This is a genomic window from Streptomyces sp. NP160 (assembly GCF_006335115.1).
Classification (GTDB): domain Bacteria; phylum Actinomycetota; class Actinomycetes; order Actinomycetales; family Quadrisphaeraceae; genus Quadrisphaera.
Map to the genome: position 1 here is coordinate 1 of NZ_VDMJ01000037.1, position 56,719 is coordinate 56,719.

54 protein-coding genes, 2 pseudogenes and 1 riboswitch (1 of these 57 cut by a window edge) are annotated in these 56,719 nt (G+C 76.8%); of the genes and pseudogenes, 25 read left to right on the forward strand and 31 right to left on the reverse strand.

Annotated elements, in window-relative coordinates:
* The 3 genes from FHN55_RS17170 to FHN55_RS17180 all read right to left on the reverse strand — a co-directional run.
* Positions 1–363 (reverse strand): hypothetical protein (locus FHN55_RS17170; protein WP_139713559.1); only part of this gene is annotated, 363 nt, incomplete at its 3' end.
* 984 nt (positions 364–1,347) lie between these two features.
* On the reverse strand, positions 1,348–1,704 hold the full coding sequence (locus FHN55_RS17175) for a hypothetical protein (protein WP_139713560.1): 357 nt from the start codon (positions 1,702–1,704) through the stop codon (positions 1,348–1,350).
* A gap of 243 nt (positions 1,705–1,947) precedes the next feature.
* Positions 1,948–3,579, reverse strand: coding sequence for an amidohydrolase family protein (locus FHN55_RS17180; protein ID WP_218974771.1), 1,632 nt, complete (start codon positions 3,577–3,579; stop codon positions 1,948–1,950).
* 41 nt (positions 3,580–3,620) lie between these two features.
* On the opposite strand from FHN55_RS17180, the gene FHN55_RS17185 reads away from it, so the two are divergent.
* Positions 3,621–4,568 (forward strand): pirin family protein, encoded by a 948-nt coding sequence (locus FHN55_RS17185; protein WP_257571097.1) that lies wholly within the window; start codon positions 3,621–3,623, stop codon positions 4,566–4,568.
* 111 nt (positions 4,569–4,679) lie between these two features.
* Here the strand turns inward: FHN55_RS17185 and FHN55_RS17190 are convergent, their stop codons facing one another.
* Complete coding sequence (locus FHN55_RS17190; RefSeq protein WP_180357915.1) at positions 4,680–5,783, reverse strand: YihY/virulence factor BrkB family protein; 1,104 nt, start codon at positions 5,781–5,783, stop codon at positions 4,680–4,682.
* A gap of 224 nt (positions 5,784–6,007) precedes the next feature.
* Positions 6,008–6,170, forward strand: a riboswitch (cyclic di-AMP (ydaO/yuaA leader).
* 7 nt (positions 6,171–6,177) lie between these two features.
* Here FHN55_RS17190 and FHN55_RS17195 point away from each other — a divergent pair.
* Positions 6,178–6,687 (forward strand): C40 family peptidase, encoded by a 510-nt coding sequence (locus FHN55_RS17195; RefSeq protein WP_218974772.1) that lies wholly within the window; start codon positions 6,178–6,180, stop codon positions 6,685–6,687.
* A 91-nt stretch (positions 6,688–6,778) separates the two neighbouring features.
* Positions 6,779–7,000: a hypothetical protein gene (locus tag FHN55_RS17200; protein WP_139713562.1), complete on the forward strand. Its 222-nt coding sequence runs from the start codon at positions 6,779–6,781 to the stop codon at positions 6,998–7,000.
* Here the strand turns inward: FHN55_RS17200 and FHN55_RS17205 are convergent.
* Positions 6,970–7,788 (reverse strand): nitrilase-related carbon-nitrogen hydrolase, encoded by an 819-nt coding sequence (locus FHN55_RS17205; protein ID WP_139713563.1) that lies wholly within the window; start codon positions 7,786–7,788, stop codon positions 6,970–6,972. The genes FHN55_RS17200 and FHN55_RS17205 overlap by 31 nt on opposite strands.
* 57 nt (positions 7,789–7,845) lie before the next feature.
* Positions 7,846–8,082, reverse strand: coding sequence for a hypothetical protein (locus FHN55_RS17210; protein ID WP_139713564.1), 237 nt, complete (start codon positions 8,080–8,082; stop codon positions 7,846–7,848).
* Positions 8,083–8,391: 309 nt separating this feature from the next.
* On the opposite strand from FHN55_RS17210, the gene FHN55_RS22855 reads away from it, so the two are divergent.
* Positions 8,392–10,053 carry a histone-like nucleoid-structuring protein Lsr2 gene (locus FHN55_RS22855; RefSeq protein ID WP_180357916.1) on the forward strand — a complete coding sequence of 554 codons (1,662 nt, stop codon included), beginning with the start codon at positions 8,392–8,394 and terminating at the stop codon, positions 10,051–10,053.
* Between the two features lie 24 nt (positions 10,054–10,077).
* Positions 10,078–10,830: a DUF429 domain-containing protein gene (locus tag FHN55_RS17230; protein WP_218974773.1), complete on the forward strand. Its 753-nt coding sequence runs from the start codon at positions 10,078–10,080 to the stop codon at positions 10,828–10,830.
* Positions 10,831–10,833: 3 nt separating this feature from the next.
* On the opposite strand, the gene FHN55_RS17235 is transcribed toward FHN55_RS17230, so the two are convergent.
* From FHN55_RS17235 to FHN55_RS17245, 3 genes are all read right to left on the reverse strand, one after another.
* A complete protein-coding gene (locus FHN55_RS17235; protein WP_218974774.1) occupies positions 10,834–11,358 on the reverse strand; it encodes a type II secretion system protein in 525 nt (174 codons plus the stop codon).
* 70 nt (positions 11,359–11,428) lie between these two features.
* On the reverse strand, positions 11,429–11,869 hold the full coding sequence (locus tag FHN55_RS17240) for a MarR family winged helix-turn-helix transcriptional regulator (protein WP_139713567.1): 441 nt from the start codon (positions 11,867–11,869) through the stop codon (positions 11,429–11,431).
* Positions 11,866–12,981 (reverse strand): CE1758 family FMN-dependent luciferase-like monooxygenase, encoded by a 1,116-nt coding sequence (locus FHN55_RS17245; protein ID WP_139713568.1) that lies wholly within the window; start codon positions 12,979–12,981, stop codon positions 11,866–11,868. The genes FHN55_RS17240 and FHN55_RS17245 overlap by 4 nt, the downstream gene beginning before the upstream one ends.
* 352 nt (positions 12,982–13,333) lie before the next feature.
* Here FHN55_RS17245 and FHN55_RS17250 point away from each other — a divergent pair, with 352 nt between their 5' ends.
* Positions 13,334–14,374 (forward strand): acetamidase/formamidase family protein, encoded by a 1,041-nt coding sequence (locus FHN55_RS17250; RefSeq protein WP_139713569.1) that lies wholly within the window; start codon positions 13,334–13,336, stop codon positions 14,372–14,374.
* Positions 14,375–14,384: 10 nt separating this feature from the next.
* On the opposite strand, the gene FHN55_RS17255 is transcribed toward FHN55_RS17250, so the two are convergent.
* The 4 genes from FHN55_RS17255 to FHN55_RS17270 all read right to left on the reverse strand — a co-directional run bounded on the left by FHN55_RS17255 (position 14,385) and on the right by FHN55_RS17270 (position 18,521).
* Positions 14,385–14,936 carry a low molecular weight protein-tyrosine-phosphatase gene (locus tag FHN55_RS17255; RefSeq protein ID WP_373995748.1) on the reverse strand — a complete coding sequence of 184 codons (552 nt, stop codon included), beginning with the start codon at positions 14,934–14,936 and terminating at the stop codon, positions 14,385–14,387.
* Positions 14,933–16,723: a dihydroxyacetone kinase subunit DhaK gene (locus FHN55_RS17260; protein ID WP_257571108.1), complete on the reverse strand. Its 1,791-nt coding sequence runs from the start codon at positions 16,721–16,723 to the stop codon at positions 14,933–14,935. The genes FHN55_RS17255 and FHN55_RS17260 overlap by 4 nt, the downstream gene beginning before the upstream one ends.
* A 38-nt stretch (positions 16,724–16,761) precedes the next feature.
* A complete protein-coding gene (locus FHN55_RS24170) occupies positions 16,762–17,343 on the reverse strand; it encodes a hypothetical protein (protein WP_139713570.1) in 582 nt (193 codons plus the stop codon).
* Positions 17,344–17,483: 140 nt separating this feature from the next.
* Positions 17,484–18,521: a LacI family DNA-binding transcriptional regulator gene (locus FHN55_RS17270; RefSeq protein WP_257571098.1), complete on the reverse strand. Its 1,038-nt coding sequence runs from the start codon at positions 18,519–18,521 to the stop codon at positions 17,484–17,486.
* A gap of 198 nt (positions 18,522–18,719) precedes the next feature.
* On the opposite strand from FHN55_RS17270, the gene FHN55_RS17275 reads away from it, so the two are divergent.
* The 3 genes from FHN55_RS17275 to FHN55_RS17285 all read left to right on the forward strand — a co-directional run bounded on the left by FHN55_RS17275 (position 18,720) and on the right by FHN55_RS17285 (position 22,282).
* Complete coding sequence (locus FHN55_RS17275; RefSeq protein WP_139713571.1) at positions 18,720–20,297, forward strand: alpha-N-arabinofuranosidase; 1,578 nt, start codon at positions 18,720–18,722, stop codon at positions 20,295–20,297.
* 77 nt (positions 20,298–20,374) lie between these two features.
* A complete protein-coding gene (locus tag FHN55_RS17280; protein ID WP_218974775.1) occupies positions 20,375–21,064 on the forward strand; it encodes a type II toxin-antitoxin system PemK/MazF family toxin in 690 nt (229 codons plus the stop codon).
* Positions 21,065–21,304: 240 nt separating this feature from the next.
* On the forward strand, positions 21,305–22,282 hold the full coding sequence (locus FHN55_RS17285) for a hypothetical protein (RefSeq protein ID WP_139713572.1): 978 nt from the start codon (positions 21,305–21,307) through the stop codon (positions 22,280–22,282).
* A 61-nt stretch (positions 22,283–22,343) separates the two neighbouring features.
* On the opposite strand, the gene FHN55_RS17290 is transcribed toward FHN55_RS17285, so the two are convergent.
* Together FHN55_RS17290 and FHN55_RS17295 are read right to left on the reverse strand one after the other, a co-directional pair.
* Positions 22,344–23,390 carry an aldo/keto reductase gene (locus FHN55_RS17290; RefSeq protein ID WP_139713573.1) on the reverse strand — a complete coding sequence of 349 codons (1,047 nt, stop codon included), beginning with the start codon at positions 23,388–23,390 and terminating at the stop codon, positions 22,344–22,346.
* Between the two features lie 416 nt (positions 23,391–23,806).
* Positions 23,807–24,703: a LysR family transcriptional regulator gene (locus FHN55_RS17295; protein ID WP_139713574.1), complete on the reverse strand. Its 897-nt coding sequence runs from the start codon at positions 24,701–24,703 to the stop codon at positions 23,807–23,809.
* Positions 24,704–24,790: 87 nt separating this feature from the next.
* Between FHN55_RS17295 and FHN55_RS17300 the strand changes: the two genes are divergently transcribed.
* Genes FHN55_RS17300 through FHN55_RS17310 form a run of 3 tightly spaced genes read left to right on the forward strand, consistent with a single transcriptional unit; the run spans position 24,791 to position 27,085 of the window.
* Positions 24,791–25,597 (forward strand): aspartate/glutamate racemase family protein, encoded by an 807-nt coding sequence (locus tag FHN55_RS17300; protein WP_139713575.1) that lies wholly within the window; start codon positions 24,791–24,793, stop codon positions 25,595–25,597.
* Positions 25,598–25,607: 10 nt separating this feature from the next.
* Positions 25,608–26,690: a zinc-binding dehydrogenase gene (locus FHN55_RS17305; RefSeq protein ID WP_218974776.1), complete on the forward strand. Its 1,083-nt coding sequence runs from the start codon at positions 25,608–25,610 to the stop codon at positions 26,688–26,690.
* The gene (locus FHN55_RS17310) at positions 26,687–27,085 is read left to right on the forward strand and encodes a TraR/DksA C4-type zinc finger protein (protein WP_257571099.1); all 399 of its coding nucleotides are present in this window, start codon (positions 26,687–26,689) and stop codon (positions 27,083–27,085) included. The genes FHN55_RS17305 and FHN55_RS17310 overlap by 4 nt, the downstream gene beginning before the upstream one ends.
* 51 nt (positions 27,086–27,136) lie before the next feature.
* Here FHN55_RS17310 and FHN55_RS23850 read toward each other — a convergent pair.
* A pseudogene (locus tag FHN55_RS23850) lies at positions 27,137–27,274 on the reverse strand (SDR family oxidoreductase); the annotation flags it as partial.
* Positions 27,275–27,365: 91 nt separating this feature from the next.
* Between FHN55_RS23850 and FHN55_RS17320 the strand changes: the two are divergent.
* A complete protein-coding gene (locus FHN55_RS17320; protein WP_257571100.1) occupies positions 27,366–27,770 on the forward strand; it encodes an HIT family protein in 405 nt (134 codons plus the stop codon).
* Positions 27,771–27,804: 34 nt separating this feature from the next.
* Here the strand turns inward: FHN55_RS17320 and FHN55_RS17325 are convergent, their stop codons facing one another.
* A complete protein-coding gene (locus FHN55_RS17325; protein WP_139713578.1) occupies positions 27,805–28,167 on the reverse strand; it encodes an STAS domain-containing protein in 363 nt (120 codons plus the stop codon).
* Positions 28,168–28,290: 123 nt separating this feature from the next.
* On the opposite strand from FHN55_RS17325, the gene FHN55_RS17330 reads away from it, so the two are divergent.
* On the forward strand, positions 28,291–28,677 hold the full coding sequence (locus FHN55_RS17330; RefSeq protein WP_139713579.1) for a DUF1905 domain-containing protein: 387 nt from the start codon (positions 28,291–28,293) through the stop codon (positions 28,675–28,677).
* Between the two features lie 41 nt (positions 28,678–28,718).
* On the opposite strand, the gene FHN55_RS17335 is transcribed toward FHN55_RS17330, so the two are convergent.
* Positions 28,719–30,944, reverse strand: a complete 2,226-nt coding sequence (locus FHN55_RS17335) for a DEAD/DEAH box helicase (protein WP_139713580.1) — start codon at positions 30,942–30,944, stop codon at positions 28,719–28,721.
* A 39-nt stretch (positions 30,945–30,983) separates the two neighbouring features.
* On the reverse strand, positions 30,984–31,655 hold the full coding sequence (locus FHN55_RS17340; protein WP_139713581.1) for a bifunctional 2-polyprenyl-6-hydroxyphenol methylase/3-demethylubiquinol 3-O-methyltransferase UbiG: 672 nt from the start codon (positions 31,653–31,655) through the stop codon (positions 30,984–30,986).
* Here FHN55_RS17340 and FHN55_RS24320 point away from each other — a divergent pair.
* From FHN55_RS24320 to FHN55_RS17360, 4 genes and pseudogenes are all read left to right on the forward strand, one after another.
* Positions 31,654–32,091: pseudogene (locus FHN55_RS24320) on the forward strand (NAD-dependent epimerase/dehydratase family protein); the annotation flags it as partial. The gene FHN55_RS17340 and the pseudogene FHN55_RS24320 sit on opposite strands and share 2 nt — an antisense overlap.
* A gap of 119 nt (positions 32,092–32,210) precedes the next feature.
* On the forward strand, positions 32,211–32,738 hold the full coding sequence (locus FHN55_RS23855; RefSeq protein WP_257571101.1) for a hypothetical protein: 528 nt from the start codon (positions 32,211–32,213) through the stop codon (positions 32,736–32,738).
* 61 nt (positions 32,739–32,799) lie between these two features.
* Positions 32,800–33,744 (forward strand): aminoglycoside phosphotransferase, encoded by a 945-nt coding sequence (locus FHN55_RS17355; protein WP_139713584.1) that lies wholly within the window; start codon positions 32,800–32,802, stop codon positions 33,742–33,744.
* Complete coding sequence (locus FHN55_RS17360) at positions 33,741–34,331, forward strand: maleylpyruvate isomerase family mycothiol-dependent enzyme (protein ID WP_257571102.1); 591 nt, start codon at positions 33,741–33,743, stop codon at positions 34,329–34,331. Before FHN55_RS17355 ends, FHN55_RS17360 begins: the two co-directional genes overlap by 4 nt.
* A gap of 394 nt (positions 34,332–34,725) precedes the next feature.
* On the opposite strand, the gene FHN55_RS23325 is transcribed toward FHN55_RS17360, so the two are convergent.
* The 3 genes from FHN55_RS23325 to FHN55_RS17370 are packed head-to-tail and all read right to left on the reverse strand — an operon-like array spanning position 34,726 to position 39,385.
* The gene (locus FHN55_RS23325) at positions 34,726–34,875 is read right to left on the reverse strand and encodes a hypothetical protein (RefSeq protein ID WP_218974778.1); all 150 of its coding nucleotides are present in this window, start codon (positions 34,873–34,875) and stop codon (positions 34,726–34,728) included.
* Positions 34,876–34,884: 9 nt separating this feature from the next.
* Positions 34,885–36,978: a S9 family peptidase gene (locus tag FHN55_RS17365; RefSeq protein ID WP_218974779.1), complete on the reverse strand. Its 2,094-nt coding sequence runs from the start codon at positions 36,976–36,978 to the stop codon at positions 34,885–34,887.
* A gap of 34 nt (positions 36,979–37,012) precedes the next feature.
* Positions 37,013–39,385, reverse strand: a complete 2,373-nt coding sequence (locus tag FHN55_RS17370) for a GAF domain-containing SpoIIE family protein phosphatase (protein WP_139713585.1) — start codon at positions 39,383–39,385, stop codon at positions 37,013–37,015.
* Between the two features lie 156 nt (positions 39,386–39,541).
* Between FHN55_RS17370 and FHN55_RS17375 the strand changes: the two genes are divergently transcribed.
* Positions 39,542–40,012, forward strand: coding sequence for an ATP-binding protein (locus FHN55_RS17375; RefSeq protein WP_180357917.1), 471 nt, complete (start codon positions 39,542–39,544; stop codon positions 40,010–40,012).
* Between the two features lie 53 nt (positions 40,013–40,065).
* Here the strand turns inward: FHN55_RS17375 and FHN55_RS17380 are convergent, their stop codons facing one another.
* The 6 genes from FHN55_RS17380 to FHN55_RS17405 all read right to left on the reverse strand — a co-directional run bounded on the left by FHN55_RS17380 (position 40,066) and on the right by FHN55_RS17405 (position 44,965).
* Positions 40,066–40,509: an OsmC family peroxiredoxin gene (locus FHN55_RS17380; RefSeq protein WP_139713587.1), complete on the reverse strand. Its 444-nt coding sequence runs from the start codon at positions 40,507–40,509 to the stop codon at positions 40,066–40,068.
* A 114-nt stretch (positions 40,510–40,623) separates the two neighbouring features.
* A complete protein-coding gene (locus FHN55_RS17385) occupies positions 40,624–41,625 on the reverse strand; it encodes an acetamidase/formamidase family protein (RefSeq protein ID WP_139713588.1) in 1,002 nt (333 codons plus the stop codon).
* Positions 41,622–42,224 carry a nitroreductase family protein gene (locus tag FHN55_RS17390; RefSeq protein WP_218974780.1) on the reverse strand — a complete coding sequence of 201 codons (603 nt, stop codon included), beginning with the start codon at positions 42,222–42,224 and terminating at the stop codon, positions 41,622–41,624. The genes FHN55_RS17385 and FHN55_RS17390 overlap by 4 nt, the downstream gene beginning before the upstream one ends.
* Before the next feature lie 79 nt (positions 42,225–42,303).
* Positions 42,304–43,215: a DUF1206 domain-containing protein gene (locus FHN55_RS17395; protein WP_218974781.1), complete on the reverse strand. Its 912-nt coding sequence runs from the start codon at positions 43,213–43,215 to the stop codon at positions 42,304–42,306.
* Positions 43,182–44,033, reverse strand: a complete 852-nt coding sequence (locus FHN55_RS17400; protein WP_218974782.1) for a DUF1206 domain-containing protein — start codon at positions 44,031–44,033, stop codon at positions 43,182–43,184. Before FHN55_RS17400 ends, FHN55_RS17395 begins: the two co-directional genes overlap by 34 nt.
* 65 nt (positions 44,034–44,098) lie before the next feature.
* Complete coding sequence (locus tag FHN55_RS17405; RefSeq protein ID WP_139713590.1) at positions 44,099–44,965, reverse strand: glycerophosphodiester phosphodiesterase family protein; 867 nt, start codon at positions 44,963–44,965, stop codon at positions 44,099–44,101.
* A 143-nt stretch (positions 44,966–45,108) separates the two neighbouring features.
* Between FHN55_RS17405 and FHN55_RS17410 the strand changes: the two genes are divergently transcribed.
* From FHN55_RS17410 to FHN55_RS17425, 4 genes are all read left to right on the forward strand, one after another.
* Positions 45,109–47,211 (forward strand): M3 family metallopeptidase, encoded by a 2,103-nt coding sequence (locus FHN55_RS17410; protein WP_139713591.1) that lies wholly within the window; start codon positions 45,109–45,111, stop codon positions 47,209–47,211.
* Between the two features lie 11 nt (positions 47,212–47,222).
* Positions 47,223–47,504 carry a hypothetical protein gene (locus tag FHN55_RS17415; RefSeq protein WP_139713592.1) on the forward strand — a complete coding sequence of 94 codons (282 nt, stop codon included), beginning with the start codon at positions 47,223–47,225 and terminating at the stop codon, positions 47,502–47,504.
* A gap of 159 nt (positions 47,505–47,663) precedes the next feature.
* Positions 47,664–48,791: a ScyD/ScyE family protein gene (locus FHN55_RS17420; protein ID WP_139713593.1), complete on the forward strand. Its 1,128-nt coding sequence runs from the start codon at positions 47,664–47,666 to the stop codon at positions 48,789–48,791.
* A 65-nt stretch (positions 48,792–48,856) separates the two neighbouring features.
* On the forward strand, positions 48,857–49,369 hold the full coding sequence (locus FHN55_RS17425; protein ID WP_139713594.1) for a hypothetical protein: 513 nt from the start codon (positions 48,857–48,859) through the stop codon (positions 49,367–49,369).
* A 45-nt stretch (positions 49,370–49,414) separates the two neighbouring features.
* Here FHN55_RS17425 and hrpA read toward each other — a convergent pair whose 3' ends face one another.
* On the reverse strand, positions 49,415–53,740 hold the full coding sequence (gene hrpA / locus FHN55_RS17430; protein ID WP_139713595.1) for an ATP-dependent RNA helicase HrpA: 4,326 nt from the start codon (positions 53,738–53,740) through the stop codon (positions 49,415–49,417).
* A gap of 68 nt (positions 53,741–53,808) precedes the next feature.
* Positions 53,809–54,993: a PP2C family protein-serine/threonine phosphatase gene (locus FHN55_RS17435; protein WP_139713596.1), complete on the reverse strand. Its 1,185-nt coding sequence runs from the start codon at positions 54,991–54,993 to the stop codon at positions 53,809–53,811.
* 44 nt (positions 54,994–55,037) lie between these two features.
* Between FHN55_RS17435 and FHN55_RS22860 the strand changes: the two genes are divergently transcribed.
* The gene (locus FHN55_RS22860; RefSeq protein WP_180357918.1) at positions 55,038–55,193 is read left to right on the forward strand and encodes a hypothetical protein; all 156 of its coding nucleotides are present in this window, start codon (positions 55,038–55,040) and stop codon (positions 55,191–55,193) included.
* A 55-nt stretch (positions 55,194–55,248) separates the two neighbouring features.
* On the opposite strand, the gene FHN55_RS17440 is transcribed toward FHN55_RS22860, so the two are convergent.
* A complete protein-coding gene (locus tag FHN55_RS17440; protein WP_139713597.1) occupies positions 55,249–55,740 on the reverse strand; it encodes a VOC family protein in 492 nt (163 codons plus the stop codon).
* An 82-nt stretch (positions 55,741–55,822) separates the two neighbouring features.
* Between FHN55_RS17440 and FHN55_RS17445 the strand changes: the two genes are divergently transcribed.
* A protein-coding gene (locus tag FHN55_RS17445; RefSeq protein WP_257571103.1) for an NAD-dependent protein deacetylase crosses the window boundary here: on the forward strand, positions 55,823–56,719 show its 5' portion. The gene runs 30 nt beyond the window's last position; 897 of the gene's 927 nt are visible here — the first part of the coding sequence; its start codon is at positions 55,823–55,825; its stop codon lies off the right edge, out of view.

Sequence of the window (56,719 nt, forward strand, 5' to 3'; positions counted from 1 at the left end):
ACCACCGAGGGCAGCGTGCAAGGCGTCCAGCGCAGCGACCTGAGCCGGGCCGGGGTCCCCAGCCACCGCAGCCGCGATCGCCGGGCGGATGCGCCGGCGCTCAGCGATCGACCCGGTCAACGGGTCGAGCAGGAGCTGGTGGCTCCACCAGGGGCTGCTGAAGCGCACCAGGTGAGCCTCGTCGCCCTCGACGCCGGGACCACCGTCGAAGGGGGCGTAGAGCACGTCGTTGAGGTCGCCGTCCCAGAAGTCGTCCCAGAAGACGTCGCCCAGATCGACGACCCCCTCCTCAGTGCGCATGCGCCCACGAAGGTGGTCGGCGTCATCACCGACCACCCACCGCGGGAGCGCGCTGGAGGTCATGTCGAAAACGCTAGAGGCCACCACCGACAACCCGGTGAACCTCGTCATCGCAGGTCAGCACCGTGATCGTTGATCGACGGAACGTGACGTCGGTCCCTCGAGAGCCCGCCAGCACCGTGCTGGGCCACGTCGCCGAGCGAGGCGCCGGAAGATTCCTTCGTGCGTGGTGCTGCTGCTCACGGTCCAGCCCCCGCCGCGCGCGAACACCAGCACGCGCGGCCGATCCTGAGACCTGCAGACGCACCGGAGAGGCGGGTGCTGGCCAAGCGCCGGGTACGTCGACGTCGCCGACCGGCGCCAGCGGCGGACCCGGCTCGCGCGCGAAGGCCTTCGTCAGCGGAGGGAGTCCCCGGCGGCAGTCTCGGCGCCTCACCGACCGCCCTGCGACCTCAGCACGTCGTGCGAGCGCGCTGCCCGAAGCTCGCGGGCAGCGCGGCCAGCAGAGAGATGCCGTACAGCACCGCTGCCAGCACCGGCGGCCCACGGTCCACCACTCGGACACCGTCCCCGCCACCAGTCCCACGGGCACCGCGGCGAAGGCGGCTGCCGTCTGCACCGCCGCGTCGAAGCCCGCGGTGCGCTCCGGCTCGACGACCGAGACCACCACCGCCTCGCGGTAGGACTCCAGGACGAACGGCCCCGCAGCCGCTTCCGCCGCGGCCACGAGGACGACGACGGCGGACGGCGCATCCGGCAGGGCGGCGAAGAGCCTCCAACTGGCGCAAGCGAACGCCAGCTCTGATGACCGAGGACGTTGCTGACACGGGTGATCTGGTATCGGTGAACGGCGTGCCGCTGCTCGTGGCCGGCTGTCTGGAGTTCCTCGTGGTCGACGGCCCCGGCACCGCCGCGCTGACCGTCTGGAGTCCCTGCTGCGTCTGGTGGGGCTGCTCCGGCGGCGCACCGCCGACCCCCGGGCCCGCTCGCAGCGGACCGGTGCGGACAAGGCGGCGCAGGTCCTCGTGGCACCGCCCGGCTCGGGAGTCAGCGGGGGAGCAGGCCCAGCCAGGCGACCGCGAGCCCGGTGACCAGCACGGCGACCACCCCGAGGACGACACCCAGGGCCAGCCCCAGCAGCAGCGCGCGGGACCGGCGGTCCGGCTGGTCCAGTCGCCGCGAGGCGGTGGGTGCGCCGGCACCGGCAGGGCCGGTCGCCGCGGGAGCCGCCGCTCGCGCATCGCGCCGCGCAGGCACGGCGGCCCTCGTCGTCGTCCTCGTCGTCCGCGAGGCCGTCGCGAGGCGGCCACCTGCTGCGGCTGCCGCCGCCGGGTGGACGGGCGGGCGCTGGACGGGGAGCGGCTCCGTGGCCGGGAGCACCACCTCCAGGGCGCCGGTCTCCACGAAGGCGACCCGGTAGGCCCTGCCGAGTCGCCGGGCGGCTGGCGCCGGCGCACGGGCGCGTCGTCGTGGGGGCCGTCCGGCGACGGCGGCTCGGCGGTGACGGGGTGGTGCACTGCGGCAGGACTCCTCGTGGGTCGGGCGTGCCCGGCACCTGCTGGACACCTCGGTGTCACCGCAGATTAGCCGCGCAGGTCCCGCCAGCGGGGGACGCCGGTGATCTTCGGTCGTCGCGTCGCCGACGAGCTACCACGACTCGGTAGCCACCCCGTCGGCGTGGACCACCGCCCCGTCCACCACGGTCAGCGACACCCGTGCCTCGCCGCGCACCACGGCCGCGGCCGTGCCGCCCGCGAAGGGGTCTGCGTCCAGCGCCACCACGTCCGCGACGCCACCCACCGCCACCACCGACCGGCCGCGGGCGCTCGCCGCGAGCGCCTCGGCGGTGGTGATCGCCTGCTCGGGGTGCCACGGGGGCCGGGGGTGTCCGTCGGCGAGCGTCCGCGGGTCGGTCCTGTCGACGGCGGCGACCACCGCCAGCCACGGGTCGAGCGCGGCGACGGGCGCGTCCGAGCCCATCGCCAGGCGGGCTCCGGCGTCGAGCAGCGCGCGCAGCGGGAAGGCGCGCCCGGTGCGGCCGCGCCAGTGGACCTCGGCGACGTCGCGGTCGTCCAGGAGGTGCGCGGGCTGCACGCTGGCGACGACGCCGAGGGCGGCGAAGCGGGGGACGTCGTCGTCGGCGACCAGCTGGGCGTGCTCGATCCTGCCGCGGACGCCGCCGGCCGGACCGACGGCCTCCAGGGCGTCGAGCGCTGTGCGGACGGCAGCGTCGCCGATGGCGTGCACCGCCGGCAGGAAGCCCCCTGCACGACCACGGCGCAGTTGCTCGAGCAGCTGCTCCGGCGGCCACGTCAGCTCGCCGTGGCTGCCCGGCCCGGTGCGCCCGGGGTAGGGCTCCAGGCAGCAGGCGGTGCGCGTGTTGAGGGAGCCGTCGGTGATGACCTTCAGCGGGCCGGCCACGACCAGCGGGGAGCTGCCGGACAGGGGCACGGCGCCGAGCACCCCGCTCGCCAGGACGTCCTCGAGGTGCTGCGGGTAGGTGCCGGCCTCCACCCGCAGCCCCGCCGACGCCGCCCTCCCGGTCCCCTCAGACCCGGCGCGCCGCTGCCACACGGCGACCGTGCCGCCGGCGGTGTCGGTCATCTCCAGGTCCACCACGCCGACCACCCCTCGGGTGGCCGCCTCCGCGAGCGCCTCCGCGACCGCTGCGTCCAGCTCGGCCTCGCCGACCCTGCCGAGCGCGCGCTGCACGGCGAAGGCCGCCTCCTCGCGCACGAGGCCCTGCTCGTCGGGCACCACGCCCAGCGGCGCGGCCACCTGCTGCGCCGCTGCGCTCGACAGCCACGCGCAGTGCAGGTCACCGGAGACCAGCACCACCGGCCGCTGCGCGTCACCGGCGGAGAGGACCGCCCGGTCCAGCAGCGCCGGGGAGGGGGCGTCGAGCCAGAGCCCGTCGCGGAAGCCGTACCCGACCAGCGCGCCGGCACCGCTGCCGGTGCCCCGCTCCGAGGCGGCCCGCTGCGCCACCGCCGCGGCGGCGGCCGCGGCGGTGGTGGCCGTGGAGACGTCCAGCCTGCGGCGCACCTGCGCCCACTGCCCGAGGTGGACGTGCTCGTCCCACAAGCCCGGCAGCAGCCACCGCCCGTCCAGGTCGACCACCCGGTCGGGGGTGGCGCCGGGGGTCGTCGTCCCCGTCGGGCTGGTCGAGGCGACCGCACCTCCCGCGAGCAGCACGTCGACGAGCCCGCCGTCCCGGCGGCGGGAGGGCCGGGCGGGGTCGGCGAGGCGGCAGCGGCGCAGCAGGAGGGAGGTGCTCACGCGGGCATCCTCGCCCGGAGCGGGAGGAGCAGACTCGGGGCGTGAGCGAGAGCGCGACGGGTCGGCTGCTGGAGGGCCGCGACGTGCCGCTGGGCGGCGTGCGCGGCATGAGCGTGCAGCGGTGGCTGCCGCACCGGGAGGTGCCGACCGTCGGGGCGTGGTGCTTCCTGGACCGGATCGGGCCGCAGCGGGTGGACATGCGGGTGCAGCCGCACCCGCACACGGCGCTGCAGACCGTGACGTGGCCGTTGAGCGGCGAGATCCACCACCGGGACTCGGTGGGCAGCGACGTGGTGGTGCGCCCGGGGGAGCTGAACCTCATGACCGCCGGGCGCGGGGTCTCCCACAGCGAGTTCTCGCTGGGTGAGCAGCCGCTGCAGCACGCGGTGCAGCTGTGGGTGGTGCTGCCGCGCGAGCAAGACGGCTGCGCACCGCGCTTCGAGCAGCAGCGCGAGCTGCCGGTGGTGGAGGTCGGGGGAGCGCGCGGCGGCGTGCGGGCGACGGTGCTGGTGGGGTCCCTCGGCGGCGAGACGTCGCCGGCGGGCGTGGCCCCGGGGCTGGTGGGCGCTGACGTGGCGCTCGACGACGGCGCGGACGTCGAGGTGCAGGTCGATCCGGCCCACGAGCACGCCCTGCTCACCCTCGACCCCGACGGCGGGCTGCCGGCGCTAGGGCACTGGGCCCCCGGCCGGACCAGCCTGCGGCTGCGGCACGCCGACGGCGCGCGCCAGCTGCTGCTCGGCGGTGTGCCCACCACGGACGACCTGGTGATGTTCTGGAACTTCATCGGCCGCACCCACGAGGACGTCGCCGCCGCCCGCGCCGACTGGGAGGACCCGGACGCCGCCGCCGAGCGCTTCGGGCGGGTGCCCGGCCACGCCGCCGCCGAGCGGATCCCGGCGCCGCCGCTGCCGCCGGTGCGCCTGACGCCGCGCCGCCCGCGACCGCGCCGCGTGGTGGAGCCCGGCGAGGCCCCCGCCTTCAGCTGACCCCAGCCCCACGCCCTCTCCCGCAGCCGAGCGCCCGGTTGCTGCTCCCGAAGGGGGCGGGACCGCGACCAGGCGCTCGGCTGCGGTCCGGGGGAGCGAAAGGCGGGCGCGTCAGCGCGGAGCGCCGCTGGGGGCATGCTCGGCGGTGCGCTCGTCGTCGTCCTCGACGGCGGGGTGGGCGCTGCTGGTGTCCGCGCTCGTGTCCGCGGCGTCCTTGTCGAAGGTGGCCACGACCGTCTCGAAGCCCTTGTACGTCTCGCTGCGCGCGTAGCCGGTGTACGCGCGGACGTCCTGCGGGGTGAGGTCGACGTCGTCGGTGAACGGCGTCAGCAGCGCGCGCGGGTACAGGCGGCGCTGGCGGACCACGTTGATCTCCGCGGCGAGCACCAGCGCCATCGACTGCAGGTACAGCCACGCCAGCAGCCCCAGGACGACGCCGAACACGCCGTACACGTCTCCGGCGTGCTGCAGGTAGGCGCCGGCCAGGCGCGCGAAGACCGTCTGCAGCCCCTCCCACAGCGCCGCGGCCACCAGCGCGCCGATCGCGACGTTGCGCCACCCCAGCCGCACGGCGGTGAGCACCTTGAAGACGACGAGGAAGATGCACGTGTTGATCGCGAAGGGCACGAGCGTGCCCGCCGCGAGCAGCAGCCCGCCGCCCACCGGCACCGCGTCGGCCAGCCGCGGGAGCACCACGGAGACGGCGGTGGCGACGAGCGCGAGCAGGCCGAGGGCGAGCATGAGCACGATGCTGCGCAGCCGGGACAGCACCGGGTTGGGCTGCTTGTAGCGCGGCACGGCGTAGATGCGGTTGAGCGCCGCCTGCGTGGCCTGCATGACGCCCATGCCGCCGTAGAGCGTGCCGAGCGCACCGATGGTGAGCGCGACGCCGCTGCCGCGCAGCCCGGTGATGCTGCCCTGCAGGGCGCTGCCGAGGACGGGCACGCCGGCGAGGACGTCGATCGTCGTCGTCACCGCCTGGCCCGACAGCTCGGGGTCGGAGCCGGCGAAGGGCTGCAGCACGAAGCCCAGCACCGACACCAGGAGCAGCAGCAGCGGGAAGACCGAGACGAAGCCGTAGTAGGCCATGAGCGCCGCGAGGTGGGGGCCGCGGTCGTCGGCGAACTTGTAGACGACGGCCAGCGGGAAGGAGCTCGCGGGGTGGCGGCGCTGGAACGCGTCGATGCGGTCGGTGAGCTTCGCGCCGCCTGCCACGGGCGTCATCCTGCCCGAGCCGAGATCGCGCGGCCCCTCGGCGGGCGGCCGGTCGGGCAGGTCTGAAACTTTCGAGAGCGGCCTGTCGTGCACCGGCGTGTCACGATCACATCACGGTTCCGACCTGGGATGTTTGGGGGTTTCCGTGACTTCCGGGTACTTTCTGTCCGCTCCCGGAGTCGCTCCGGGAGCCCTCGTCGCGCACGCCGAGCCCCTGCCAGCGCGTTCGAGGTCCGCAGATCCTTGTGGCAGGGGACGGGGGAACCACTTCCGGGCGCGCTGCTCTTCGGAGCGTCGTCGCGTCCTCGGGGTGAAGCTCGCCTAGCGAGCCGGGGGACCTCACCTCCCGAACCCGACAGCTCACCTCGCAGGCGTCGGAGAGGCTCACCCCCACATGTCGATGACCCATGCCCATCGCGGCCGCCACGTCTCCTGCTCCCGCTGCGCCGGCGGTGCGTCCCGTCCCCGCCGCGCCCTGGCCCGCGCCGTCGCCGGCGTCGCCCTGACCGGCGGCCTCATGGCGGCCGCCGCCCTCCCCGCCAACGCGGCGCCGGTGCTGAACAGCGGAGCCGTCCTGGCCACCGCCAGCCAGTACATCGGCACCCCGTACCGCTTCGGCGGGACCACCCCGTCCGGCTTCGACTGCTCGGGCTACACCCAGCACGTCTTCGCCAAGAACGGCATCTCCATCCCGCGCACCGCGGACGCCCAGATGGACGCCAGCACCCGCATCAGCGCCTCCCAGGCGCGTCCGGGCGACCTGGTCTTCTTCGTCCGCGGCGGCCGCGCCTACCACGTGGGCATCTACACCGGCGACGGTCGGATGATGGACTCCCCGCGCTCCGGCAAGACCGTCACCGAGCGCTCCATCTGGGGCAGCAACGTGGTGTACGGCCGCTTCTGAGCGAGCCGCGGCAGCTGAGCCGCTCCGCACGCACCCCCCTCACCTCCTCGGCGTCACCGTCGAGTGGGCGAGGGGGGTGCATGCTTGTGGGGTGAAGGCGTCGACGTGGGTGCCCGTGGTGTCCTTCCTGGTGTCCCTGGGCGCCTTCGTGCTCACGCGGATGCTGACCCGCGGCCTGCCGTGGTGGCTGTCCGTGGGACTGGCCGTGGTCGCGATGCTCCTGGCCGGCCGCCTCGCCGCCGTCGCGGCCGCCGACGTGCTGCTGCGGGTGCGCCGCCGCGCTCAGGCGCGCGGCGCCGTCAACCGGTCGTAGAGCTCCGGGCGCCGGTCCAGCCACAGGTCCGAGGACCCGCTGACCAGCTTGTCGCGCGAGGTCTCCGGGTCCACGTCCGCCCAGGCGGCGCTGCGTCCCGGACCGGCCGCCGCCAGGATCTGCCCCCCGGCCGACACGATGCAGCTGCCCGCCGTCCACCCCGGGCCGCTGCGGTCGGCGCAGACCACGGCCACCCGCTCCAGCCGCGCGGTGGCCGCCGCCACCAGCTGGCCGTCCGGACCGCCTCCCTCACCGGGCTGCGCCGCCGGCCACGCCACCGGCACCGCCAGCACGTCCGCGCCGGACAGCGCCGCCGTGCGGGTCCACTCCGGGAAGCGGAGGTCGTAGTTGACCAGCACCCCGATCCGCCCGTGCACCGTCTCCACCACGGGCGGCGCCGCCGACCCCGCCGCGAACACCAGGCGCTCGCGGTCCCACAGGTGGGCGCACCGGTAGACCGCCCGCAGGCCCGTGGCGTCCACCACGGCCGCGCTGTTGTAGAGCTGCCCGTCGTCGCCGGCCTCGCAGAACCCCCCGACCACCACCGAGCCCTGGCGCGCGGTGCACGCCGCCGCCCACGCGGCGAAGACGCCGTGCCCGGGAGCGACCGCCACCGCGCGGGCCTGCTCGGCGTCCTCGAGCACCCCGCCGGTGGTGACCAGCTGGGGGAGGACGACGACGTCGGCCCCCTGCCCCAGAGCCTCGCGCACGGCGTCTGCGGTGAGCTCCGCGTTGGCCGCGAGGCCGTCGGGGACGGGGGCCAGCTGGCACGCGGCGATCCTCGTCACGCCACCCATCCTGCCGGGCGAGCGGGCCTGCGTCCCCGTGAGGGCGGGTCCGCGGCCTCAGCGCTGGCGGGCGCCGGCGGGGACCTGGGCGGGGGCCTGGCCGGAGAGCGCCTCAGGGTGCGGCTGGTGCAGCGCCAGGTACCGGGAGGGTCGCTGGGGGCCGCCCGTGGGCGGGCGCAGGTCGGCGACGACCCGCTCCACGCGCCCGCACCGGGCGCAGCGCATCGCCACCACACCGGCGGGCTCCACGCCCACCAGCTCGAAGCCCCGGCCTCCGCACGTCTCGCACGTCACCGCAGGTCACCTCCCCGTCCGCACCGCCCATCCTCTCCTTCGAGGATCGGCACGCGCCCACCCTGCCCGCACCGGGCTCGCCCGGAAGGGTGAACGCGCCGGTCGCTGCCGCCGGACTGCCAGCCGGGTCCCCGGAGCACCGCCGTAGCAATGCCGCAGCACCGCCGTCGGACCGCTGCCGGTGCCCGCGGGTATCGGCGTTCCGGCCCGCCGCCGAGCTGGTCGCGCCAGACTCGGGCCTGGGGCCGCTGTGGCGGATGGGCTCCACCGTGACGGGAGGGCAGAGGCGTGGGTGTGCTGGACCGGCTGATGAGGCACGCCGACGGCGGGCGCCGTCGCTTCTCGCTCAGCGGCGCCGCCGCCGCGCGGTCCGGCTCGGTCGCCGGGCAGACGCCCGCGGGCGTGCCCGTGATGCCGCTGGCCCTGCGCGGCGCCGAGCTGGGCGCCCTGCGCGCCGCCGACGCTGCCGAGCACGCGGTCACCCTCCCGCTGTCGGTGGTGGCCGAGGTGGCCGCCCGCGCCGCAGGAGTCGTGCCCGACGCCCGCGGGTCCGTCCCGGTGACCAGCGGCCGTCCCGCCCACGAGCACGGGTACGCCGTCCTGGACGTGGTCACCAGCGGCCCCTCGCCCGAGCGCGACCGCGTGCTCGAGGTGGCCGTGGTCCAGCTGGACGCCGACGGCGCCGTGGTGGGGGAGTGGACCTCCCTGCTGCGCCCCTCGGTCACCTGCCCCGCTGCCGACCCCGCGGGGAGGACCGCTGACCCGGCCCTCGACCTGGGCGTCCTCGCGGCCGCGGCCGGGGCCTCGGTGGAGGAGCTCTCCGCCGCACCCACCCTCGCCGACGTCGCCGCGGAGCTGGTCACCGCGCTCGCGGGCCGCGTGCTGGTCGCGCACGGCGCGGCCTCCGACCTCGCCCACCTGCGCGGGGAGCTGGCCGCGGTGGGCGTGGTGCTGCCGGTCGCCCCGGTGCTGTGCACCCTCGAGGCCAGCTGGCGGCACCTGCCCGGCCTGCACCGCCGCCGGCTCGTCGACTGCTGCCGCGCCGCCGGCGTGGCCCTGGACGGCGTGCCCACCGCCCTCACCGACGCACGCGCGGCCGCCGGTCTGCTGCAGCGCTACCTGGCGCGCTCGGGCGAGCGCGGCGAGGCGCAGGCGGCCGTGGTGGCCCGCGCCGCCGCGACCGCGTGGCCGGAGGTGGAGGTGCCCCCGATGAGCACGGCCGCACCCCGCGCCGACGCGCAGCCGGCGCCGTCCCTGGCCGCGGCGCCCGGGCGCCTGGCTGTGGTGCTGGAGTCGCTGGCCCTCGACGGGCCCGACCTGCCGCTCCCGGCGGTGGCCGCCCACGTGGAGCTGCTCGCCGACGCCCTCGCCGCCGGTCCTCTCGACGACGACGCCGCCCGCACCCTGGCCCTGCTGGCAGACGCCGCCAACCTCACCCGCGCCCAGGTCCGCGCCGCCTCCCGCGGCGTGGTCATGGCCCTGGCGGGCGCCGTCGGCCGCGAGCCCACCGCGGGGGAGGCCGAGCGCGAGGAGCTGCTCACCGCCGCGCGGGTGCTGGCTGTGGACGTCGACGACGTCCTCGCCGCCCTCACCGCCGCCGCCGTCGCCACCGGCTCGATGCCCCTGGTGCCCGGCGGGGCCGGCGGCCACGGCGGTCCCGGCGGTCGTGGGGCGTCCGCCGCTCCCGCCCCCGGCCCGCTGACCCAGGCGCTGGCCGCGGTGCGCGTGCCGTCGCCGCGACCGGAGCGGGTCTCCCGTCCCGCGGCCGAGCCGGTCGTCACGGCTGCCGTCGACGTCGACCTCACCGGCGCCGCGCTGGCACCGCTCGACCTGAGCGAGCCGTCGGCGCGCGCCGCCGTGCGCACGTGGGCGCGGGAGCGGGGCCTGGAGGTCAGCCCGCGCGGCAGGCTCCCGCGCGCCGTGGTGGAGGCCTTCGAGGCCGAGCGCGCCGGGCTGGTCAGCGCGCGCTGAGGGCGGTCCGGCACCATCACCGGCGTGGCGAGGGTGCTGGGGGCCGACGTCTGGGACGGGCGCTGGGTCGGCGTGGTCCTCGACGACGACGTCGTCGGGGGCTGGGCGGGCGCCCACCTCGCCGACGACGTCCGCGCGCTCGTGGCGGCGGCCCAGCGCGGCGGCCCGCTCGCCGTCGTCGGGCTCGACATCCCCGTCGGCCTGGCGGAGCGCGGTCCTCGCGCCGCCGACCTCGCCGCCCGCGAGGTGCTGGGGGCGCGCCGGTCGTCGGTGTTCGTCACGCCCGTGCGCGCCGCGCTGGAGGCCGGCTCGCACGCCGAGGCGGTGGCGCTGTCCCGCGCAGCGACCGGCGCGGGGGTGAGCGTGCAGGCCTACGGGCTGCGGGCGAAGGTGCTCGAGGTGGACGCCTGGGTGCGGGACCCCGCGGGCCCGAGCGGCGCCGGCGGTCCGCGCGTGCTGGAGGTCCACCCCGAGGTCGCCTTCGGCGTCCTGGCCGCGCTCGCCGCCGGCGGCGCTGCGGGCGCGCCCGGCTGCCTGCCGCTGGCCGACCGCAAGAAGAGCTGGGCCGGCGCCGTCCGGCGCAGGGCGCTGCTGGCCGCGGGCGGCGTCGTCGTCCCCGACGACGTCGGCCAGGCCGGGCGCGCTGCCGTGGACGACGTGCTCGACGCGGCCGTCGTCGCCTGGGTGGCGCGGCGCGCGGCGCACGGGCTGGCGCGGCCGCTGCCGGACCCGCCCCAGGTCACCCCGGACGGCTGGCCATCGGCGATCTGGGCGTGAGGCTCAGATGGGCGGGAACCCGACGTGGTACCCGTCCTGGTCCCAGTAGCCCTTGTCGAACTGCATGCCGGGCGCGGTGAGGCAGCCGGGGTCCGCGGAGGTGACCGTCGAGACGGGGCGGGTCGCTGAGACGTACATCAGTCGCGTGCTGAGGCGAGCTGCCGCGGCGTAGCCGGAGGTGTCGGGCCCCGCGCCGGTGCTCGTACCAACGAGGCAGAAGTCGGTGGTCGAGCGCGACAGCACGACGACCCGCACGCCCGCGGAGGTGCGCAGGGCCGTGCCGGCGGTGTTGAGGTCGTCCGCCCACGGGTAGCTGCCGGCCTCGAGCCCGTGGCTGCGGACGGCGGTCGCGATGTTCCGCAGGTCGGCCTTCAGTGCGGTCTCCGCAGCCTTCTGCCGCTGGGCCGAGAAGACCGGGACGGCGATGGCCGCCAGGATCCCGATGACGACCATGACGACCAGCAGCTCGATGAGCGTGAAGCCCGAGTCGGCGCTGTGCGTGCGGCGTGTGCCGTGGTGCTCGCTCACGCCTCCAGTTCGGCACGGCCTCGTGCGTCCTGCGGCCGGCGGCCCCGCCACCACCCGGACGGATCAGCGCTCAGGCGCCCAGCGCCCGGCGGCAGAGGTCGCGCAGGACGACGAGGTCGTCGTCGTCGAGGTGCTCCCCGAGGGCGTCGGCGATGGCTGCCGCGTGCCGCCGGCCGACCTCGCGCTGCAGCGCCCGCCCCGCGGTGGTGAGGACGAGGACGACGCCGCGCCGGTCGGCGGGGTCCGGCTCGCGCTGCACGAGCCCCTGCGCGACGAGCCTGTCGACGAGCCGGCTCAGCGACGGCTGCGGCAGCAGCACCGCGTCGGCCAGCGCACCGAGGCGGGCCCGGCCGCCGTCGGTGGTGGTGAGGGCGTAGAGGACGTCGTACTCGCGCAGGCCCACACCGCGCTCCGGCGCCCAGACGTCCTGCTCGGCGAAGCGGCGCACCAGCGAGGCCTGGGTGCGGAAGAGCGCCTCCCAGGCCTCGACGGCGAGCTTGGTGCTGGTCACGCGGACCGGGCGGCCTTCGCGTCCGCGACCTGCTGGGCGCGGGCGTCGACCCGGCTCGCGTGGCTGGGCGGGTCGCTCGGGACGCCCGCGGGGCGGCGCGCCTCCATCTCCTTGCGCAGCGCCGGCACGACGTGCTCACCGAGCATGTCGATCTGCTCCAGCACCGTCTTCAGCGGCAGCCCCGCGTGGTCGACGAGGAACAGCTGGCGCTGGTAGTCGCCGAAGAACTCCTGGAACGTCAGGGTCTTCTCGACCACCTGCTCCGGGGTGCCGACGGTCAGCGGCGTCTCGCGGGCGAACTCCTCCAGGCTCGGGCCGCCGCCGTACACGGGGGCGACGTCGAAGTAGGGGCGGAACTCGCGCACCGCGTCCTGGCTGTTCTTGCGCATGAACACGTGCCCGCCCAGGCCCACCACCGCGGTGCTCCCCGGCCCGTGGCCGTGGTGCTCCCAGCGCTCGCGGTAGAGGTCGATCAGGCGGATGTAGTGCTCCTTCGGCCAGAAGATGTTGTTGGCGAAGTAGCCGTCCCCGAAGTACGCCGCGATCTCGGCGACCTCCGGCGTGCGGATGGAGCCGTGCCAGACGAACGGGGCGACGCCGTCGAGCGGGCGCGGGGTGGCGGTGAACTGGTGCAGCGGGCCCCGGAACTGGCCCTGCCAGTCCACGGGGGAGTCCTCGTCCCACAGGCGGCGCAGCAGCTGGTAGTTCTCCACGGTCAGCTGCACCGAGGCGCGGGGGTCCTTGCCGAAGGCGGAGTAGCCGGCCATGGAGTTGCCGCGGCCGAACATGACGTCCACGCGGTCGTCGGAGAGCAGCTGCAGGGTGGCGTAGTCCTCGGCGAGCTTCACCGGGTCGTTGGTGGTGATGTGCGCGATGGACGTCGACAGGCGCAGCCGCGAGGTCCGCCCCGCGATGTAGCCGAGCACCGTGGTGGGGCTGGAGGTGACGAAGCCGGTCTCGTGGTGCTCGCCGATGGCGAAGACGTCCAGGCCGGCGGCCTCCACGTGCTGGGCGATGGTGACGAGGGAGCGCATGCGCTCGACGTCGTCCGGGACGTGACCGGTGTGGACGTCGGGCGTCTGGTCCGCGACGGTGAACACGCCGAACTGCACGGTGCGCCTCCTGGGGTGCTGGGGTGTGCGCCAAGTCTATGCATGTGCATGGACTTGGGGCTCAACCACCCCGTGCGCCGGGGTGTTCCCGAGCCGGCCCGTGACGACGGACGTGCAGGAGCGCCCGAGGACGCCTCCGCACCGGCGTGTCGGCGACTCCTGTCCGGCCGGCGTCACGCCTGGGCCGGTCAGGTGTCCCGCCGAGCCTGCAGAACTCCCTCGACCAGGCCCGGTCGCGGTGCAGCGCTGGAGTTCTGCACGCCGTGCGGGACGCGCGACCGCTCGCTCGGGCTCCGGCTCAGGCTCGGGAGCCCGACCTCCGCGGACAGCGCGGCTGTGGTGGGGTGGCGCCATGGAGGTCGTCGAGGTCCACCCGTCCGTCGAGCAGTACGCGTACACCTTCGGCGGGGCAGCCCCGCTCAGGACCGTGCGCCCCGGGCAGGCGCTGCGCCTGTGGAGCGAGGACGCCTTCGGCGGCGGCCTGCGCACCACGTCCGACCTGGTCTCGAACACTCCGCCGGCACCCGGCCTCAACCCCCAGACCGGCCCGTTCCTCGTGGAGGGGGCACGGCCCGGCGACGTGCTGGCCCTGCACCTGGTGGACCTCGAGCCCGCGCGCGACACCGGCGTCTCCAGCCTGGTCCCGTTCTTCGGCGGCCTCACCGGCACCGACACCACCGCGCTGCTCACGCCGCCCCTGCCGGAGCGCACGTGGCTCTACCACCTCGACTCCGCCCGCCGGACCCTCGCCGTCGAGCTCACCTCCGGCGGCTTCAGCGCGGAGCTGCCGCTGGAGCCCATGCTCGGCACCGTCGGCGTCGCGCCCGCCGCCGGCGAGGTCCGCACGTCCCTGGTGCCCGGGGTGTTCGGCGGCAACCTCGACACCCCGCAGATGCGCGCCGGCACCACCTGCTACCTGCGCGTCAACGTGGAGGGGGCCCTGTTCAGCCTCGGGGACGGCCACTACCGCCAGGGCGAGGGCGAGACGTGCGGCACCGCCGTCGAGGGCGCGATGACCACGACGCTGCTGGTGGACCTCGTCAGGGCCGGTGAGCTGAGGACGGCGGCGGGCGCGCCCGCGTCCGCCCCGGCGACGCCGCGGCTCGAGGACGACGACCACTGGATGACCGTCGGCACCGGCCGCCCCCTGGAGGACGCGTGGCGGGCGAGCCAGGTGGAGATGGTCCGCTGGCTGCGCGAGCTGTACGGCCTGGACGACCTCGACGCCTACCAGCTGCTCAGCCAGGTGGGCCTGGCGCCGCTGGCCAACGTCGTCGACCCCGCCTACGCCGCGCTCGCGAAGGTGCCGAAGGCGCTGCTGCCCACCCCCGCCACCAGCGCCTTCGGCGGCGTGCACGCCCGCCTGCGCGAGGCGGCCCGCACCCTGCGCTGAGCGGGCCCGCTCACACCCGCTGCGCCAGCGCAGTCCTCACGTGGTCCACCACGCCGTCGGCGGCGGCCTCGACCTGGGCCAGGCAGACCTCGAAGTCGCGCAGGTCCCCGTACCAGGGGTCGGCCACGTCCAGCCCCGCGCCCACCAGGCCCGAGGCGGCGGGGTCGAAGGACCGCCACATCGCCACCCGGTCCGAGGCCCCGGGCGCGATCCGCTGCAGGGCGCGGCGGTGCGCGGCGGTCATGGCGAGCACGAGGTCGCGCTGCTCCACCTGCCCGGGCTGCACCTGTCGCGCGCGGTGGCGCCCCGCGCCCTCCTCGACGTCGTACCCGGCGTCGGTGAGCACGCGGCGGGCGCGCCGGTCGACCGGGTTGCCCTCCTCCTCGTCGGACGTGCCGGTGGAGTCGACCACCACCACGTCCTCACCCAGGCCGGCCTCGTCCAGCCGGTGCCGCAGCACCACCTCGGCCATGGGGGAGCGGCAGATGTTGCCGGTGCAGACGGTCATGATCCGGTAGGGGCGGCCGCTGCCGGACGGGCGGTCGGGGGAGGGGGAGCTCACCCCTCGATCGTCCCCGACGCCACCTGCGACGGCGACGGCAGCGCCTGCGCCTGCGGTGACTCCTCGAGGACCTGGGCGACGACGACGACGAGCGCCGCCACCGCGACGGCGCCCGGGTCCGGAGCACCGACCGCCCGGTCACCCAGGTAGCGGGAGCGGCCCCGCCGCCCCACCAGCTGCGCCGTGCCCAGCGCCCCGTCGACGGCGGCCCGCGCCGCGTCCACCAGCGAGCCGCCCGCGTCGAGGGCGTCGGCGGCGGGGACGAGGGCGTCGAGGAAGGTGCGGTCACCCACCTGCGCGCCGCCCACGCGCGTCACGGCCTGCGCTCCCGAGCGCAGTGCGGCCCCGACGTCGCCGGCCACCTGCGAGGGGTCGCCGCGGCGCACGGCCGGGACCAGCTCGGTGAGCAGCAGCCCCAGCAGCGGGCCGCTGCTGCCGCCGACCTCGTCGAGGAAGGCCCCGGCCGCCCCGGACAGGGTGCCTCCGCGGCGCTGCGCGTGGGCCAGGCCGGAGGCGACGTTGTCGCCGAAGTCGCCGTCGCCGGCCAGCTGGTCCAGGCGCGTGAGGTCCTCGTGGGCGGCGTCCAGCGCCTGCGCCCACGCGTCCACCACGGCGGCGCCGGCGTCGTCGGGGTCCTGCGCGTGCGCGGCCGGTCCGTCTCCACCGGAGGACGCCCCGTCGACGCGCTCCCTGATCCGCGGCGCCTCCTCACCCGGCAGCGCCGGGAGCGACGGGGTCGCCGTGGGCGCGGCCAGCAGCTCAGCCCATCCGGGACGCAGCGCCAGCAGCGTCAGGGAGAAGCCGCGCATGTCCAGGGCCGCGGTGTACGTGCCCACCAGGGACGTCGCCACGCGCACGCCGCGCTCGGCGAGCAGGTCGCCCACCAGCGCCCGCAGGGCGTGCAGCTCCAGCGACGTCGTCCCGCCCAGGCCGTTGACCAGCAGCGCGACGCCCTCGTCGTCGACGGGTGCCCCGGCGGCCTCCAGCCCCTCGAGCAGCTCGACGAGCATGCCCGCCACCAGCTCGCGGGTCGGCGGGCGGGCCGTGGTGGACGCCGCGCGCTCCCCGTGGATGCCCACGCCCCGCTCCAGCTCGTCCGGGCCCAGCTCGAAGGCCGGCTGCCCGGTGGCCGTCGACGTCTGCGCCCGCGAGGCCACCGCGAGGCTGCGCGCCCGCGAAACCACGTCGCGGCCCAGGGAGGCCAGCGCGGCGAGGTCGTCACCGCGGTCGGCCGCGGCGCCCAGCACCTTCTCCAGCAGCACGGTCGCGGCGGTGCCGCGGCGCTGGCTGGCCCCACCGCCGTCGCCGTCGCCGTCGCCGCCGTCGGGGGAGCCCTCGGTGGCGAGGTCGTCGTCCACGAGCACCGTCTCCACCGCGACGCCCTCGGCGCGCAGGCGCTCCGCGGCGATCGCGAAGCAGATGACGTCGCCGGTGTAGTTCTTGACCACCAGCAGCACCCCGCCGGGACCGGCGGCGCCGCGCGCTGCCTCGTGCACCTGGCGGTGGTGGGGTGAGGTGAACACCAGCCCCGGGCAGGCCGCGTCGAGGCCACCGGGTCCGAGGAAGCCGGCGTGCAGGGGCTCGTGCCCCGCGCCGCCGCCGGAGACGAGCGCCACCTGCCGCCCCGGCGCCCGGCGGCGCGCGTACAGGTGCAGCGGGTCGAGCACCACGCCCACGTCCGCCGGGTGCGCCATCGCCAGGCCCCTGGCCGCGTCGGCGACCGCCGAGGCGGCGTCGGGGAGGAAGTGGGTGTCGGTGCGGGGGCCCGGGTGGACGTCGTCAGCCACGCCCCGGACGCTAGCGCCGCCCGCCCGGGACGGCGCGGTCAGCGCAGGGGGACGAGCGGCTCGCGGGTGCGCAGGTCGATGACGACGGCGTCGGCCGGGTCCGCCCACGCCTCGAGGTCCACCGGGTCCGGCAGCGGCGGTGGGCCCTGCGCCACGTGCAGGCTCACCAGCCCCGGCAGCACGCCGGGGGGACCGGCCAGCGCTGCGGCGCCCACGCCGAGCGGGGCGTCCGGGTGGCGGGTCGCCCGCTGGTGCAGGCGGACCGCGGTGCCCGGCACCAGCCGGCCCGACAGGTCGAGGTGGTGCCAGGCGTGCACCGGCGCCCTGCCCACCCGGACCGGGCCCGTCCCCGCGCCGGTCTGCCCGGCGGTGCCCAGGGCGTCCTCGGCGCAGTCCAGGAGGATCCAGCCGTCGGGGCTGACCGACGTCACGGTGCCCCGGCGCCACCCCCATGGGGTGCGGCGCACCAGCTCGGCGAGCAGGCGCGGCATGCGGTGGCCGGGCAGGTGGGACCGGCACGCCGCCTCCGCGGCGGCCGACGCACCCGCCGCGGGCTGGCCCGGCTGCTCGGAGCGCCCGGACCGGCCGGGCTCCGGGGAGGTCGAGGCGCACGTGCTCACGGCGGGCCCTCCTCGCGGTGTGGTGCTGGCGCGCGACGGGGGGCCGCGTCAGACGCGACCCTAGCCGCCCGCCCGGGGCCCGGTGCGGCGAGAGCCCGCCGTCTGCGGCGACCGGGTGACGCGCCCCCGCACGGGTCGCGTCAGACGCGCGCGGTGACCGGCGCGCTGTCGCGGACCACCAGCCGGAACGGCGTCTGCAGCTGCCGCGGCGGCAGGGCGGGGTCGGCCAGCCGGGTGGTGAGCAGCTCCACGGCGCGCTCGGCCACGAAGGCCCTGTCGATGGCGACGGTGGTCAGGGCGGGCCAGGAGAAGCGGGCCTCCCCGACGTCGTCGACGCCCACCACGGCCACCTCCCCGGGCACGCTGCGGCCCGCCTCGCGCAGGGCGGCCAGCGCCCCCAGGGCCAGCTCGTCGTTGGCGGCGAAGACCGCGTCGACGTCGGGGCGCGCCGCGAGCAGCGCGACGGTGGCGCGGTGGCCGTCCTCGCGGGTCCAGTCGTCGCACAGCGGCACCAGCGTGCTGTCGAAGGCGAGCCCGGCGGCGTCCAGGGCGGCCCGGTAGCCGGCCATGCGCAGGCGGGCGCTGTTGTGCACCGGCGCCTTGTCGCCCAGGAACGCCACGCGGGAGCGCCCGCACGAGACCAGGTGGTCCACGGCGAGGCGGGCGACGCCGGCGCTGTCGATGCTCACCCGGTCCACCGGGAGGTCGGAGCCCCCGTGCTCGCCGATGAGCACGATCGGGGTGTCGGGGTGGGGGGCCGCGAGCTCCTCGTCGGGCATCTCCAGCGCCGACAGGAGCAGCCCGTCGGCGAACCTCACGGGCTGGCCGTCGGCGACCTCGCGCTCGCGCTCGAGCTGGCCCTCGGTCTGCTCCACCACCAGCACCAGCCCGCGCTCGCGGGCCTGCGCGGCCACGTGGCGGGCGAGGTCGGCGAAGTACGGCGCGGAGATGCTGGGCACGGCCAGGGCGATCATCCCGGTGCGACCGCTGCGCAGCTGCCGCCCCACCGCGGAGGGCCGGTAGCCGAGGGCGTCGATGACCCCCTGCACCCGGCGGCGCGTCTCGGGGTGCACGTGGACGTAGGCGTTGACGACGTTGGAGACGGTCTTGGGGGAGACGCCGGCGGCTGCGGCGACCTCGCGGATGGTCACCGGTCTGCGCGTCGGCGGAGAGCTCACCGGCGCAGTCTGGCGCCGAGGGGCCCCCGGAGTCGATCTGCTCACCGCACCGGCACCGGTGCGGTGATCCGCGGGGTTGACAGGCCGGGGGAGGGGCCACCAGGATTTACGACGTTGTAAAGTCCAGCGCAGCGACGCGCGGGCCCTCACCGAGGAGCGACTCCGCCGCCGCCCCAGGTCCCTCCGGAAGGACGCCCCGTGCCTCGCGCCCGCATCTCCCTCGACGCCGCCTACACGACGGCCCCGGTGCCCCGACGCCTCTTCGGCTCCTTCGTCGAGCACATGGGCCGCTGCGTCTACACGGGGATCTTCGAGCCTGACCACCCCAGCGCCGACGCCGACGGGCTGCGCTCCGACGTGCTCGAGCTGGTCCGCGAGATCGGCCCCACCGTGGTCCGCTACCCCGGCGGCAACTTCGTCTCCGGGTACGACTGGGAGGACGGCGTCGGCCCGCTCGAGCAGCGCCCGCGCCGCATCGACAGGGCCTGGCGCACGGTGGAGACCAACGCCTTCGGCCTGGAGGAGTTCTCCCGCTGGGCCGACAAGGCCCAGACCGAGGTCATGTACGCGGTCAACCTGGGCACCCGCGGCCTCCAGGAGGCCTGCGACGTCCTTGAGTACGCCAACCACCCCTCGGGCACCAGGTTCTCCGACCTGCGCCGCTCCCACGGCCGGCAGGACCCGTACGGCATCAAGCTCTGGTGCCTGGGCAACGAGATGGACGGCCCCTGGCAGACCGGGCACAAGACCGCCCACGAGTACGCCCGCCTCGCCGGCGAGACCGCCCGCGCCATGCGCCAGGTCGACCCGACCATCGAGCTGGTGGCCTGCGGCTCCTCCTCGCGCTCCATGCCGACCTTCGGCGAGTGGGAGCGGATCGTGCTCGAGGAGACCTACGAGGACGTGCAGATGATCTCCGCGCACGCCTACTACGAGGAGTCCGAGACCACGCCGCTGGCCGACTTCCTCGCCTCCGCGGTGGACATGGACCTCTTCATCGACTCCGTGGCCGCCACCGCCGACGCCGTCGGCGCCAAGCTCAAGAGCCGCAAGAAGATCGGCATCAGCTTCGACGAGTGGAACGTCTGGAACCAGACCGCCTGGAACTCCTCCGAGCGCGCCAGGGGCCTCACCGCCTGGGACGTCGCCCCGCGCGTCATCGAGGACGAGTACACCGTCCAGGACGCCGTGGTCGTCGGCACGCTGCTCAGCTCCCTGCTGCGCCACGGCGACCGCGTGCTCGTCGGCTGCCAGGCCCAGCTCGTCAACGTCATCGGGCTCCTGCGCTCCGAGCCGGGCGGCCCGGCGTGGAAGCAGACCATCGCGCTGCCCTTCGAGGAGGTGCGCCGCCGCTCCCTGGGCGGCCACCTGCTCGACGTGCGCACCACCTCCGACCGCTACGAGACCCCCAAGTTCGGCGACGTCGACCTCGTGGACGCCTCCGCGGTGCTCCACCACGACGACGACGGCGGGGTCGCGCGCGTCACCCTCTTCCTCGCCAACCGCTCGCTGGAGGAGTCCGCGGACACCACCGTCAGCCTGGGCGGCTTCGCCGACCTCGCCGTGGGTGACGCCCTCGTGCTGGCCGCGACCGACGGGCAGGACCGGTACACCTCCAACACCGAGGCGTCCCCCGCGGCCGTGGGCCTGCGCCCGCTGTCCGCCGCGGGCGGCGCGGCAGCGCTGGAGGTGGGCGAGCGCGGCGCGCAGACCGCGCGCATCACCCTGCCGGCGCTGTCGTGGGCCGTCGTCGAGCTGGTGCCCGCCGCCGGCTGAGCGGGCGCCCGGCAGACCACCGGGGGGAGGGACCGCCGCTGGGGGGCGGCCCCTGCCCCCGGTCCTACGGTGGGGGCGTGGCGAAGGGGATCCTGGCGCAGCTGGTCGACCTCGCGAAGGCCGTGGCCTCCGCGGCGCGGTCCACCCCGCCTCCCGAGGCACGGGCCGACCACCGGAGCGGCAGCGCAGCCGATCGTGCTGCCGACCGCACGGCCGACCGTCCAGCGCAGCGGTCCTCCCCGCCGCGGCGACCGTCGCCGTCCTCGCCGTCCTCGCCGTCCTCGCCGTCCTCGACGTCCTCGCCGGGCGGCAGGCCGTCCGGGCGCCTGCGCCGGGAGCCGGCGCCCGCTCCCCGCCCCCGCGACGCGCCCGCCGAGGCGGGGCCCCGCTACGCGCCGGAGGCGGACGGGCAGCCCGACCCCGGCGAGGTCGTCTGGGCGTGGGTGCCCTACGAGGAGGACGCCTCCCGCGGCAAGGACCGCCCGGTGCTCGTGCTCGACGTCCGCCAGGGCGCTGCCGGTGGTGAGGTGGTCGGCCTCATGCTCACGAGCAAGGACCACGCGGGTCCGCGCACCCAGGGCGAGCGCGACCACGACGGCCGCCGGTGGATGGACGTGGGGACGGGCGCGTGGGACTCACAGCGCCGCCCCAGCGAGGTGCGCCTGGACCGGGTGCTGCACCTGCCCGTCGCCGCCGTCCGGCGCGAGGGGGCAGCGCTGTCCCGCGAGGTGTTCGAACGCGTCGTCGCGGCGTCGCGCGGTCAGTAGGTGCCGCCCGCTGCGCGTCGCCACCTGCCGGGGGCGCCGACGTGGACGGTGGGTGCGAGTAGGAAGCGCGACGCCGCCAGTCACCGCCGGTGGTAGCGACTCACACTCCGAGGTGCGCCAGTACGCCGGCGAGTACTGCGGTGGGGTGGGATCGAGTCTGCCGAGGCGCACCGCGAGTCGATCTCGACGCGTTCCCGTCACCCGGCGCGCGGCGGCTCCGTGCGCCGCTACGCTCACCGTGTGGACGTCGCCGATGTGCTCCGCTGCGCCGCGGACGCCGTCGACCGTTCCGGGGTCGCGGGCGACCTGCGCGCGGTGGCCTTCACCACCGCTGTCGAGCTCGTGCTCCGGTCCGCCGGCGAGGCGCCCCTGGGACGCCCGGAAGCGGCGCCCGAGCAGGGTCCCGAGCGCACGGGGGACCGCACCGCCGACCGCCCGCTCGACCGCTCGGCCGGGCCGGCGCTGAGGCTCCACGGCGGCGAGCCCCGCCCCAGCACCGGCCGCGAGCACCCCGCCTACGGCGACGCGGACCGCGACGACGACCACCGCCCCTGGGACCTCGACCACCGCTCGGACCACCGTGCCGACGCCCGTGCCGACGCCCGTGCCGACCACCGGGCGGACCACGGGCCCGACTGGCCCGAGGCGCCGCGCGTCCTGCGTCCCCTGACCAGCGCCGCCGCGCAGCGCGCCGGCCTGCCCCGCCTGGCTCCCCGCCCCGACGCCGACGACGACGGCACCGACTGGTCCGTCCCGCGGCGGGGGCCTGAGCGGCTCGTGGCCGTCGGCCCGCGCTCGTGGTCCGGTGCGCCCGGGGCCGGCGAGGAGCCGTGGGGCTCCATCGCCGACGCGCTCGGGGTCCGCCCCGAGCTGCTCGACAGGGTCTGGGAGGAGCGCGGCGGCAAGCTGCAGCTCGCCGGGGACCCGGCCCGGCTGGGACGCACCCGAGCGCAGCGCGTGGGCACCGCCGCAGTGCTCCTCCTGGCGGCGCTGCGCTGGAGCGGGCGCGACGGCGGAGAGCCCGTCCCCGACGCCGTCGTCAGGGCAGAGGTGGAGCGCCTGGGGCTGCTCGACACCGGCAACTACACCAAGCACCTCGCCGGCCGGCGCCACCTGCTGTCCACCACGGGCTCGGGCCGCACCGCCACCTACAAGCTCCGCTACGACGGCCTCGAGGAGGCCCGGGTCATCGCCCGGGCGCTCCTCGAGGAGGCCTGACCGGCCCTCACCCGCAGGCCGGTCGGGCCGGTCGCGCCGGTCCGGCCGGCCAGCCGGTCCCTCAGCTCGCGCGGCCCCCGGTGACGGGGCGGCTGCGCTGGGCGCTGCCGGCCGGGCCGTAGGGGTAGTCGTCCGGCGCCGGGTCGCTGGCGGCGTCGAGGGCCTCCACCTGCGCCGGCTCCAGGCGCAGGTCGGCCGCGCCGAGGTTCTCCCGCAGCTGCTCGGTGGTCCGCGCCCCGAGGATCACCGAGGTCACCGACGGGCGCGCCACCAGCCAGGCCAGCGCCACCGCGGCCATCGAGGTGCCGCGCTGCTGCGCCACCTGCTGCACAGCGTCGACCACGTCCCACGTGCGCTGCTGGGATGAGCGCTTGCCGTAGGCCTCCATGCCCCGGTCGGGGTTCTCGCCCAGCCGGGTGCTGCCGGTGGGGCGCTGGTCACGGGTGTACTTGCCGGTGAGCCACCCCCCGCCCAGCGGGGACCACGGCAGCAGGCCCAGCCCTGCGTCCAGGCAGGAGGGGACGACCTCGAGCTCCACCCCGCGCGCCAGCAGGTTGTACTGCGGCTGCAGGGTGACGGGGACGGCGGTGCCCAGCTGGCGGGCGAGGGCCACGACCTTCTGCACCTGCCAGCCGGTGAAGTTGGAGAGGCCGACGTAGCGGACCTTGCCCGCGCGCACCGCGTCGTCGAGGGTGCGCAGCGTCTCCTCCAGCGGCGTCAGCGGGTCCCACGCGTGCACCTGGTAGAGGTCGATCGCGTCGACACCGCTGCCGAGGCGCCGCAGGGACGCGTCGATGGCGCGCGTCAGGTGCCGCCGCGACAGCCCGACGTCGTTGGCGCCCGGCCCGGTGGGGAAGCGGCCCTTGGTGGCCAGCACCACGCGGTCGGTGACGTCGTCGGGCCGGTCGGCCATCCACCGGCCGACCACCTCCTCGCTGACGCCGTCGTTGTAGACGTCGGCGGTGTCGACGAGCGTGCCGCCCGCCTCGACGAAGGCGTCGAGCTGCTCGTGCGCGCCCGCCTCGTCGGTCTCCTTGCCGAACGTCATCGTCCCGAGGGTGAACGCCGAGACGGCGCACCCGCTTGCTCCCAAGAGCCTCGTCTCCACCGCTCCACCCTCCTCGCCGCGGAGCCGGTGCGCGCGCCGGGGTGCCGCCGGCCCCTCCGGGCCACCTCCCAGGCCGCCTCAGACCCACGAGTCATCCACGTCCTCGTGCGAGTCATCACGAGTCAGTCCTGCCGGAGGCAGCGTCACTGCCGCGTCACCGCGCGTCGTGGCACTGGTGACGCTGTTCGACTCGGGCTTGACTCCCATGCGTGTGACGCGTCGCTGGACCGTGAATGACAAGGGCGCGACGCGTCGGTCCGCGTGAACGACACGCGCGTCGCGCGTCGGCCGCTCGTGAATGACAAGCGCGCGACGCGTCACGGCGTCGTGAACGACACGGAGGTGGCGCGTCGGGCGCACCTGAACGACACGGAGGTGGTGCGTCGAGGGCCGCGAGGCCGGCTGACCCGCAGGCGTCAGGGGCTGACGGCGTCGAGCTCTCCCACCGCGCGGCGCAGCTCGGCCGTGAGCGCCTGCACCGCGGGCACCCGCTGGGACTCGGGGCGCAGCAGCAGCTCCACCACCCGGGCGTCCAGCCCAGCGCTCGGGGCGTGCACCACGCCCGGCACGGTGCTCGCCCGCAGCGCCCAGGACGGCAGCAGCGCCACCCCGAGTCCCGCGGCCACGAGGTGCTGGACCGCGACGTGGTCGTCGGTCTCGAGCCGGACGTCGGGGGTGAAGCCCGCCGCAGCGGCGCAGCGCACGAGGTGGGCGCGGCAGCGGGGGCAGCCCGCGATCCACGGCCTGCCGGCCAGGTCCGCCAGGTGGGCCGGGGGTCGCTCACCGGCGGGCACCACCGCGTGCACGGGGTGGCTGCCCAGCGGCACCCGCAGGAGGTCCCCGGGCACGGGCTCGCTGTCGCGGGCGTGGCGGAAGACCAGCGCCAGGGACACCCGCCCCTCGCGCACGGCGGCCTCCGCCTCGGGCGGCTCGGCCTCGGTGAGCCGCACCGACAGGCCCGGTGCCCGCGCCGCCAGCGCAGCGAGCGCTCGCGGCACCACGACCGCCGAGGCGGTCGGGAAGGCCGCCAGCGACACCTCGCCCCGCACCAGTCCCGAGAGCGCGGCGAGGTCCTCCTCGGCGGCCCGCAGCACCTCTGCGAGCTCCTCCGCGCGCGCCGCGAGCACCCGGCCCGCCTCCGTGAGGGAGCTGCCGCGGCCCTCGCGCACCAGCAGGGCCGTGCCCGCCTCCGCCTCCAGCCGCGTGACCTGCTGGCTCACGGCCTGCTGCGTGGTGCCCAGCCGGGCCGCCGCGCCGGTCAGCGACCCGGCCTCCTCCACCGCGAGCAGCACGAGCAGGCGTCGGGGGTCCACCTGCCGACTGTCCCACAAGCAGCGCTTGTGGGTGCCTGCAGGGCGGCAGGGCTACCGCCTGGGAGCAGCCGCGGCCAGCGTGGAGCCATGACCGCACCCGCTTCCCCGACCAGCACGACCAGCACGACGACGGTCGGCGTCCTCGGCGGCATGAGCTGGGAGTCGACGGCGCTGTACTACCGCCTCGCCAACGAGCTGGTCCGGGACCACCGCGCCGGTGGCACCGGCGACCAGCCCGGCGAGCCGCTCGCCAGCGCCGACCTCCTGGTCCGCAGCCTCGACTTCGCCCCCGTCCGCCAGCTGCAGCTCACCGACCGCTGGGACGCCGCCGCCGAGCAGCTGCGCCGCGAGGGCCTGGCGCTCGCGGGGGCGGGCGCCGGCGTCGTCGTCGTCGCCACCAACTACATGCACAAGGCGGCCGGCCCGCTCGAGGAGGCGCTCGCCGAGCGGGGCGCGACCTTCCTGCACCTCGCGGACGTCGTGGCGCGGGCGGCGCTGGCGCGCGGGGCGCGGACGGTGGGGCTGCTCGGTGCCGGCGGCACCATGACCGAGCCGTTCTACGCCGAGCGCCTCGCAGGCTCCGGGGTGGAGGTGGTGGTGCCCGACGCCGCCGGGGTGGCCCGCGTGGACGCCGCGGTGTTCGGCGAGCTGTGCCGCGGGGTGTTCTCGCCCGGCACCCGCGCCGACGTCGCCGCCGTGGTGGCCGACCTGGCCGAGCGCGGCGCGCAGGCGGTGGGCCTGTGCTGCACCGAGCTGGAGCTGCTCCTCGGCCCCGATGACGCCCCGGCCGGCGTGCCGCTGCTGCCTTCGGCGCGGCTCCACGTCGAGGCCGCGCTGGCGGCCTCCGGTCAGGTGCCCGCCGCCGGCCCGGTCGCCGCGCTGGCGACCGTCTAGCCTCCGCCGGGTGCGCGCGCTGCAGTACGCCGAGCCCGGCGGCCCCCTGACCCTGGTCGACCTGCCCGACCCCGAGCCTCCGGTGCACGGCGCGGTGCTGGCGGTGGAGGCCACGGGCCTGTGCCGCAGCGACGTGCACGCGTGGGCCGGGCACGACCCGGACGTCGTGGTCGGCGCCCACGCCGGTCCCGGGGGCGGCGCCGCGACCCACGTCCCGGGCCACGAGCTGGCGGGCCGCGTGGTGGCCGTCGGCGCCGGCGTCGACGCGTCGTGGCTGGGACGGCGCGCGACCACCCCGTTCGTGCACGCCTGCGGCTCCTGCCCCGAGTGCGCCGCCGGTGACGGCCAGGTGTGCCGCGACCAGACCCAGCCGGGCTTCACCACCCAGGGGTCGTGGGCGGACCAGGTGGTGGTCCGCCACGCGGACGTGAACCTCGTGGAGGTGCCGGACGACGTCGACGGCGGGGCCGCCGCCCTGCTCGGCTGCCGCTTCGCCACCGCCTACCGCGGCCTGGTGCAGCGCGCGCAGCTGCGGCCCGGTGAGCGGGTGCTCGTGGTCGGCTGCGGAGGCGTGGGGCTGTCGGCGGTCGTGGTGGCCGCGGCGCTCGGAGCCGAGGTGGTGGCCGCCGACGTGGACGAGCGGGCGCTGGCCCGCGCGGTGGAGCTGGGCGCCAGCGCCACCGTGAGGACCGCGGGCCTGTCCCCGGCCGAGGTCGCCGACGCCGTGCGGGCGGCCGGCGGTGGCGCGGGACCGGCGGTCAGCGTCGACGCGGTGGGCCGGCCCGGGGCGCTGGACGCGTGCCTGCTCTCGCTGGCCCGGCGCGGCCGGCACGTGCAGATCGGCCTGGTGGCCTCCGAGCCCGTGGTCGAGGTCTCCCGCGTGGTCAGCCACGAGCTGGCGCTGCTCGGCAGCCACGGCATGGACGCCCGCAGCTACCCCGAGCTCATGGCGCTGGTCACCAGCGGCCGGCTGCGACCGCAGGACCTCGTGGCGCGCTGGCTGCCCCTGGAGGACGCCGCCGGGATCGAGGCGCTGGTGCGGGCCATGGACGGCGGCACAGCACCCGTCGGCGTCACGATGATCCGCCCGTGACCTCACAGCCGCCGTCCTCACAGCCGCCGTCCTCACCGGGCCCGCCGCTCTCGCTGGCGGACGTGGTGGCCGCGCTGGAGGCCGAGCGGGCCGACGCGACCGCGCAGGTGCGCGACCTGGAGCGGGCCGTGGCGGGGGTGGTGGAGGCCTCCCGCGACTCCAACGCCGACGACGAGCACGACCCGGAGGGCGCCACCATCGCCTTCGAGCGGGCCCAGGCCATCGCCGTCCGCGACCGCCAGCTCGCCCGGCTGCGGGAGGTGGACGCCGCTCTCGAGCGCGTCGCCACGGGGACGTTCGGACGGTGCGAGCGCTGCGGATGTGAGATCGCACCGGGAAGGCTCCTGGTCAGACCCACTTCTCACACCTGCGTCTCGTGCGCCTCTGTGAGGTAGCAGCTGAGGTTCCATATCTCACACGGCAGGTCGACGCGGTGTGAGATCGGGTCAGCGGTGGGTGCGGAAGCCGCCGTTGCTGAACAGCACCTGCCCGGTCACCCAGCCGCCGCGCGGTGACAGGAGGAACTCCACGAGGTCAGCGGTGTCCTGCGGGGTGCCCAGGCGTCCGAGCGGCGTGGCCGCTCGCCGGTGAGCACCGGGTTTTCCCGGCCCCGCGCGTGGGCAGGGAGCGGGTGTGGCGCAGGAGTTCACCCCGCGGGGGTCAGACCAGCCGTGCGTGTTCTGCAGCATCGTGCGCGGGGAGGTCTCGGCGGAGGTGGTGCACCGCACCGACACCGTGGTCGCCTTCCTCGACGCGCACCCGCTGTTCCCCGGGCACGTCCTCCTCGTGCCGGCCGTCCACGTGCAGACGTGGGACCAGCTGCCCGTCGAGCTCGCCCACGAGTGGCTCACCACGAGCCAGGCGCTGCAGCGCGCCGTCGAGGCGGCCACGGGAGCCGACGGGGCGCTGCTGCTGAACAACAACGTGGTCAGCCAGAGCGTCCCGCACGTGCACCTGCACGTGATCCCCCGCACCCGGGGTGACGGGCTGAGGTTCTTCCTCGGCCCGCGCCGCCGCTACGCGGCGGGACAGGCCCGCGAGGTGGCTGACGCCGTCCGGGAGCAGCTCGCTCCGGGGTGAGCCGCTCGGAGCTCCGGCGGGGCGGACTGGTGGTTCAGGTCCCGGTGGGGCGCTCGCGGGCCGGAGCCCCGGGGACCAGGTCCACCACGTGGTCGGCGCCGAAGATCTCCAGCGCGTGCAGCGGCTGCCCGCTGGCCCCGACCACCCGCACCCGGCGCGGCGCGACCAGGCGGGCGACCTGCACCAGCAGCCGCATGCCGGAGGAGTCCAGGAACGTGGTGTCCGTGAGGTCGACCTGCTCGACGTCACCCCACTGCGGCAGGTCGTGGAGCACGTCCTGCGTGACCGAGATGTCGACCTCGCCGCTGACCACCAGCGTGGTGGGGTCCGCGGCGTCGAGGTCGATGGTCCCCACGGGCCCGCCGACGGCGTCACCGCGCGCTGGTGCTGTCCCCACGCCCCCCATCTTGCACGGGCGGGCCCTCGATCGTCAGCCGACGTCCCCCTGGCGCACCATCACGGTGTCTCCCCTCCGCAGGCCGAGGGTGACGGCGAGGGGCTGCTGCGCCACGCTGGGGCGGTGGCGAGGAGGCGGCCGGGCGGGCACCACGAGCAGGACGACGACGGCGGGCCGCCTGGCGCGCAGACGCGCTACGAGTTCACGGCGGAGCTGTGGCGGTGGCAGGCGCGCACCGACGAGTGGGTCTTCGCGACCCTGCCCCAGGACGCGTCCGACGAGATCGCCGCGGTGCCCCGTCCGCGCGCCGGCTTCGGTGCCGTCAGGGTGACGGTCACGGTCGGCGGCTCGCGGTGGACCACCTCGATCTTCCCCGAGCCGTCGGGAGCCCCTGACGTGGAGGGCGAGCGGCGCGTCCGCTACGTGCTGCCGCTGAAGAAGGCGGTGCGCGCCCGGGAGGGCCTGGAGCTGGGCGACGAGGCGCGGGTCGCGGTGGAGACCCACCACTGAGGGCGCCCGCCGACGCCGGCGCGGTGAGCGGTGTGGGGTGCTCAGGCGCGCTTCAGCAGCGCCAGCGGGTAGACCGGGCCGGCGCCGGCCTCGCGCAGCAGCACCGAGGCGACCGTGAGCGACCAGCCGGTGCGCGTCTCGGCGTCCACCACGAGCACGGGCGCCCCGCCGGAGGCGGACACCGCCTCGCGGCCCTCCGGGGACAGCTCCAGTCGGGCCAGGGCGATGCCCGCCGCTGCGGAGGCGGGAGCGGGGCCGGCCCCCTCGCGGCGCGGTGCCTCCAGCGGCGCACCCGGCACGGCCTGCAGGGCGGGCAGCACCCGCAGGCGCCCCACCTCGCCGAGCGCCTCGGCGAGCGCGCGGGCCGCCGCCTCGCGCGCCGACGCGCCGCCGGAGCCGTCGGGCAGCCACGTCACCCACGCCGGCCGGCCCGCGGGCCAGCGCCAGCGGCCCAGCGTCCGCACGCACCCGTCGACGACGTCGGCCCACGCGGCGGACGCCGGCCCCTCGCGCAGCACGGCCGCCACGGCGTCTCCCCACGCCGGGTCCTCCCCGATGGCCAGGGCGCGGCCGGGTTCGGCCCGCACGCCCTCGGCGATCCGCCCCCGGCGGCCCGAGGTGCCCGACGGCCACATCTTGCGCGGCTCCAGCACTGTGGTCTGGCTGCGCAGGTGCCGCAGCGCGGCGGCGGCGAGCTGCTCGTCCACGTCGAGCCCCGGTGCGGGCAGGTGGCCGGTGCAGGCGGCGCAGCGGCCGCAGTCGACGGCGCCGTCGTCGTCGAGCTCGGAGCGCAGCACCCGCAGCAGGCACGGCTCTGCTCCCGGGGCCTGGAGCGCCGGGGTGGCGGCGTAGCGGCGCATCACCGCCTGCTCCGCGCGGCGCGCCGCGGCCACCCCGGCGATGCGCTCGGCGTCGTAGTGCCACGGCTCGCCGGTGGTGCGGTAGCCGCCGGCGACGCGCTCGACGGCGCCGTCGACGTCGAGCACCTTGAGCAGCGCCTCCAGCCGGCCGCGGCGCAGCCCGGCCTCCACCTCGAGCTTGGGCAGCCCGACGCCCTCCTGTCCGCCGCTGAGGCGCTCCAGCACCTCCAGCACGCGGCGGACCACGGGCTCGGGCGGGAAGGCGGTGGAGTCGAAGTAGGCCCAGATCCGCTCGTCGGCGGCGGTCGGCAGGAGCACCCCGACGGCGCCGTCCAGGGCACGGCCCGCGCGGCCGACCTGCTGGTAGTACGCCACCGGCGAGCTCGGTGCGCCGAGGTGGACGACGAAGGCCAGGCGCGGGTGGTCGTAGCCCATGCCGAGGCTGGAGGTGGCCACCAGCGCGCGCAGCTCACCGGACAGCAGCGCTGCCTCGAGGCGCTCGCGCTCGGCGGGCTCGGTGGCCGAGGAGTAGGCGGCCACCGCGTGGCCACCGCCCTCCTCGGAGGCGAGGAACTCGGCCAGCCGCGCCGTCTCGGCCACCGTGAGCGTGTAGACGATGCCGCTGCCGGAGGACTCGCGCAGGAACTGCGCGGTCCAGGCGTAGGCGTGCGCCACGTCCGGCGTCGGCACCACGGCCAGCTCGAGGCCCTCCCGGTCCAGCGGCCCGCGCAGCGTGAGCGCGGGTGTCCCGTCGGCGGAGAGCTGGGCGGCGACGTCGGCGGAGACGCGGGCGTTGGCCGTCGCCGTCGTCGCCAGCACCGGGGTGCCCTCGGGCAGCCCGGCGAGCACCGAGGCGAGGCGGCGGTAGTCGGGGCGGAAGTCGTGGCCCCAGTCGGAGATGCAGTGCGCCTCGTCCACCACGAGCAGGCCTAGGCGCGGCGCGAGCCGGGGGAGCACCCGCTGGCGGAAGCCGACGGAGTTGAGGCGCTCGGGGCTGACGAGCAGGACGTCGACGGCGTCGGCGGCGATCTGCTCCTCGATGGCGGGCCAGTCGTCGACGTTGGCGGAGTTCAGCGTGACCGCGCGCAGCCCGGAGCGCGTGGCCGCGGCCACCTGGTCGCGCATGAGCGCCAGCAGCGGGGAGACCACGAGCGTCGGGCCCGCCCCACCGACCTGGGCGTGGTGGCGCCGCAGCGCCGTGGCCACCCAGTACACCGCCGACTTGCCCCACCCGGTGCGCTGGACGACGACCACGCGGCGGCGATCGGCCACCAGCGCGCTGATGGCGGCCCACTGGTCCTCGCGCAGGCGGGCGTGCTCGCCGGCCAGGGCCCGCAGGTGCGCCTCAGCCGCCTCGCGCAGCTCGGTGGGTGTCGCTGAGGTGGTCACGGTGGTCGCGGCGCTCACGGAGCACCACTCTGCCCTGCGCCTCCGACAGCACCCCTGTCAGCGCGGGGCCGTCCAGACCGCGACGTAGCGCCAGAACAGCCAGCGCCGCACGCGCACACCCGGCAGCTGCGTCCGCAGCGCGGCGGCGATCTCCACGTACGGCTCCGCTGCCTCGCGGGTCGGAGCGGTCATGTGCGCCGGGTGCTCGGTGGCGGTCCTCGGGTGCCTGACCAGCCCGACCAGCGGGTTCAGCGCCACCGAGACCCACGAGTGGTACCGGTCGGCACGGGTGTCGCGGTAGCAGCCGACCACCACGAGCCTCCCGCCCGGGCGCAGCGCAACACGGGCCGCCGCCAGCGTCGGCTCCAGCGGGAGGTGGTGCAGGCTCGCGACGAAGGTCAGCAGGTCGACCGACCGCTCCGGCAGGGCCTCGAACGGCGCGTGCCGCACCTCGACGTTCGGCAGGGCCGCGGTGGCCGACGCGGCCAGGTCCGCGCAGCGCTCGTCCGGCTCTACGCCGGTGACCCGCGGCAGCACCCTCGCCAGCTGCCGCAGCAGGTTCCCCGTGCCGCAGCCGACGTCCACGGCGCGGGTGCCCCCCTCCGCGGCGACGCGACGGGCGTGGTGCAGCACCACCGGCGCGTAGACGTCGTCGTGCGACCAGGGGTGGCGGGCGTTGAGGGCGTCGAGCGTCCTCAGCGCCGTCGACGCCACCGCGGGGGCTGCCATGCCCGCCAGTGTGGAGGCGGCGCCGGGCCTGCAGATCACCTGCCACCGGAACAGGTGCACCCTGACGGGGCACCGCGACCGGGGGACGAGCGGAGGGGAGGCGCGCGTGGAGGCGCTCGTGCTGGGGGTCAGCGGCATGACCGGCAGGGCCGTCGCGGCCGCGCTCGCGGACGCCGGGCACCGCGTGGTGGGCACCGGCCGGTCGGCGGACCGGTTCCCCGCGGCGCTGCGCGAGCGCGGCGTGGCCTTCCTCCGTTCGGACCGCCACGACCCGGTCGAGCTGCGCGCCGCGGTCGGGAGGGGCGCGGACGTCGTCGTCGACGTGCTCGCCTTCACGGCAGCGCACGCGCGCAGCGTGCTCGAGGCGTCCCCGGACGTGGGCTCCGTCGTCGTGGTGTCGAGCAAGGCGGTGTACCGCGACGCCCAGGGTCGCCACTCCAACAGCGACGAAGCGCCCGACTTCGGCGGCCCGGTCACCGAGGACACCCCGACGCTGGCGCCGGACTGGTCGGGCGCGTACGACTCGCGCGCGGGCTACGGCCCCACAAGGCGGCGGTGGAGGCGGTGTACCGCGGTGCGGACCTGCCGGTCTCCGTGCTGCGCCCGTCGCGGGTCCACGGCCCGGGGAACGCCCACCCGCGCGAGCAGTGGGTGGTCGACAGGGTGCTGGCCGGCCAGCGCACCTTCCGCCTCCCGCACGCCGCGGGCGCCGGCAACCACCCGACGGCCGCCGCGAACCTCGCCGCGCTGGTCCTCCTGTGCGCCGAGCGGCCCGCGCACCGCGTGCTGAACTCCGCCGATCCCGGCACCCCCACGGCCGCCGAGGTGGTCACCGCCGTCGCTGCCGCGACGGGCGTCGAGGTGGAGGTCGTCGACGACGACGACGGGGACGCGGACGGCGACGTTTCGCCCTGGAGCACGTGGCCGCCCTTCTTCCTGGACACGCGGGCGTCCCGGGCGGTCGGGTACCGGCCTGCCGGCACCCACGCGCAGACGGTCGGCGCGAGCGTGGCCGAGCTCGTGGAGCGCTCGCGCTCGCGGGCACCAGCACCAGCACGACACCGGGCGACCGGGTCGCCGTGACGCTGTCCCCGCCCTCGTCCATCCCGAGCAGGGCTGGTGCCTCTGGTGCCAGGCTCTGGTCGTGCCCACCGCCGCTGCGCCGCCGTCACGGGTCCTGGCCGCCTTCGGCCTCCGCGGCGCCACCGTCACCGTGCTTCCCGGCGGTCAGGGCAGCAGCTGGCTGGTCTCGCCAGCCCCAGCCCCAGCCCCGGCGCCCGACGCGGCGACCGGCTCGGGGCGCCCGGCGGCGCCCCTGGTGCTCAAGCCCGTCGAGGGCGACCTGCAGGCCGAGGAGGTCGCCTGGCTGGCCGAGGTCCTGGCGCCGCTGTGCGTCGCACCGGCGCACGAGGTCGGCTTCCGCCTGCCTGCTCCGGTGCCGGGACCCGGGGACCGGTGGGTCGTCGACGGCTGGAGCGCCACCACCTGGGCCGCCGGCGAGCCCGGCCCCGCCGGCCGCTGGGTGGACCTGCTGGCCACCGCGCGGGCCTTCTCGACGGCCCTCGCCCCCCTGCCGCGGCCCGGGTTCCTCGAGCGCCGCACCGACCCGTGGGCGGTGGCCGACCGCGCCGCCTGGGGCGAGCAGCCGCTGGAGGTCCTCCCCGACCAGCGCGCGCTCGTGGACGGGCTGCGGCAGCTCGCCCGGCGCGGTGACCGCCACCCGCGAGCCGACCAGCTCGTCCACGGCGACATGACGGGGAACGTGCTCTTCGCCGAGGGACTGCCCCCGGCGGTCATCGACGTCTCGCCGTACTGGAGGCCGGCGGCCTACGCGGGCGCGGTGGTCGTCGCGGACGGACTGCTGTGGTGGGGCCAGGACGGCGGCCTGGTCTCCGCGGCCGGCGAGAGCGGGGACGTGGGTCTGGTGGCGCGGGCGCTGCTGTTCCGGCTGCTCACCGACGTGCAGCTGGTGGGGGACGGCTGCGACGACGTCACCGCGAGAGGTGCTCAGGGCGCGGTGCCGCTGCGGGCGGTCGACGTGGCGCGCTACCGGCGCGCGCTGGACGTGCTCGGGGGCGCGGGCGCGTGAGCGGCGCCCGTGACGTGGAGCGAGCTGTCGCGGCCATGACCGCCGCCCTGCAGCCGAGCGCCGACCACGAGTGGAGCGCGCCCGCGGGAGACCTCGACTGGAGCTGCTGGCAGACCACCGCCCACGTCGCGCACGACCTGCTCGCCTACGCGTGCCAGGTCACCGCTCGACCTCGCGACGCCTACCTCCCGCTCGACCTCGTGGTGCGCCCCGACGCCTCTCCGTCGCAGCTGCTGCAGGCCGTCCGGACCTCCGCGTCGCTGCTGGTCCTCGCGCTGGACGCCGCTGACCCCCGGGCACGGGCGTGGCACTTCGGGACGACCGACCCCAGCGGTTTCGCGGTGCTCGGCGTCAACGAGCTGCTGGTCCACGCCTGGGACGTCTGCCAGGGCCTGGGGCTGGGCTTCGAGCCGCCGGAAGACCTGGCGCGGGGGGTCCTGGACCGGCTGTGGACGCGCGCCCCCGCCGGGTCGCCGTGGCAGGTGCTGCTGTGGTGCACCGGCCGGGTGGCGCTGCCGGGGCACCCGCGGGCGGGTGGCTGGGTGGAGCCCTCTCCCGCCCCCTGCGGGGACGACCGGGACTGGTGAGCTCACAGCGGGCGGGAGGGCGCTGCCGGCGAGCAGGGCGACGACCGCCGCCTCCTGGCGGCAGGCGTCGCGGTGGCGGGGGACGGTTCAGCCGGACGGCGACCTCGGGCCCCCGCGTGCGCCCGCTGCGGCCTCAGGTGGAGCCGATGACCACCGCTGTGGGTACGCGACGCCGGTACCGGACGAGCCGTCCCGACCAGCATGCAGAAGTCTGCCGGCGGGCGCCCAGCGGACGTCGCGGAGGAGTTCTGCATGTCGGTCGGGACGACCCGGCTGGCTGAGCCGTGACGACCGACGTGCAGGAACCCGTCGGAGGACCCACTGGGCGCCTGCCGGCGCACCCCCGCACGTCCGTCGTCCCGGCCGCCCTCAGCCACCGGGCGGGAGCTGCGCGTCAGGCCAGGCCGAGCACGTCCAGCGCCCACGCGTCCTCGAACGCCCGCTCGCGCCACGCCTCGTAGCGGCCCGACCGGCCGCCGTGCCCACCGTCGACCTCGGTCTTCAGCAGCACGCCGGGGGCGCCGTCGGGGGCCTGGGCCCGCATCCGCGCCACTCACTTGAACGGCTCCACGTAGAGCACGCGCGTGTCGTGCAGGCTGGTGGTGACCAGCAGCTGCGGCCACGTCGGTGACCCCGGCCCGCCGTCGGCGGCCGACGGCAGGTTCTCCGTGGGGGCGTAGCCCTTGATCAGCGCGTACGCCTCGGGGTCGCGGATCGGGTCGCCCCACTCCTCCTGCTCGGGCACGGTCAGCGGCAGCGACTCGTCGAGCATCGTCGTGAGGGGGTCGACGAAGGGCACCGCGGCCAGCACCCCGGCGAACAGCTGGGGCGCGAGGTTCAGCGCCGCACCGACGAGCAGCCCACCCGCTGAGCCGCCGGAGGCGACCAGCCGCGCCGGGTCGACGAAGCGCTCGCGGCCCAGGTGCTCGGCGGCCGCGACGAAGTCGGTGAAGGTGTTGCGCTTGCGGGCCAGGCGCCCGTCCTCGTACCAGCGCCGCCCCAGCTCGCCGCCGCCGCGCACGTGCGCCACGGCGAAGACCACGCCGCGGTCCAGCAGCGACAGCCGCGGCACGGAGAACCACGGGTCGAGGCTGACCTCGTAGCTGCCGTAGCCGTACAGGTACCCCGGGGCGGTCCCGTCGACGGCGACGTCGGCGCGGCGCACCACCGACAGCGGCACCCGCACACCGTCGGGGGCGGTGGCCCAGGTGCGCTCCTCGACGTAGGCCGAGGCGTCGTACCCGCCGCGCACCGGCGTCTCGCGCCGCAGCACCAGCTGCCCGTCGCGCTCACCGGCGGACAGGTCGAGGTCGACCACGCGCACCGGCGTGGTGAAGGACGTCTGCTGCAGCCGCAGCAGCGGCGCCTCGAAGGAGGGGTTGCCCGCCAGCACCGAGGAGGCGAGGGCCGTGGGCACCGGCACCTCCTCCGGCGCGCCCAGCACGCCGTCTCGCCCGACCCTGAGGACGGCGACGCGCGGCAGCGCCTCGCGCCGCCACGAGACCGCCACGTGACCGGCGAAGGCGTCGACGTCCTCCAGCCGGCGCCCGGGCTCGTGGCCGATGACGGTGGTCCACCGCTGGTGGGCGGTCGCCGGGTCGGCGGACCCGTCCAGCACGCCGTCGGCGTCCAGCAGGGCCAGGGCGAAGTCGGGGGCGTCGTCGTCGTGGAGCACCAGCAGCACGTCGCGTCCGCCGCTGCCGGCGGGCAGCACCGCGTGGTCGACGGAGTACTCCACGCCGTCGCGCCGCCCCGCCACCGACACCGGCACCTCGCCGGGGGCGCGGTCCGGTCCACCGGCGTCGAGCAGCCAGACCTCGGAGGTGTTCTTCGACCCCGCCGAGAGCACGAGGAAGCGCCCCGAGCGGGTGCGCCCGACGCCCAGCCAGTAGCGCTCGTCGTCCTCGCGCAGCACCACGGCGTCCCCGGTGCCGTCCGGTGCGCTCTCGCCGAGCACGTGCCGGCGCACCTCGAAGGGGCGCCAGGCCTCGTCGACCACGGAGTACAGCAGCGTGCGGGAGTCCGAGGCCCAGGTGGCCCCGTGCCCCAGGCCGGCGACGGCGACCTCGAGGTCCGCACCCGTGACGAGGTCGCGCACGCGCAGCGTGAAGCGCTCGTCGCCGGTGGTGTCCGCCGACCAGGCCAGCAGCTGCCCGTCAGGGCTCACCGAGGCGGCCCCCAGGGCGAAGAAGGCGGCGTCGCCCGCCTCGACGTTGCCGTCCAGCAGCACCTGCTCCCCGGGCAGCGCGGAGCCGTCCCCGGGCAGCGCCGGCGGCTCCCAGCCCTCCGGGGAGCCGGCGGGCGCCTCGGCCCGCACCCGGCAGATGAGCCCGTACTGCTGGCCCTCCACCGTGCGCCGGTAGTACCACCACGCGCCGTCGCGGGAGGGCACGGACAGGTCGCTCTCCTGCGTGCGGGAGCGCACCTCCTCGAACAGCTGCTCGCGCAGCTGCTCCAGGTGCGCGGTGCGCGCCGCGGCCCACGCGTTCTCGGCGTCGACCAGCTCGCGGACGGCCGGGTCCTCGGCGTCGCGCAGCCACTCGTGCTCGTCGACGACGACGTCACCGTGGTTCACCCGCTCCACGCGCTCCCGGCGCGCCACCGGCGGGTGCTGCGGGGCGGTCGTCACGTCGGCGGCGCTGCTCACGCGCCCGACCCTACGGCGCCGGCCGTGCCGCGGATCAGCCCCCGGGCACCCAGCCGACGGCGAGGACGGTGGTGTCGTCGGCGCGGGCGGACACCGAGCGCATCAGCTGGTCGCACAGGGCGTCCAGCGATCCGGCGCTGCTGCTGGCCGTGGTGATCACGCGCTGCAGCCGCTCGGCCCACTCCGAGCGGCGCTCCTCCACGAGCCCGTCGGAGTACAGCAGCAGCGCACCGCCGGGCTCCAGCGCCACCTCCGCGGCAGTGTACTCGACCTCGTCGATCAGGCCGACCGCCGGTCCGCGCAGGCCGTCGTCGACGAGCTGCGCGGCGCCGTCCCCGGCGCGCACCACCAGCGGGGGGTGCCCGGCGTTGGCGACCCGCGCCCGTCCCGTGGCCGGGTCGACCACCACGACGACGGCGGTGGCGAGCTCACCGGTCAGCAGCCGGGTGACCAGCTCGTTGAGGCGCTCCAGCGCCTGCCCGGGGTCCCGCGTGGCCAGCACGTAGGCGCGCAGCGCGTTGCGCATCTGCGCGCTGATGGCCGACGCGGCCAGCCCGTGGCCGGCGACGTCGCCGAGCACCACCGCGGTGCAGCCGTCGGACAGCGGGACGATGTCGTACCAGTCCCCGCCGACCACGTCGTCGCTGTGGGGCACGTAGCGCACGGCGAGGTCGAGCCCGGGGACGTCGGGCAGCTTCTCCAGCAGCAGCGTCTGCTGCAGCGCCGTGGCGAGCCGGTTGGTCCGCTCCACCTCGCGCAGCATCGAGTCGGACAGGTGCTGGGCGAAGCCGAGGGCGGCCTCCACCTCGTGAGGGGCCCACGCCACGGCGGTCAGCCGCTTGGTCTCGCTCCACGCCTCGAAGGAGTGCCGCGGGCTCAGCCGCAGGCCCCCGCCGCCGTCGTCGTCGAGGACCACCTTGCTCGAGCGCGGGTCGCCGCCCCAGGTGACCTCCTGCAGCACCTCCGGGCGGAACCAGGCGACCAGGTCGCCCGGCTGGCCGCCGGACACGGGAGCGGCGAGCACTCCGCTGGCCACCTCCCAGACCTCCCGGGCGTCGACCCCGCCGGCTGCTGCGACGTCACCGCCCGCGCCGCCCGCGCCGCCGGCGCCGACGACGCCGGGGGCCGCGGCGGCGAGCGACGAGGTCACCAGCGGCTCGTCGGACAGGAGCGCGGACAGGGCGGTGACCACCGACGGCGGCGGGGCGGCGCCCAGCAGGCGCAGCTCGCCGTGCACGCGCAGCGCGGCGCCGCCGCAGGGCACGAGGTCGGCGATGGTCACCGACTCCCGGGTCAGGGCCTCCAGCGGCAGGTCGGGGGTGGCGGCGAGCAGCTCGGTGAGCCGGGCGCGCACGCGCGCGGCGGCCACGACGTCCTGGTCGGCCTCGCGGCCCACCACCACCGGCAGCAGCAGCGAGGCCGTGCGGCCCAGGAACTCGGCGGCGGTGCGCACCGGGACGCTCGGGCGGTGGGGGCCGGCGTAGTGGTGGCAGGCGATTAGGCCCCACAGCCGGTCGCCGTGCATCAGGGAGATCGACATGGACGCCGCGACGCCCATGTTGCGCAGGTACTGCAGGTGGACGGGGGAGACGCTGCGCAGCACCGCCAGCGACAGGTCGAGCGGCGCCCCCGTCGGCTGCGCCGGCTCCAGCGGGACCGGGAGGTAGGTGGCGGTGGGGATGATCCGCAGCCACTGGCGGGCGTACAGCGCCCTGGCCTGCGCAGGGATGTCGGACGCGGGGTAGCGCAGCCCGAGGAAGGGCTCGAGGTCCTCGCGGCGGTCCTCGGCGAGCACCTCGCCGTTCCACTCCTCGTCGAAGCGGTAGACCATCACCCGGTCGAAGCCGGTCAGGTGCCTCACCCCGGTGGCCAGGCCCTCGGCGAGGTCCAGCACGCTGCCGGCGTCCTGCAGCCGGCGCAGCACGGTCGGGAGCTGCAGGTGCCAGGGCCTCGCGGACCCCTCGTCACCGGCGGCCGGCTCGAGCTCGAGGACGACCACGGCGGCTGCGCCGGCCTGGTCGGGGACCCGGTGGGCGACCGCGTGGTGGCGGCGGCCGGACCCGGGCGGCAGCTCCACGGGCTCGGTGGTGGTGGCCTGGTCGTCCTCACCAGCGGCCACGGCCGCCACGAGGGACGCGAGCTGGGGCGACAGGTCCGGCAGGCGCGCACCGGCCGCGGCTGCCGGGCCGAGGGCGGCCGCGGAGCCCGCGGACGCCGACAGCACCGGGAGGCCCGCGGAGGCGGAGCCCACCACCAGCAGGTGGCCGTGCGGCTGCACGGACCCCGGCACGCGGATCGGCTCGTCGGCGCAGGCGGCCGCTGCGGCGGCCAGCGCGGCGTCGCCGTCGAACGGGTCCACCGACGGGGGCGGCGCTGCGGCGGTGGACGAGGGCCGCGAGGGTTGCACGGAGCTCCAGCTGTCGAGGGCGGGTCGTGCGAAGAGGGTCTCCGTCAGGTCACGATGAGGACCGGGGACGGATCACCACGTGTGCGCTCGGCCGTCGCGGGTAGGTCCGTGCCATCATCGCACCGCTGCTGCGCCACCCGCCGACTTGGAGGTCCCGTGCACCTCAGCTACGGGCTCCGGCTCCCCACGGACGTGCGCCACGTCCCGGTGGTCCGGCACCTGGCCACCGCCACGCTCACCGAGCTGGGGGTGAGCCCGTCGAGCATCGACGACATCGCCCTCGCCGTGACCGAGGCCTGCAGCAACGTGGTCCAGCACGCGGGCTCCGGGGCGGACTTCGAGGTCCGCGTCAGCGTGGAGGGCGAGTGGTGCCGCATCGAGGTGGTCGACGGCGGCGGCGGGTTCGACCCGGCGCGCGCGGCCGCCGAGGTGCTCGCCGAGGGGCCCAGCAGCGACCTCACGCACGGCCGGGGCCTGGGGCTCATGCGCATCCTCGTGGACCAGCTGCACTTCGTTCCGGGGGAGAGCGGCACCACGGTGGTGCTGGTCAAGCACCTGCAGCTGCTGCCCGGGTCGGTGCTGGCGGCGGCGCTCCGGATGGGGCAGGACGCGCGAGAGGGCGCCTGAGGCCTCGGCCCCGGGCGCCCTCCGGCGTCGGACGACGTGCTGAGCCGCTGGGCTCAGGACTCCAGCGAGGCGTCGAGCGTGATCTCCACGCCGGTCAGCGCCTTGCTGATCGGGCAGCCGGCCTTGGCGTCGGCGGCGGCCTTCTGGAAGCCGGCCTCGTCGAGGCCCTCGACCTCGCCGACCACGGTCAGCTTGATGCCGGTGAGCTTGAAGCCGCCGTTCGCGGAGTCCGGGCCGAGGGAGACGTCGGCCTTGACCTCGAGGGACTGCGGGGTGCCGCCGGCCTGGGCGATGAGGGCGGACAGCTGCATGGCGAAGCAGGAGGAGTGCGCCGCAGCGACGAGCTCCTCGGGGCTGGTGGTGCCGTCGGCGTCGTCAGCGGCGCGCTTGGGGAAGGACACGGTGTAGGTGCCGACGCCGGAGCTGGTGAGCTCGACCTGGCCGGAGCCCTGCTCCAGGGTGCCGTTCCAGGCGGTGCGCGCGGTGCGGGTGGGCATCTCGTCTCCTCGTGTCTCGACGTGTCGCCCGCGCGCACCGGACGAGCCGGGCGCGCGGGCTGGTGCTTACCGGCAACAACATATCGTGCACGACAGGTGTTCCCCGTCGGCGGGTCAGCCGGCGATCTCCACCCTGCCCGGTGGCAGCACCGCGTGCACGCCGTGGACGCCGCCGTTGACCACCTGGGTCACCCGCAGGTCCACGGCGGCCGACGCCAGCGCCAGCGCCCGCTGCCGCGAGAGGGCGTGGCGCGAGCACAGCAGGTCCACCACGCCGCCGAGCGCGTCGGCGGCCGCCTCGTCCAGGGAGGTGCCGGTGCCGAAGACGACGACGCCGGCCGGCGTGCTCGCCCACGGACGTAGCCCCGGCAGCGCCGCGGCGAGGTCGACGGCGGGGTCGGCGGCGTCCTCGCGGCCGTGCAGCACCAGCTGGAGCTCCAGGACCTCCAGCGGGCACTCCAGCGCCACGCCGGCCACCTCGCCGTCGCCCTGCGCGGCGTGCCCGTCCCCGAAGGACAGCAGCGCCCCGGGCACCTCCACCGGCAGGAAGAGCGCCGAGCCCGCCACCAGCTCGCGGCAGTCGAGGTTGCCTCCGGTGCGTCGCGGCGGGACGGTCGAGCGCGGTCCGGCGCCCGCGGGGACGGCCGGGCAGGTGCCCACCAGCCCGGGGAAGGCCCGCACCGCCACGACGTCGCCGAACTGGTCGACGGCGCGGGTGCGCTCGTCGTCGAGCTGCCACACGAGCACCTCACGTGGCAGCGCGTCGACGCCGGCGGCGCGGTCGGCGAAGGTCTCCCGCGACCCCGCCCCCGTCAGCGCCCACGCCCCGGGCCGCACGTCGAGCACGCGGACCTCCAGCACGTCGCCCGGGCGCGCGCCGCGCACCGCCACGGGTCCCGTCAGCGCGTGGCCGGGGTCGAGCACGGGGTCGTGCCCGGGCCAGCCCATCAGCTCCCCGGAGGACAGGGCCTGCGGCGGCTGCTCGGGCGCGTGCCAGCCCGAGTCGAGCGCCGACGCCACGAGGACGTCGCCGTCGTCGACCACCAGGGCCGCCGGCAGCGACGGGTCGAAGCGTCCGTGCAGCGTCCCCCCGCCCGGGGCGAGGCGGTGCCTCACGCCGAGGCGCCGCGCAGGGGGAGCAGCAGCTCGGACAGGGGCGCGCGGCTGCGCGCCAGCTCGCGGCTGCGGCTCTTCTCGTCCAGCGAGGCCAGGTCGCCCTGGCGGCCCACGGCCACCACCACCAGCGGCTCCACGCCGCCCGGCACCTCGAAGACCTCACGCACCCGGTCCACCTCGAAGCCGCCCATGGTGTGCACCACCAGGCCGTCGGCCGCGGCCTGCACCGTGAGGTGCGCGACGGCCTGGCCGGCGTCGAGGTCGGCCCAGCGCAGGTCCTTCCCCTCCGGCGTGGTGCGCTCGGCGGCGACGAGGACCAGCGCGGAGGCCTTCGCGGCCCAGGCGGTGTTGAAGCCCATGAGCGTGCCGAACAGGGCGTCGTGCTCGGGGGTGCCGCGCAGGGCCAGCGCGAAGCGCCACGGCTGGGTGTTGCTGGCGCTGGGCGACCAGCGGGCCGCCTCCATCAGGCGCGCGGCGGTCTCGGCGTCGAGCACGTGCTCGGGGTCGAAGGCGCGGGTGCTCCAGCGCTCGGACAGGAGCGGGTGCACGTCCTGCGCGCCGGTGGGCGCCGCGGTGGTCGGCAGGGAGGTGGTGGTCACGTGACCGGTGAGCGACGGGCGTCGCCCGTTTCTTCCCGCCGCCGCGGCGCCACCGCGGCAGGTGCTCCGGACGGCGGGGTCACAGGTGCCCGAGCCGAGCCCTCACCACGGCGTACGCGCCGTACGCGGCGAAGCCCGCGCCCACGCAGCCCAGCAGCACCGACCCCGCCGGCAGCAGCAGCAGCGCCCGCAGCGCGGCGTCGAGCCCGCCCGCCTCGCGCGGGTCGTTGGTGACCGCCGCCACCACGAACAGCACGCCCACCACGCCCAGCGCCAGGCCCTTGGCGGAGTACCCGACCACCCCGGCGACGTCCACGCCCCGGCGCGCCGGCCCCTCGGGCAGGCGCAGGTCCTTCCGGAACCGCAGCCGCACCCCCTTGGCCACGTGGTAGAGCCCCACGCCCACCACGGCCAGGCCCGCCGCCGCCACCGCCGCGGTGCCGAGGAGGTTCTCCATGAGCTGCTCGGTGACGTCGTCGCTGGTGTCCTCGGTGTCGGTGTGGCCGCCGGCGGCGTACGTCACCGCCGTCACCACCACCGCGCTGTAGACCACCCCCTTGGCGAGGTCCTTCAGCCCCGCGGAGCGCTGGCGCCACCGCAGCTCCAGCGCCCCGTCCACCAGGTGCCACAGCGCCAGCGCCGCCAGCGCGGCGCTGGCGGCCCACAGCAGCACCTGCCCGCCGGGGGTCCCGGCCACGGCCGCCAGGGCGCCGCCCTGGTCGGCCGTGCCGCTGCGCACGCCCACCGCGAGGCGCACCGCGAGCGCCCCGATGAGCACGTGCAGCAGGCCGGACAGGGCGTACCCCACGCGCGCCACCGGCTCCAGGTGCTCGCGGGCCGCGCGGGCGCCGTCCTCGACGTCGTCGGAGACCTCGCCGTCCCCGTCGCGGTCCAGCCAGGTGCGCAGCCGCCGCAGGAGGCCCTTCGCCTCGACGGCGGCCTGGGCCGCGGACGGGCTCAGAGCTCGCCCCAGCGGGCGCGCACGAAGCACCAGACCCCGTACAGGGCGAAGCCCACGCCCACCGCCACCAGGAGGGCCACGCCGAAGGGCGCGCCCACCAGCGTCCGCATGGCGGCGTCGAGCCCACCGGCCTCGGAGGGGTCGCTGCGCACCGCCGCCACCACGAACAGCGCGCCGACCACCGCCAGCGCGACGCCCTCGGCCAGGTACCCGGCGCGGCCCGCCCACAGGGCGGCCCGGCCGGCCCGCCCCCGGGGGCCTGCGGACCGGCCACCGCGCAGGTCGTCCCGGACCTTGCGGGAGCACCCCTTGTAGACGAGGTACCCGCCGACGCCGAGCACAGCCAGGCCCACCGCCCCCACGAGCAGCACTCCGCCGGGGGAGCCCATGAGGGCGGCCGTGACGTCGTCGGTGGCGGACTCCGACGACGACGACCCGCCGCGCGCGAAGGTCAGCGCCGTGCCCGCCAGCACCAGGTAGGTGACTCCCTTGCCCAGGCCCTTCGCGGCCTCCTGCGCGTCCTTGGCGCGGGCCTCGAGGGCGCCGTCGAGCAGCTGCCACAGCCCCAGCGCGGCCAGGGCGACCACCGCCGCCCACAGGGCGAACGCGCCGAACGGGGTGCGGGCCACCTCGCCGAGGGCGCCGCTGGAGTCCGCGCTGCTTCCTGACCCGCCGCCCAGGGCGATGCGGACGGCGAGCACGCCGATGAGCACGTGCAGCACGCCGGAGACCACGAACCCGGCGCGCGCCACCGGCTCCAGGCGCTCGCGCGCCTGCCGGGCGCGGTGCTCGGCGTCCGCCCCGGCCCGCCGGCCGGCTGCGGCCGCCGGCTCTCGGGAGGGTGGCACAGCGCACATGGTGGACCCGCAGACCTCCACCGGCACGCCGAGCGGAGGCGGTCGAGCGGTGCGCCTCAGGGGCGTGCCGGGAGCACCGCCACCAGGTCGGACACCACGGCGCCGGCCGTTCCCAGCGCCCGCGCGCGCTGCAGCTGCGCCGGGGTGGTGAGGACGTGGGCCAGCACCGGCCTGCCCAGTCCCGCCACCTCAGCCCAGCGCGCGTCAGGGGCGCCCACGTCCAGGCCGAGCAGGTCCCAGGAGGCAGCGGTCCGCGTGAGCAGCCCGGGGTCCGCGTCGAGCTCGCGGGCCCAGCAGAAGCCCCAGCTGCGCCAGCCCTCCCGGCGGGCGGCGTCGGCCCAGGAGGTGGTCGCCACCGGGGCCTTGGCCACGACCCAGTCCTGGGAGGAGGGCACGCGGCGCAGCGCGGCCACGAGCTCCGGGTGGAACCTCGAGCTGACGGCCTTGGGGTCCACGAACAGCACGCGCCGCCCGCCCCAGCGCTCCAGCAGCTCCTCCAGGCGGGCGTACGGGCGCCGCGGCTGGGTGCGGTCGACCGTGCCCGAGGGGCTGATGCGGTAGGAGGCGACCTCGGCCCAGGTGTGCTCGGAGGCCTTGAAGCCCTGCGTGCCGGAGGTCCTGTCGAGGGTGCCGTCGTGCAGGCCGAACCACACGCCGTCCGCCGTGCGGGACAGCGACAGCTCCAGCGCGTCGGCGCCCAGGGCCGCCGCGCGCTCGTAGGCGAACGCCGACATCTCCGGCCAGTCGCGCGAGCCGCCCCGGTGGGCCACCAGGAAGGCCGGGGTGGCCAGCAGCCGGTCGACGTCGGGGGCGGACGCCGCGCGCGCCTCGGGCGCCAGCGGGCCGGCTGCAGCCGCCGCGCCCACCGCCGCGAGCCCCGCGCCGGCCAGCACCGCGCGCCGCGACCACACCGCCCCGTCCACGCCCGCTCCCGTCGTCGTCCTGCGGGCACGGTCCTACCGGTTCCGGGGGCGCCGGGCCCAGCCCCCGCGCCGCACGTCCACCCGCTCGGCCGCCGGGCCGGCGCGCCGCGAGGCCGGTGGGGCGCTGGGATAGCGTCGCCCGGGTGCTGGACCCCACCAACCCCCTGGCCGCACCGAGCACCCTGCCGCACGGCCTGCCGCCGTTCGACGCCCTGCGCACCGAGCACTTCGCGCCGGCGCTGCGCGAGGGGATGGCCCAGCAGCGCGCCGAGGTGGAGGCCGTGGCGACCTGCGCCGAGCCCCCCACCTTCGCCAACACCGTCGGAGCGCTGGAGGCCTCCGGCGAGCTGCTCACCCGGGCGGCCAACGCGTTCTACAACCTGGTCTCCTCCCACTCCGACGACGCGCTGCGCGCCGTGGAGGCGGAGCTGGCGCCGGAGCTGACGGCCCACGGCGACGCCGTCCGCCTCGACCCGCGGCTGTTCGCCCGCCTGGCCGCCGTGCGCGAGCACACCGCCGGCGGCGCCCCGGACGCCGACGGCACCGAGCTCGACGACGAGCAGCGGGCCGTGCTGGAGCGGTGGCACCGGGACCTGGCCCGCGCGGGCGCCGGTCTCGACGAGGCCGCCAAGGCGAGGCTGCGCGAGCTCAACGGCGAGCTGTCGCGGCTGACCACCCAGTTCGGCACCGAGCTGCTGGCCGCCACCAACGCCGCCGCCGTGCACGTCACCGAGGAGGCGCAGCTGGCGGGCCTGAGCGCCGGGGAGCGCTCTGCGGCCGCGCAGGCGGCGGTGGCGCGCGGGCTGGACGGCTGGGTGCTGCCGCTGTCGCTGCCCACCGACCAGCCCGTGCTGGCCTCCCTCGACCACCGGGGCCTGCGCGAGCGCGTGTTCCGCGCCTCCACCACCCGCGGGCTGGGGGGCGAGCACGACACCCGCCCGCTGCTGGTGCGCATCGCCGCGCTGCGCGCCGAGCGCGCCGGGCTGCTGGGTGCCGCGCACCACGCCGAGCACGTGCTCGAGGACGCGACCGCCCCCTCGGTGGAGGCGGTCATGGACCTGCTCACCTCCGTGGTCCCGGCCGCGGTGAGCAACGCCCGCGGCGAGGCGCTGGAGCTGGCCGAGGAGCTGCGCGCCGCCGGCCCCGGGGACGACGACGCACCCGCCGAGCTGCGGCCCTGGGACTGGGCGTGGGCCGCGGCGCGCGTGCGCGCCCGCCGCTTCGAGCTCGACCCGGCCGGGCTGAAGCCGTACTTCGAGCTGGACGCCGTCGTCACCCGCGGCGTCTTCGCCGCCGCCACCGCCCTGTACGGCCTGACCTTCACCGAGCGGCCCGAGCTGCCGACCTACCACCCCGACGTGCGCACCTGGGAGGTCTTCGACGAGGGCGGGACGTCCGTCGGGCTGTTCCTCGGCGACTTCTTCGCCCGCGAGTCCAAGCGCGGCGGCGCGTGGATGAGCAACTACGTCGACCAGTCGGCGCTGCCGGGCCGCCGGTCCTCGAGGCCGGTGGTGGTGAACAACCTCAACGTGCCCCGCCCGCCCGACGGCGAGCCGGCGCTGCTCACCCCCGACGAGGTGGAGACCGCCTTCCACGAGTTCGGGCACGCGCTGCACGGCCTGCTCTCCGACGTGCGCTACCCGCGCCTGTCGGGCACCACCGTGCCCCGCGACTTCGTGGAGTTCCCCTCCCAGGTGAACGAGGTGTGGGCGTGGGACCCGGCGCTGCTGCCCGCCTACGCGCGCCACGTGGAGACCGGTGAGCCGCTGCCCGCGTCGACGGTGCAGGCGCTGCTGGCGTCGCGCTCCTACGGCGAGGGCTTCGCCACCACCGAGATCGTCGCGGCGATGCTGCTCGACCAGGCCTGGCACCAGCTCGCGCCGGGGGAGTCGGTGGCCCCCGACGACGTCGAGGCCTTCGAGGCGGCCGCGCTGGAGCGCCACGGCACCGCGCTGGAGCTGGTGCCGCCGCGCTACCGCTCCACCTACTTCAACCACGTCTTCTCCGGCGGCTACTCGGCCGGGTACTACTCCTACCTGTGGAGCGAGGTGCTCGACGCCGACACCGTCGAGTGGTTCGCCGAGAACGGCGGCCTGCGCCGCGAGAACGGGGCCGCGTTCGCCCGGGAGGTCCTCTCGCGCGGCGGCACGGTGGACCTGTCCGCCGCCTACCGCGCCTTCCGGGGCCGCGACCCGCGGGTCGAGCCGCTGCTGCAGCGCCGCGGCCTCGCCGCGACCGGCTCCTGAGGGCAGCTCCCGTGCCGCGCGTCCCGGGCGAGAACAACGGGCTGGGGAAGGCGTCGCTGGCGGTGGGCGTGGTGTCGCTGGTGCTCGGCGCGCTGGCCTTCACCCCGCTGCTGCTCGGCGGCGGGGTCGGGGTGTGGCTGGCGGTGCGGGCGCGCCGGCGCGTCATCGACGGCGACGCGGACAACCCCAGGACGGTCCTCGCGGGGTTCTTCTGCTCGGCGGCCGCGCTGGCGCTGTTCGTCGTGCTCCTGACCGTCAGCGTCATCGCCCACGCCGGGGGCGGCGCCTCCTGACGGTGACCAGCGCCGCGCGGGAGGGGCAGGGCGGGTCATCGTCCTCCGGCAGGGGCCTGCGCGCCAGGGAGCTGGGTCCCTGTCGCCGGGTGGTCGCCGTGAGGATCGTGGTGCGCCGTCCGGGGACGTGAGGGCCCCGGCCACGAGGAGGTGGTCCGGATGGTGGTCACGAGCGCGCGGTCCAGGCGGGCGAGGGCGGCGCTCTCCGCAGCGGCCGTCGGGTCCGCGCTGGTGCTGCTGGCACCGCCGGCGGTGGCCCACGGCCGCCACGGAGGGGGCCACCACGACGGCGGGCCACCGGTCGAGGTGGTCGCGTCGGGGCTGTCCGACCCGTGGAGCGTGAGGTTCGACGGGCGCGGGCGCCTCGTGGTGGCCGAGCAGGGCACCGGGGAGGTGACCCGCGTCGAGGGGCCGGGCGCTGGCGGGCAGCGCGTCCTCGCCACCCAGCCGGGCCTGGCGGCGGCCGACACCTCCGGGCGCACCGTGCTCGCGCTGACCTCCGGCGGGGCGCCCGACGCCCCCGCCGTCGCCGGGCAGGCGACGCTGTTCGCCGGTGCTCCCGGCCAGCTGCGCGCGCTGGCGGACCTGCTCGCCCACGAGAGGGCCACCAACCCCGACGGGCAGGACCAGGACGCCCCCGACGCCCTGTCCAACCCGTTCTCGGTGCTGGCCGGCAGCGGGAAGCGCGCGCCGCTGGCCTACGTGGCCGACGGCGGTGCCAACGACGTGCTCGCCGTGGGCGGGGACGGGAGGGTCAGCACCTTCTTCGTGCCGCCCACCGTGAGCACCGGCGCCTGCGCCGGCGTGCCCAACAACGGCTCCCTCACGGGGTGCGACTCCGTGCCCACGGGCCTGTCCTACGGCCCCGGCGGGAAGCTCTACGTCGCCGCGCTCACCGCGGAGGTGCCCGGCGAGGGTCGCGTCTACGTGGTGGACCGCGGGGGCCGGCTGGTCCGCGAGATCAGCGGCTTCACCGCCCCCACGGGGGTGGCCGTCGGTGACGACGGGACCGTCTACGTCAGCGAGCTGCTCGAGGGCGCACCCCCGCAGGACGCTCCGCCGCCGGCCGGCTTCGACCCGTCCACCATCGGTCGCATCGTCGCGGTGGCGCCCGACGGCCGCCGGTCGGCCGCGCAGGTGACCATGCCGCTGGGCCTGCAGTGGAAGGACGGCGCGCTCTACACCACGGCGTGGAGCGTGGCGGGCCAGTTCGGGACCACCCCTGCGGGCGCCCCGCCCGTCGGTGTGGTGGCCAGGGTCCGCGCCAGCGCCTTCAGCGAGCTCTGAGACCGCTCCGGCACGGCAAGCGGCCCGCCAGCCGCTGACAAGCGCCGTCGCCCAGCGTGGCCGGCATGGACACCACGACCACGGACTCCACCCCGGGCACGACCACCCGGACGACGACGAGCGCGGCCGGGCGGCTCCTGCTCCTCGCCGCGGGCGCGCAGCTGGGAACCGCCCTGGTGGGGCAGGCCGTCGCGGTGCGCCGCGGCCTGCCCGTCGACATCGCCGCCCTCGGCCTGCGCCCCCGGCTGCCACCGGGGCCCGCCAGCAGCCGGCGCGTCGCCCGCGACGCCTGGGTCACCGGCACCGCCCTGTCAGCGCCGGTGCCCGCCCTGCTGCTGCAGGGCGGGGCGCTCGCGGTGCTGGCTCGCCACCCCGCTCCGGCTCCGGCCGGGAGGTCGGCAGCGCTCGTCCTCGGCGTGCAGGCGGCGGTCGCCTGCGCGGGCCAGCCGGCCGAGCGCCTGGGGCGGGTGCGGCTCGTCCGGGGCTCCACCGACCCGGTGGAGACACCGGTGGTGGTGCTGGGGACGGTGCTGGCGGCGGCGGTCGTCGCACTCAGCGCCGTCGCCCGCCGCCCGTGAGGCCCCGCCTCCTCCGGCCCCTCCCGGGGTCAGAGGAGGCGGTGGTCAGCGCAGGGCGGTGATGGCGGCGGCGACGCGCTTCTCGCTCACCGGCCCGCTCGCCCCGACGGTCTGGGCGAACAGGCTCACCCGCAGCTCCTGCAGCTGCCAGCGCACCGCGCGCACCTCGGCGGCGTCGCGCCGGGCCGACGGCAGCGCCGCCACCGCGCGCTCGAGGTCCGCCTCGAGCCGCTGGACGACGCCGGTGCGGTCCCGGTCGCGCTGGGCGGCCTGGGCCGGACCACCCCCGCCACCGGAGCCCCCGAGGACCTCCAGGCGCCGCAGCAGGGCGCGCAGGTAGCGCTGCACGTCCGGCAGCCGCTCCAGCCCCACCTCGGCGACGAACCCGGCGTGCACGAGCACCTGCAGCTGCGCGCGGACGTCGGCCAGCGAGGCGACCAGCGGCAGCGACGCGGGCGTCCGGTCGAGGGCGTGCTCCACGTCGCGCGCCGACTTGAGCACCCGTTGCACCAGCCCCAGCACCTGCTGCGTGGTGGCGAGCAGGTCGGGGCGGACGGCCCGCAGGAGCGCGTCGAAGGCCTCGCCGTCGCGGACGCCGAGCCCACCGCCGGGGGCGCGGGTGGCCACGAGGTGGTCCACGGCGGCGTCGGCGCAGTCCGCGAGCAGCGCCTCGACCGTGCCGTGCGGCGAGCGCGCGAGCGCCAGCCGCGCGGGCGTGCCCAGGCCGTCGAGCAGCGCCTTGGTGGGGTTGGCCAGCACCAGCCGGGCCAGGCGCGCCACGCCCCGCGGGTGCGCCGCGCGGGCCTCGGCCTCGGTGGCGAGGACGCGCACCGCGATGCGCCGCTCGCCGTCCTTCCCGCCCCTGCCCTTCGCCGGCTGCGTCCAGCGCTCCACCACCAGGCTCGGGAAGCCCACGACGGGCCGCCCGTCGGGCGCGGCGGTCTCCACCTGCCCGGCGAGCACCAGCCCCGCCGGCCACGCGGTGAGCGCCTCGTGCTCGAGCTGCTGCCCCTGCGCCCTGGCCCCAGCCGTCACCGCCTGGACGACGGCGGCGCGCTGCGCCCCGGCGGTCCTCTCGCGCAGCGCGGCGAGGTCCTTGCCGGTCGCGACGACCTTCCCGTCGGCGTCCTCGAGGGCGTACGTGGGCAGCAGGTGCGGAGCGCTCTCCGCGAGCCGCGCGGCGTCCCACGCCTCCGGCGGGACGACGACGCCGCGCCGCGCGCGCAGCACCTCGCCCACGGCGTCGACCAGCCGCACACCGGGCGGCGGGACGTCCGGCAGTGCGGCGGCCACCTCGCGGGCCGTGTCCGGCACGGGCACCAGCTGCACGCGGACCGGCTTCGGCAGCGCGCGCAGCAGCGCGGTGACCAGCTCGGTGCGCCACGCGGGCACACCCCAGTCGAGCCCCGTCTCCGGCACCTGGGCGAGCACCGCCAGCGGCACGTGCACGGTGACGCCGTCGTCGGCGGCGAGCGGGTCGAACCGGTAGCTCAGCGACAGGTCGAAGCTGCCCGAGCTCCACGACGTCGGGGCGTCGTCGAGTGACAGGGCGTCGGCGTCGTCGATCGTCAGGTCGGCCACCGTCAGCGTCAGCAGGTCGGGGCGAGTGCGGCGCTCCTTGCGCCACCACGCCTCGAAGGCGCGGGCGCTCGTGGCGTCAGCGGGCAGCCGGGCGTCGTAGAAGGCGACCAGCGCCTCGTCGTCCACGCGCAGGTCGCGGCGGCGGGTGCGGGCCTGGAGCTCCTCGACGTCGCGGGCCACCGCGGCGTTCGCCTCCACGAAGGCGACCGCCGCGCCGCGCGCGTCCCACTCACCGCCGACGAGGGCGTGGCGGATGAAGAGGTCGCGCGCGGTCACCGGGTCGAGCCGGGCCAGCGGCACCGTGCGCCCGGCCACCAGGGGCAGGCCGTAGAGGGTGACGCGCTCGGTGGCGACCGCCGCACCGCGCTGCTTGCTCCAGCGCGGCTCGGAGTGGCTGCGCACCACGAGGTGCGCGGCCAGGGCCTCCACCTGCTCCGGGTCGACCCGGGCCACCACGCGCGCCCACAGCCGCGAGGTCTCCACCAGCTCGGCGGCCACCACCCAGCTCGGGGAGCGCTTGGCGAGCACGGAGCCCGGGGCGATGGCGAAGCGGGTGCCGCGCGCCCCGACGTACTCCGCCGGTCCGCGGCGCCGCGTCTCGCGGCCCCCCTGCTGCCCGTCGCGGCCGTCCCGGCCGCCCGCGCGCCCGTTCTTCTCCTCCGCGCGCAGGTCCTTGCTGCCCACCTGCGTCAGCAGCCCCGCCAGCAGTGCCGCGTGCACCTGGGCGCGCACCGGCTCGAGGTCCTCGCCCGTCCTCACGCGCGCCGCCTCGGCACCGCTCGGGGTGGAGATCCCGAGCCCGCGCAGCACCCGCCGCAGCTGGGCGTGGACGTCCTGCCACTCGCGGATCCGCAGGTGGTGGAGGAACTCCGCCTTGCACATCCGCCGGAACGACGAGGAGGACCGCTCGGCGGCCTGCTCCGTGAGGTAGGCCCAGAGGTTCAGGGTGGAGACGAAGTCGGAGTGCTCGTCGGCGAAGCGCCGGTGGCTCTCCCGCGCCGCCTCGGGGTTCTCCAGCGGCCGCTCGCGCACGTCCTGCACCGACAGGGACGCCACGAGCACGAGCAGCTCGGGGACGACGCCCTCCCGGTCGGCCTGGAGCAGCATCCGCGCGAACCGCGGGTCGGCCGGCACCTGCGCCAGCCGCTTCCCGACGTCCGTCAGGCGGGGGTTCCCCTCGGGGGAGGGGTCGTCGATCGCACCCAGCTCGTGCAGCAGCGCCAGCCCGTCGCGCACCTGGCGGCGGTCGGGGGCGTCGAGGAAGGGGAAGTCCTCCACCGCACCGAGCCCCAGCGACGCCATCTGCAGGATGACGCTGGCCAGCGACGTGCGCTGCACCTCCGGCTGGGTGAACCGGGGCCTCGACTCGAAGTCGCGCTCGCTGTACAGGCGGATCGCCACGCCGTCGGCCACGCGCCCGCACCGGCCGGAGCGCTGCGCGGCACTCGCCTGGCTGACGGGCTCGATGGGCAGGCGCTGCACCTTGGTGCGCGCGGAGTACCGCGAGGTGCGGGCCGTGCCGGTGTCGACGACGTACCGGATGCCCGGCACCGTCAGCGACGTCTCCGCCACGTTGGTCGCCAGCACGATGCGCCGCGACGTGCCCGCGCCGGGCCGGGAGAAGACGCGGTGCTGGTCGGCGGCCGACAGCCGCCCGAACAGCGGCAGCACCTCCGTGGCGCCCGCGCCGCCCGAGCCCGCCGGCCGCAGCCCGGGGACCTCCCGCCGCTCGATGGCGGCGGTGAGGGCGTCGGCGGTGTCGCGGATGTCGCGCTCGCCGGAGAGGAACACCAGCACGTCGCCGTCGCCGAGCGCGGTGAGCTCGGCGACCGCGTCGATGACGCCCTCGGTCTGGTCCCGGTCCTCGGCGCCGTCAGCGTGTCCGTGGCGCGCGTCGTCGGGGTCGGCCTCGAGGGACTCGCCGTCCTCGTCGTCGGCGTCCTCCGCAGCACCGCCGTCGAGCGGGGTCTCGTCGAGGCTGAGCGGGCGGTAGCGCACCTCCACCGGGAACGTGCGCCCGGAGACCTCCACCACCGGCACCTCGCCCGCCACGGTCGAGAAGTGGTCGGCGAAGCGCTGCGGGTCGATGGTCGCGGAGGTGATGACCACCTTGAGGTCCGGCCGGCGCGGCAGCAGCCGGTGCAGGTAGCCCAGGAGGAAGTCGATGGTGAGGGACCGCTCGTGCGCCTCGTCGATGATGATCGTGTCGTAGGCGAGCAGGTCGGGGTCTCGCTGGACCTCGGCCAGCAGGATGCCGTCGGTCATGAGCTTGACCAGGCTGTCCGGCCCGACCTCGTCGGTGAAGCGCACCGCGTAGCCGACCGCGCCGCCGACCTCGCCGCCCAGCTCCTCCGCCACGCGCTCGGCGACCGCGCGGGCCGCGATGCGCCGCGGCTGGGTGTGCCCGACCAGGCCCCGCACGCCGCGGCCCAGCTCCAGGCAGATCTTGGGCAGCTGCGTGGTCTTGCCCGAGCCGGTCTCCCCGGCGACGACGACCACCTGGTGGTCGGCGATGGCGGCGGCGATGTCGTCGCGGCGGGCGCTCACCGGCAGGTCGGGGTAGGTGATGGAGCCGACGAGCGCGTCGGCGGACGCCGCCCGGGAGGCCAGCCGGCCCTGCGCGGCCACCACCTGCTCGGCCACCTCGGCCAGCTGCTGGGTCCGGCGGGGGCCCTTGGCGCGCTCCGCGCCGTCGAGGCGGCGGGCCAGGCGCCGCTCGTCGCGCAGGGTGGTGGCCACGAGCCCGCTGCGGAGCACGGACGGGTCGGGGCCCGCGGTCGTCGTCGTCATCTCGCCGTCCAGGGTAGGCGGCGCGGGGGAGGGCGGGCCCGCGGGTTTTCGGCGGTCCCGCGTGCTCCTCAGGTGGTGCGGACGGCGAGCACGGCGACGTCGTCGTCGCGGTGGCCGTGCAGCAGGTCGGGCAGGAGGGTGTCGAGGAGGTCGTCCAGGTCGCGGTGGCCCTCGCGCTCCAGCTCGGCCAGCAGCGCCGCGGTGCCCTGCTCCAGGTCCGCCTCGCGCCGCTCCACGAGCCCGTCGGTGTGCAGCAGCAGGGTCGCGCCGGGCGGGAGGGTGCAGCGGTGGTCCCGGCGGGCGGACCCGGGCAGCACGCCCACCATGAGGTCAGGCCCGCTCGCCCCACCGGTGGCGGGCACCACGGACGCGTGGACGTGCCCGCCGGGACCGGTCCGCAGCAGCACCGGGTGCGGGTGGCCGGCGCTGCTCCACACCAGGCGCCGCGGCCCGCCGGGCAGCTCGGGCGGGTCCAGGCGCGCCACCAGCACGGTCGCCATGACGTCCAGGCCCAGCCGGTCCAGGGCCGTCTCGGTGCGGGCGACCAGCGCCGACGGCTCCTGCCCGCCCTCCACGGCGTAGGCGCGCAGCACCGCGCGGACCTGGCCCATGGCGGCGGCGGCGCGGATGTCGTGGCCCATGACGTCACCGATGACCAGCGTCGTGGCCCCCGAGGGGTCGACGAGGGCGTCGTACCAGTCACCGCCCACCTGGTCCCCGGAGCTGGCCGGGGTGTACCGGGCGACCAGCTGCAGGCCCTGCGGCTGCGGCAGGTGCGTGAGCATGGCGGACTGCAGCGTGCGGGCGGCCTGGCGGCGGTCCTGCAGCTGCGCCAGGTGCGAGCGGCGCACGCCCGCCACCGTCGCCGCCACCGCGGTGGAGGTCCCCACCACGGCGCAGCTGATGAGCGTGGTGAGCGGCGGGGTGCCGTCGAGGACGCACGTCCACAGCGCGACCAGCACCGACATCGCCCCGACCAGCGCCACGTGCCAGCGGGCGCCGCCGATGGCCGTCAGCGTGGGCGCCAGCGCGAACGCGCCGGCGATGTTGGCCGCGCCGGGGTCGCCGCTGACCTCACCCGAGACCAGGTCGGTGACGGCCAGCCCGACCACGGCGGCCACGCCCAGCCACAGCCAGCGGCGGGTCGGCCTCAGCAGGACGTGGTCGTCCCCGACGGCACCGGCGGGCGGAACGACGAGAGCCGCGCCGCCCCGTCCGTCCCTCCGTCCGTCCCCCCGTCCGTCCCCGTCCACGGGCCCAGCGTGCCGCACGCGGCTGGGAGCTGTAGGCAGGAGACATGAGCGAGAGCACCCACGAGAGCGGCGTCGGCAAGACCGGAGGGCTTCCGGGCGCCAACGCGGACCCGGCGGCGGCCGAGACCCCCGAGCGCGAGCTGCAGGAGCTGCAGGCCGGCGAGGTGTCCCCGCCGGAGCCCGGCAGCGCCGGCGACTGAGCGCGGCGGCCGCTCGCCGGCCGCTCCCGCCGTCGTCGTCGTCCTGGTCGGAGGGTCAGGACGACGACGGCACCGCCGCCACCGCCCGCTCCAGCTCGGCGACGTCGATCCTGTCCATGGTCATCATCGACTGCATCGCAGCGCGGGCCCGGTCGGGGTCGGGGTCGGCCAGGAGCTCGGTGAGGCGCTCGGGCACCACCTGCCAGGAGAAGCCCCACGGGTCCTTCAGCCACCCGCACCGGCTCTCCTCGCCACCGCCGGCGACGAGCCCGTCCCAGTACTGGTCCGTCTCGGCCTGGTCGGCGGTGTGCACCTGGATGCTCACCGCCTCGTTGGGGGTGAACGCCGGCCCGCCGTTGAGGCCGAGGAAGCGCCGGCCGTCGAGGGTGAACTCCACGGTGAGCACCGCTCCTTCGCTGACGCTGGGGTTGTCGGCGGGGGAGCGCACCACGGCGTCGACGGAGCTGTTCGGGAACAGCTCGGTGTAGCGCCGTGCGGCCTCCTCCGCTGCGCCGTCGAACCACAGGCAGGTCACCATCTCGGGCATCTCTCGTCCTTCCCTCGGGGGTCCTCGCGAGTGTGACCGCACGGGCGCGCGGGAGTCATCGGTGCTGGCTTAGCGTGACCCGGTGAGCGAGCCTGCAGCCGGAGCGGTCGAGGCGCTGGTCGAGCTGCTGGCCTCCGCCCGGGCGTCGGGGCGGGGGGTCATGGCGCTGACCGGCGCCGGCATGTCCACGGCGTCGGGCATCCCCGACTACCGCGGTCCCACCGGCTCGCAGCGCAAGGGCTCGCCGATGCGGTACGAGGAGTTCCTCCACGACGCCGAGGGCCGCCGCCGCTACTGGGCGCGCTCCTACGTCGGCTGGTGGCAGATCGCGACGGCGCGGCCGAACGCCGCGCACACGGCGGTGGCCGACCTGCAGCGCTGCGGGGCGGTGGGGGCGCTCGTGACCCAGAACGTCGACGGGCTGCACCAGGCAGCCGGCAGCGAGCGGGTGCTGGAGCTGCACGGGACGCTCGCCCGGGTGGTCTGCCTGGACTGCGGCGCCGTCGTGCCGCGGGTGCAGATGGACCGGCGGCTGCGCGCCGCGAACCCCGGCTTCGCCGAGGCGGCCGAGTCCGTGGCCGACGAGCTGCGGGTGAACCCCGACGGCGACGTCGACCTGCCCGAGGACCTCGTGGCCTCGTTCGTGGTGGTGCCGTGCCCGGTGTGCGAGGTGGGCACGCTGAAGCCGGACGTCGTCTACTTCGGCGAGCCGGTCCCCAAGGACCGGGTGGAGCGCTCCTACGACCTGCTCGAGCTGGCGCCGGCGCTGCTGGTGCTCGGCTCGTCGCTGACGGTGATGAGCGGCTACCGGTTCGTGCGGGCGGCGGTGCGCCGCGGCCAGCCGGTGGCGGTGGTCACCGACGGCGCCACCCGCGCCGACGGCGACCCGGTGCTCAAGGTGGCGGCCCCCGTGCAGGAGCTGCTGCCGCGGCTCGTCTCGGACCTGGCCGCCCTGCCCGACCGGGACGGCGACGCCGAG

What these genes read in the sequence shown, in the direction of transcription:
- FHN55_RS17195 (WP_218974772.1), top strand. Translation starts at nt 6,178, where the DNA reads ATGTCGATGACCCATGCCCATCGCGGCCGCCACGTCTCCTGCTCCCGC.
- FHN55_RS22855 (WP_180357916.1), top strand. Translation starts at nt 8,392, where the DNA reads ATGAGGCACGCCGACGGCGGGCGCCGTCGCTTCTCGCTCAGCGGCGCC.
- FHN55_RS17250 (WP_139713569.1), top strand. Translation starts at nt 13,334, where the DNA reads ATGGAGGTCGTCGAGGTCCACCCGTCCGTCGAGCAGTACGCGTACACC.
- FHN55_RS17300 (WP_139713575.1), top strand. Translation starts at nt 24,791, where the DNA reads ATGACCGCACCCGCTTCCCCGACCAGCACGACCAGCACGACGACGGTC.
- FHN55_RS17340 (WP_139713581.1), bottom strand. Translation starts at nt 31,655, where the DNA reads ATGGCAGCCCCCGCGGTGGCGTCGACGGCGCTGAGGACGCTCGACGCC.
- FHN55_RS23325 (WP_218974778.1), bottom strand. Translation starts at nt 34,875, where the DNA reads ATGCGGGCCCAGGCCCCCGACGGCGCCCCCGGCGTGCTGCTGAAGACC.
- FHN55_RS17380 (WP_139713587.1), bottom strand. Translation starts at nt 40,509, where the DNA reads ATGCCCACCCGCACCGCGCGCACCGCCTGGAACGGCACCCTGGAGCAG.
- FHN55_RS17420 (WP_139713593.1), top strand. Translation starts at nt 47,664, where the DNA reads ATGGTGGTCACGAGCGCGCGGTCCAGGCGGGCGAGGGCGGCGCTCTCC.
- FHN55_RS17425 (WP_139713594.1), top strand. Translation starts at nt 48,857, where the DNA reads ATGGACACCACGACCACGGACTCCACCCCGGGCACGACCACCCGGACG.
- hrpA (WP_139713595.1), bottom strand. Translation starts at nt 53,740, where the DNA reads ATGACGACGACGACCGCGGGCCCCGACCCGTCCGTGCTCCGCAGCGGG.
- FHN55_RS22860 (WP_180357918.1), top strand. Translation starts at nt 55,038, where the DNA reads ATGAGCGAGAGCACCCACGAGAGCGGCGTCGGCAAGACCGGAGGGCTT.
- FHN55_RS17440 (WP_139713597.1), bottom strand. Translation starts at nt 55,740, where the DNA reads ATGCCCGAGATGGTGACCTGCCTGTGGTTCGACGGCGCAGCGGAGGAG.